Source organism: Streptomyces flaveolus (assembly GCF_044765825.1).
Taxonomy (GTDB): Bacteria; Actinomycetota; Actinomycetes; order Streptomycetales; family Streptomycetaceae; genus Streptomyces; species Streptomyces flaveolus.
The window spans coordinates 346,308-401,535 of the sequence record NZ_JBIWKU010000002.1 but is presented as its reverse complement, the minus strand read 5'-3'; the positions used below and the strand labels follow the sequence as shown (position 1 = coordinate 401,535).

Annotated in this window: 51 protein-coding genes and 9 pseudogenes (1 of these 60 running past the window's edge); 30 read left to right on the top strand and 30 right to left on the bottom strand. The window is 70.1% G+C overall.

What is annotated here, in order from left to right:
• A protein-coding gene (locus ACIRG6_RS07110) for an MmcQ/YjbR family DNA-binding protein (protein ID WP_364682613.1) crosses the window boundary here: on the top strand, positions 1-358 show its 3' portion. The gene continues 11 nt to the left of window position 1, outside the view; 358 of the gene's 369 nt are visible here — the last part of the coding sequence; its start codon lies off the left edge, out of view; the stop codon is at positions 356-358.
• 132 nt (positions 359-490) lie between these two features.
• Here ACIRG6_RS07110 and ACIRG6_RS07105 read toward each other — a convergent pair whose 3' ends face one another.
• From ACIRG6_RS07105 to ACIRG6_RS07090, 4 genes and pseudogenes are all read right to left on the bottom strand, one after another.
• Positions 491-1,735 carry an MFS transporter gene (locus ACIRG6_RS07105; protein WP_364682702.1) on the bottom strand — a complete coding sequence of 415 codons (1,245 nt, stop codon included), beginning with the start codon at positions 1,733-1,735 and terminating at the stop codon, positions 491-493.
• 349 nt (positions 1,736-2,084) lie between these two features.
• Positions 2,085-2,984, bottom strand: coding sequence for a universal stress protein (locus ACIRG6_RS07100; protein WP_403321353.1), 900 nt, complete (start codon positions 2,982-2,984; stop codon positions 2,085-2,087).
• 91 nt (positions 2,985-3,075) lie between these two features.
• Positions 3,076-3,397 (bottom strand): annotated as a pseudogene (locus ACIRG6_RS07095) (DNA-binding protein); the annotation flags it as partial.
• A gap of 478 nt (positions 3,398-3,875) precedes the next feature.
• Positions 3,876-4,649: an IclR family transcriptional regulator gene (locus ACIRG6_RS07090; RefSeq protein ID WP_364682607.1), complete on the bottom strand. Its 774-nt coding sequence runs from the start codon at positions 4,647-4,649 to the stop codon at positions 3,876-3,878.
• 204 nt (positions 4,650-4,853) lie between these two features.
• On the opposite strand from ACIRG6_RS07090, the gene ACIRG6_RS07085 reads away from it, so the two are divergent.
• From ACIRG6_RS07085 to ACIRG6_RS07055, 7 genes are all read left to right on the top strand, one after another.
• Positions 4,854-4,997: a putative leader peptide gene (locus ACIRG6_RS07085; protein ID WP_350722838.1), complete on the top strand. Its 144-nt coding sequence runs from the start codon at positions 4,854-4,856 to the stop codon at positions 4,995-4,997.
• Positions 4,998-5,366: 369 nt separating this feature from the next.
• The gene (locus ACIRG6_RS07080; protein ID WP_364822755.1) at positions 5,367-6,398 is read left to right on the top strand and encodes an ABC transporter substrate-binding protein; all 1,032 of its coding nucleotides are present in this window, start codon (positions 5,367-5,369) and stop codon (positions 6,396-6,398) included.
• A 7-nt stretch (positions 6,399-6,405) separates the two neighbouring features.
• On the top strand, positions 6,406-7,407 hold the full coding sequence (locus ACIRG6_RS07075) for an NrtA/SsuA/CpmA family ABC transporter substrate-binding protein (RefSeq protein ID WP_403321352.1): 1,002 nt from the start codon (positions 6,406-6,408) through the stop codon (positions 7,405-7,407).
• Positions 7,404-8,246 carry an ABC transporter permease gene (locus ACIRG6_RS07070; protein WP_403321351.1) on the top strand — a complete coding sequence of 281 codons (843 nt, stop codon included), beginning with the start codon at positions 7,404-7,406 and terminating at the stop codon, positions 8,244-8,246. Before ACIRG6_RS07075 ends, ACIRG6_RS07070 begins: the two co-directional genes overlap by 4 nt.
• Positions 8,243-8,989 (top strand): ABC transporter ATP-binding protein, encoded by a 747-nt coding sequence (locus ACIRG6_RS07065; RefSeq protein ID WP_364822748.1) that lies wholly within the window; start codon positions 8,243-8,245, stop codon positions 8,987-8,989. Before ACIRG6_RS07070 ends, ACIRG6_RS07065 begins: the two co-directional genes overlap by 4 nt.
• Positions 8,986-9,849, top strand: coding sequence for an ABC transporter substrate-binding protein (locus ACIRG6_RS07060; RefSeq protein WP_403321348.1), 864 nt, complete (start codon positions 8,986-8,988; stop codon positions 9,847-9,849). Before ACIRG6_RS07065 ends, ACIRG6_RS07060 begins: the two co-directional genes overlap by 4 nt.
• Positions 9,850-9,862: 13 nt before the next feature.
• Entirely contained in the window at positions 9,863-10,936 is a 1,074-nt protein-coding gene (locus tag ACIRG6_RS07055; protein ID WP_403321345.1) for an LLM class flavin-dependent oxidoreductase, read from the top strand.
• Between the two features lie 747 nt (positions 10,937-11,683).
• Here the strand turns inward: ACIRG6_RS07055 and ACIRG6_RS07050 are convergent.
• Entirely contained in the window at positions 11,684-12,088 is a 405-nt protein-coding gene (locus ACIRG6_RS07050; protein WP_403321343.1) for a hypothetical protein, read from the bottom strand.
• A 267-nt stretch (positions 12,089-12,355) separates the two neighbouring features.
• On the opposite strand from ACIRG6_RS07050, the gene ACIRG6_RS07045 reads away from it, so the two are divergent.
• The 3 genes from ACIRG6_RS07045 (at position 12,356) to ACIRG6_RS07035 (ending at position 14,956) form a co-directional block, all read left to right on the top strand.
• Positions 12,356-12,658, top strand: coding sequence for a hypothetical protein (locus ACIRG6_RS07045; protein ID WP_403321341.1), 303 nt, complete (start codon positions 12,356-12,358; stop codon positions 12,656-12,658).
• Positions 12,655-12,840, top strand: a complete 186-nt coding sequence (locus ACIRG6_RS07040) for a hypothetical protein (protein ID WP_364682587.1) — start codon at positions 12,655-12,657, stop codon at positions 12,838-12,840. The genes ACIRG6_RS07045 and ACIRG6_RS07040 overlap by 4 nt, the downstream gene beginning before the upstream one ends.
• Positions 12,841-13,300: 460 nt before the next feature.
• A complete protein-coding gene (locus ACIRG6_RS07035; RefSeq protein ID WP_403321338.1) occupies positions 13,301-14,956 on the top strand; it encodes a purine-cytosine permease family protein in 1,656 nt (551 codons plus the stop codon).
• 380 nt (positions 14,957-15,336) lie between these two features.
• On the opposite strand, the gene ACIRG6_RS07030 is transcribed toward ACIRG6_RS07035, so the two are convergent.
• Positions 15,337-16,545: a S8 family peptidase gene (locus tag ACIRG6_RS07030; protein WP_403321335.1), complete on the bottom strand. Its 1,209-nt coding sequence runs from the start codon at positions 16,543-16,545 to the stop codon at positions 15,337-15,339.
• 386 nt (positions 16,546-16,931) lie between these two features.
• Between ACIRG6_RS07030 and ACIRG6_RS07025 the strand changes: the two are divergent.
• Positions 16,932-17,078, top strand: a pseudogene (locus tag ACIRG6_RS07025) (IS5/IS1182 family transposase); the annotation flags it as partial.
• A 59-nt stretch (positions 17,079-17,137) separates the two neighbouring features.
• On the opposite strand, the gene ACIRG6_RS07020 reads toward ACIRG6_RS07025, so the two are convergent.
• Positions 17,138-17,506: a winged helix-turn-helix transcriptional regulator gene (locus ACIRG6_RS07020; RefSeq protein WP_318216682.1), complete on the bottom strand. Its 369-nt coding sequence runs from the start codon at positions 17,504-17,506 to the stop codon at positions 17,138-17,140.
• Between ACIRG6_RS07020 and ACIRG6_RS07015 the strand changes: the two genes are divergently transcribed.
• From ACIRG6_RS07015 to ACIRG6_RS07005, 3 genes are all read left to right on the top strand, one after another.
• The gene (locus ACIRG6_RS07015; RefSeq protein ID WP_403321333.1) at positions 17,442-18,008 is read left to right on the top strand and encodes an LLM class flavin-dependent oxidoreductase; all 567 of its coding nucleotides are present in this window, start codon (positions 17,442-17,444) and stop codon (positions 18,006-18,008) included. The two genes, ACIRG6_RS07020 and ACIRG6_RS07015, sit on opposite strands and share 65 nt — an antisense overlap.
• Positions 18,009-18,067: 59 nt before the next feature.
• Entirely contained in the window at positions 18,068-18,307 is a 240-nt protein-coding gene (locus tag ACIRG6_RS07010) for a hypothetical protein (protein ID WP_403321331.1), read from the top strand.
• Positions 18,308-18,379: 72 nt separating this feature from the next.
• On the top strand, positions 18,380-18,730 hold the full coding sequence (locus ACIRG6_RS07005) for a DoxX family protein (protein ID WP_403321329.1): 351 nt from the start codon (positions 18,380-18,382) through the stop codon (positions 18,728-18,730).
• Between the two features lie 112 nt (positions 18,731-18,842).
• Here ACIRG6_RS07005 and ACIRG6_RS07000 read toward each other — a convergent pair whose 3' ends face one another.
• Positions 18,843-19,070, bottom strand: coding sequence for a hypothetical protein (locus ACIRG6_RS07000; RefSeq protein ID WP_364682577.1), 228 nt, complete (start codon positions 19,068-19,070; stop codon positions 18,843-18,845).
• Positions 19,067-19,354: pseudogene (locus ACIRG6_RS06995) on the bottom strand (hypothetical protein); the annotation flags it as partial. The pseudogene ACIRG6_RS06995 and the gene ACIRG6_RS07000, both read right to left, overlap by 4 nt.
• 82 nt (positions 19,355-19,436) lie before the next feature.
• Between ACIRG6_RS06995 and ACIRG6_RS06990 the strand changes: the two are divergent.
• From ACIRG6_RS06990 to ACIRG6_RS06970, 5 genes and pseudogenes are all read left to right on the top strand, one after another.
• Positions 19,437-20,096 (top strand): annotated as a pseudogene (locus ACIRG6_RS06990) (alpha/beta fold hydrolase); the annotation flags it as partial.
• 607 nt (positions 20,097-20,703) lie between these two features.
• Entirely contained in the window at positions 20,704-21,138 is a 435-nt protein-coding gene (locus ACIRG6_RS06985) for a hypothetical protein (protein WP_403321326.1), read from the top strand.
• 257 nt (positions 21,139-21,395) lie between these two features.
• Positions 21,396-21,983, top strand: a complete 588-nt coding sequence (locus ACIRG6_RS06980; protein ID WP_403321324.1) for a nitroreductase family protein — start codon at positions 21,396-21,398, stop codon at positions 21,981-21,983.
• A 55-nt stretch (positions 21,984-22,038) separates the two neighbouring features.
• Positions 22,039-22,647, top strand: a complete 609-nt coding sequence (gene hxlB / locus ACIRG6_RS06975; protein WP_403321322.1) for a 6-phospho-3-hexuloisomerase — start codon at positions 22,039-22,041, stop codon at positions 22,645-22,647.
• Positions 22,648-22,698: 51 nt separating this feature from the next.
• Positions 22,699-23,403 (top strand): triose-phosphate isomerase, encoded by a 705-nt coding sequence (locus ACIRG6_RS06970; RefSeq protein ID WP_403321320.1) that lies wholly within the window; start codon positions 22,699-22,701, stop codon positions 23,401-23,403.
• Here the strand turns inward: ACIRG6_RS06970 and ACIRG6_RS06965 are convergent.
• Complete coding sequence (locus ACIRG6_RS06965; RefSeq protein WP_403321317.1) at positions 23,397-23,798, bottom strand: cupin domain-containing protein; 402 nt, start codon at positions 23,796-23,798, stop codon at positions 23,397-23,399. The two genes, ACIRG6_RS06970 and ACIRG6_RS06965, sit on opposite strands and share 7 nt — an antisense overlap.
• A 75-nt stretch (positions 23,799-23,873) precedes the next feature.
• On the opposite strand from ACIRG6_RS06965, the gene ACIRG6_RS06960 reads away from it, so the two are divergent.
• Entirely contained in the window at positions 23,874-25,628 is a 1,755-nt protein-coding gene (locus tag ACIRG6_RS06960; RefSeq protein WP_364822717.1) for a thiamine pyrophosphate-binding protein, read from the top strand.
• Positions 25,629-25,706: 78 nt separating this feature from the next.
• Positions 25,707-26,058 (top strand): annotated as a pseudogene (locus tag ACIRG6_RS06955) (serine/threonine-protein phosphatase); the annotation flags it as partial.
• Positions 26,059-26,063: 5 nt separating this feature from the next.
• Here ACIRG6_RS06955 and ACIRG6_RS06950 read toward each other — a convergent pair.
• Positions 26,064-26,369 (bottom strand): annotated as a pseudogene (locus tag ACIRG6_RS06950) (IS110 family transposase); the annotation flags it as partial.
• A gap of 699 nt (positions 26,370-27,068) precedes the next feature.
• Between ACIRG6_RS06950 and ACIRG6_RS06945 the strand changes: the two are divergent.
• A complete protein-coding gene (locus ACIRG6_RS06945) occupies positions 27,069-27,899 on the top strand; it encodes a glycoside hydrolase domain-containing protein (RefSeq protein WP_403321314.1) in 831 nt (276 codons plus the stop codon).
• A 256-nt stretch (positions 27,900-28,155) separates the two neighbouring features.
• Here ACIRG6_RS06945 and ACIRG6_RS06940 read toward each other — a convergent pair whose 3' ends face one another.
• From ACIRG6_RS06940 to ACIRG6_RS06915, 6 genes are all read right to left on the bottom strand, one after another.
• Positions 28,156-29,610, bottom strand: coding sequence for a sulfatase-like hydrolase/transferase (locus ACIRG6_RS06940; RefSeq protein ID WP_364682561.1), 1,455 nt, complete (start codon positions 29,608-29,610; stop codon positions 28,156-28,158).
• On the bottom strand, positions 29,607-30,587 hold the full coding sequence (locus ACIRG6_RS06935) for an aliphatic sulfonate ABC transporter substrate-binding protein (RefSeq protein ID WP_403321311.1): 981 nt from the start codon (positions 30,585-30,587) through the stop codon (positions 29,607-29,609). The genes ACIRG6_RS06940 and ACIRG6_RS06935 overlap by 4 nt, the downstream gene beginning before the upstream one ends.
• Before the next feature lie 51 nt (positions 30,588-30,638).
• Positions 30,639-31,460, bottom strand: coding sequence for an ABC transporter ATP-binding protein (locus ACIRG6_RS06930; RefSeq protein WP_403321310.1), 822 nt, complete (start codon positions 31,458-31,460; stop codon positions 30,639-30,641).
• The gene (locus ACIRG6_RS06925; RefSeq protein ID WP_403321308.1) at positions 31,457-32,263 is read right to left on the bottom strand and encodes an ABC transporter permease; all 807 of its coding nucleotides are present in this window, start codon (positions 32,261-32,263) and stop codon (positions 31,457-31,459) included. The genes ACIRG6_RS06930 and ACIRG6_RS06925 overlap by 4 nt, the downstream gene beginning before the upstream one ends.
• Before the next feature lie 25 nt (positions 32,264-32,288).
• Entirely contained in the window at positions 32,289-33,473 is a 1,185-nt protein-coding gene (locus tag ACIRG6_RS06920; protein WP_403321306.1) for an ROK family transcriptional regulator, read from the bottom strand.
• A gap of 206 nt (positions 33,474-33,679) precedes the next feature.
• The gene (locus ACIRG6_RS06915) at positions 33,680-34,672 is read right to left on the bottom strand and encodes a formylglycine-generating enzyme family protein (RefSeq protein ID WP_403321305.1); all 993 of its coding nucleotides are present in this window, start codon (positions 34,670-34,672) and stop codon (positions 33,680-33,682) included.
• Positions 34,673-35,024: 352 nt separating this feature from the next.
• Between ACIRG6_RS06915 and ACIRG6_RS06910 the strand changes: the two genes are divergently transcribed.
• Entirely contained in the window at positions 35,025-36,380 is a 1,356-nt protein-coding gene (locus tag ACIRG6_RS06910; protein WP_403321302.1) for a family 43 glycosylhydrolase, read from the top strand.
• A 34-nt stretch (positions 36,381-36,414) separates the two neighbouring features.
• Here ACIRG6_RS06910 and ACIRG6_RS06905 read toward each other — a convergent pair.
• From ACIRG6_RS06905 to ACIRG6_RS06890, 4 genes and pseudogenes are all read right to left on the bottom strand, one after another.
• Positions 36,415-36,970 (bottom strand): annotated as a pseudogene (locus tag ACIRG6_RS06905) (ISAzo13-like element transposase-related protein); the annotation flags it as partial.
• A gap of 113 nt (positions 36,971-37,083) precedes the next feature.
• A pseudogene (locus ACIRG6_RS06900) lies at positions 37,084-37,734 on the bottom strand (aminotransferase class I/II-fold pyridoxal phosphate-dependent enzyme); the annotation flags it as partial.
• Positions 37,735-38,216: 482 nt separating this feature from the next.
• The gene (locus ACIRG6_RS06895; RefSeq protein WP_364825752.1) at positions 38,217-39,428 is read right to left on the bottom strand and encodes an MFS transporter; all 1,212 of its coding nucleotides are present in this window, start codon (positions 39,426-39,428) and stop codon (positions 38,217-38,219) included.
• A 530-nt stretch (positions 39,429-39,958) separates the two neighbouring features.
• Positions 39,959-40,183 carry a hypothetical protein gene (locus ACIRG6_RS06890; protein ID WP_403321300.1) on the bottom strand — a complete coding sequence of 75 codons (225 nt, stop codon included), beginning with the start codon at positions 40,181-40,183 and terminating at the stop codon, positions 39,959-39,961.
• An 80-nt stretch (positions 40,184-40,263) separates the two neighbouring features.
• Between ACIRG6_RS06890 and ACIRG6_RS06885 the strand changes: the two genes are divergently transcribed.
• Both ACIRG6_RS06885 and ACIRG6_RS06880 read left to right on the top strand, forming a co-directional pair.
• On the top strand, positions 40,264-40,422 hold the full coding sequence (locus tag ACIRG6_RS06885) for a hypothetical protein (protein ID WP_403321298.1): 159 nt from the start codon (positions 40,264-40,266) through the stop codon (positions 40,420-40,422).
• A 565-nt stretch (positions 40,423-40,987) separates the two neighbouring features.
• On the top strand, positions 40,988-41,476 hold the full coding sequence (locus tag ACIRG6_RS06880; RefSeq protein ID WP_403321295.1) for an ATP-binding protein: 489 nt from the start codon (positions 40,988-40,990) through the stop codon (positions 41,474-41,476).
• 492 nt (positions 41,477-41,968) lie between these two features.
• Here the strand turns inward: ACIRG6_RS06880 and ACIRG6_RS06875 are convergent, their stop codons facing one another.
• A complete protein-coding gene (locus ACIRG6_RS06875; protein ID WP_364686216.1) occupies positions 41,969-42,352 on the bottom strand; it encodes an STAS domain-containing protein in 384 nt (127 codons plus the stop codon).
• Between the two features lie 106 nt (positions 42,353-42,458).
• Between ACIRG6_RS06875 and ACIRG6_RS06870 the strand changes: the two genes are divergently transcribed.
• Positions 42,459-42,815, top strand: coding sequence for a helix-turn-helix transcriptional regulator (locus ACIRG6_RS06870; protein WP_364686219.1), 357 nt, complete (start codon positions 42,459-42,461; stop codon positions 42,813-42,815).
• Between the two features lie 110 nt (positions 42,816-42,925).
• Here the strand turns inward: ACIRG6_RS06870 and ACIRG6_RS06865 are convergent, their stop codons facing one another.
• The 3 genes from ACIRG6_RS06865 to ACIRG6_RS06855 all read right to left on the bottom strand — a co-directional run bounded on the left by ACIRG6_RS06865 (position 42,926) and on the right by ACIRG6_RS06855 (position 46,670).
• A complete protein-coding gene (locus tag ACIRG6_RS06865; protein ID WP_364686222.1) occupies positions 42,926-43,294 on the bottom strand; it encodes an STAS domain-containing protein in 369 nt (122 codons plus the stop codon).
• Between the two features lie 5 nt (positions 43,295-43,299).
• The gene (locus tag ACIRG6_RS06860; protein ID WP_403321292.1) at positions 43,300-44,760 is read right to left on the bottom strand and encodes a PP2C family protein-serine/threonine phosphatase; all 1,461 of its coding nucleotides are present in this window, start codon (positions 44,758-44,760) and stop codon (positions 43,300-43,302) included.
• Between the two features lie 500 nt (positions 44,761-45,260).
• Entirely contained in the window at positions 45,261-46,670 is a 1,410-nt protein-coding gene (locus ACIRG6_RS06855; protein ID WP_364825741.1) for an erythromycin esterase family protein, read from the bottom strand.
• A gap of 171 nt (positions 46,671-46,841) precedes the next feature.
• Here ACIRG6_RS06855 and ACIRG6_RS06850 point away from each other — a divergent pair, with 171 nt between their 5' ends.
• On the top strand, positions 46,842-47,087 hold the full coding sequence (locus ACIRG6_RS06850) for a hypothetical protein (protein WP_364825738.1): 246 nt from the start codon (positions 46,842-46,844) through the stop codon (positions 47,085-47,087).
• 630 nt (positions 47,088-47,717) lie between these two features.
• Here the strand turns inward: ACIRG6_RS06850 and ACIRG6_RS06845 are convergent.
• A complete protein-coding gene (locus ACIRG6_RS06845) occupies positions 47,718-48,707 on the bottom strand; it encodes a helix-turn-helix transcriptional regulator (RefSeq protein WP_403321290.1) in 990 nt (329 codons plus the stop codon).
• Positions 48,708-48,800: 93 nt separating this feature from the next.
• Between ACIRG6_RS06845 and ACIRG6_RS06840 the strand changes: the two genes are divergently transcribed.
• Positions 48,801-49,199, top strand: a complete 399-nt coding sequence (locus ACIRG6_RS06840) for a VOC family protein (RefSeq protein ID WP_364825734.1) — start codon at positions 48,801-48,803, stop codon at positions 49,197-49,199.
• Between the two features lie 508 nt (positions 49,200-49,707).
• On the opposite strand, the gene ACIRG6_RS06835 is transcribed toward ACIRG6_RS06840, so the two are convergent.
• The 4 genes and pseudogenes from ACIRG6_RS06835 to ACIRG6_RS06820 all read right to left on the bottom strand — a co-directional run.
• A complete protein-coding gene (locus tag ACIRG6_RS06835; protein WP_403321288.1) occupies positions 49,708-50,112 on the bottom strand; it encodes a hypothetical protein in 405 nt (134 codons plus the stop codon).
• Between the two features lie 21 nt (positions 50,113-50,133).
• Positions 50,134-50,487: a hypothetical protein gene (locus ACIRG6_RS06830; protein ID WP_403321285.1), complete on the bottom strand. Its 354-nt coding sequence runs from the start codon at positions 50,485-50,487 to the stop codon at positions 50,134-50,136.
• 42 nt (positions 50,488-50,529) lie between these two features.
• Positions 50,530-51,660, bottom strand: coding sequence for a PP2C family serine/threonine-protein phosphatase (locus ACIRG6_RS06825; RefSeq protein WP_403321282.1), 1,131 nt, complete (start codon positions 51,658-51,660; stop codon positions 50,530-50,532).
• Between the two features lie 909 nt (positions 51,661-52,569).
• Positions 52,570-52,704, bottom strand: a pseudogene (locus tag ACIRG6_RS06820) (IS701 family transposase); the annotation flags it as partial.
• A 231-nt stretch (positions 52,705-52,935) separates the two neighbouring features.
• Here ACIRG6_RS06820 and ACIRG6_RS06815 point away from each other — a divergent pair.
• Entirely contained in the window at positions 52,936-55,095 is a 2,160-nt protein-coding gene (locus tag ACIRG6_RS06815) for a cellulose binding domain-containing protein (RefSeq protein ID WP_403321280.1), read from the top strand.
• Positions 55,096-55,228: the final 133 nt, after the last annotated feature.

Here is a 55,228-nt window from a genome sequence, read left to right as displayed (position 1 = left end):
CGGCAACCGGCTCCAGGACACCGCCCGCCGAGTGGCCCTCGCGCTGCCCGGGACGGACCACGGTTATCCGTTCACCAGGCACCTGGACGTGTACAAGGTCGCGGGCAAGGTGTTCCTGATCGTCACCGAGGACCCGGACGAACAGATCATCACGGTCAAGTGCGAACCCGAACACGCCCGCGCGCACGTGGAGGCCTACGCCTCGATCACACCGGGCCGCTACCTCGACAAACGGCACTGGATCTCGCTCGGACCGGGCCCCGGCATCACCAAGCGACTGGTCACCAACGTGGTCGAGGATTCCTACGACCTGGCCGTCGACCGGCTGCCACAACGCGACCGCCCTCATACCCGATGAGCACCGCAAGCGCGCCCCCGAGCCGCTGAGCCCAGGCCCGTCAGTGCCCCCTGCAAGGCGCGCCACGCCCGTACACCTCCGCCTGCGATCCGAGAGACCGATGGAACGGACCGAGGCGACCCTGCCGTAGGGTCAGTGACCGGGCTGCTCGAGGTGCTCGTCCGCCGGTGAGGGATCGGTGGCTGAAGCGGAGGCTGTCAGTGTCGTGCGGCGGGTGTTGACGGCGGGGGCGAGGAAGACCGCCACGGCTACGAAGGCCAGGACGGCGGTCATCGCGGTGCGCAGACCGAAGTGGTCGCCGAGGAAGCCCAGGCCGGGGGGTCCGACGAGGAAGGCGACGTAGCCGATCATCGCCACGAGGCTGACGCGGGCGGCCGAGTCGGGCCCGGAGTCACCGGCCGCGGAGAGGGCGAGGGGGAATCCCAGTGATGCTCCCAGTCCCCACAGGAGCACGGCCGCTCCGGCGAGCAGGGCGTTGTCGGCGAAGATGACGACGGCGAGGCCGAGTGCGGCGGAGACCGCGCTGGCTCGGACGACGGGGGCGCGGCCGAAGCGGTCGATGAAAAATCCGCCGCCGAAGCGGCCGATGGCCATGGCGGCGGCGAAGCCCGCGTAGACGGCCGATCCCAGGGCGGGGTCCATGTCGTGTCCGTCGACCATGAGCAGCGGGAGCCAGTCGTTGGCCGCGCCCTCGGCCAGGGCCATGGTCAGCACGATGCCACCGATCAGCAGCAGACGCCGGTCCTTCCACACCGCGGGCCGGCGGGGCTTTCCCGCTGCGCCGGACTGCCGGCCGGCGCGGGTCCGGCCGACGCCGTGCGGGATGCTCCGCAGGGCGTAGGCGAAAGTGGCCGCGGTGACGGCGGCCATGGCCGCCAGGTGCCAGTGCACGGGGAAGCCGACAGCGGTGCACAGGATGCCCAGCGAGGCTCCCACGACGGTGCCCAGGCTGAAGAAGCCGTGCAGCGTGGGCAGGACCGTGCGGCCGGTGATCTGCTCGACCTCGGCTCCGTCGATGTTGACCGCGACCTCACCGCCGCCCATGCCGGCGCCGAACAGGAAGAGCCCCGCCATGACGGCCGGCGCGGACGACCACAGCGCTCCGCAGCCGATCACCGCCATGCTGAGGATGACGAGCGCGGTGCCCACACCCATGACCGGCCGGGTCCCGAACCTCGCCACGAACGCCCCGGAGCCCAGAACGCCGAGCATCGAGCCGACGGAGAGACCGAACAGGACGATCCCCATCTGTGCGGTCGAGGCGTCCAGTTGGTCCCTGATGTCCGGCGTCCGGGTCACCCAGGAGGAGATCGACAGACCAGGCATCAGGAAGAAGAGGAACAAGGCCGTGCGGCGGCGGCGCGTGGTCAGGTCTATCACTGCGGGCTCGATCCAGACGTGAGAGGCCGAGGACGTGGCCGTCCGCGGAGTGAGTATGTACAAACGTACATTCCCGCGGGGTGGTGAAGGAAGGGGATACCCCTGTCGGGCTGCTCGCGCGGGGGCGTGACGACCGTTCACCCGGCTCGCGGAATCGATCTCCGCCCGCTGCCGCGAGCCGCTGGAGGCGGCCACCGCCGTGGAGGAAGCGCGGCCGGCGTGGTGGAGTTCATCCACCGGTTCCTGCCTGCTGTGTCGGGGTGGGCCTTCTACGGTCCGGTCTGCTCGGGAGTCGGTCGGCATGGGGTCGGCTCGAGCTGCTCTCACCGCCTTCGCTGCCCTGGTTTCAGCCGACGTCGACAGTCCCTTGTCTTCGTGGGGATGGCCAGGGGACACCTACCAGGGCGACGGGACAGGGCGAGTGGCGTAGTGCGGTGTGGTGGGTGGGTCCGAGTTCGCGACGCACCGTGCCATGCCGGTGTCGGACTCCGAGAACAAGTAGGTCGGCGTTGTGCGCGGCTTGGGCCAGGGCGTGGTGCACGGGGCCGTCGACGACTTGTCTGAGGATGGTGATGCCGCTTTCGGCGGCTGCCCGGTCCGGGACTGCCGTGCTGAGGAGAGTGTCGGCGGCCGGTGAGCTGCCGAGGCCAGGCGGGTCGTGTCGCGTTTCCTGCCGGCTGCGGGCGTGAACCGCCATCAGGTCGCAATCGCGGGCCCGCGCTTCGTGGAGGGCGAAGGCGACATGGGCGGCGCCGGCGTCGGTTCCCTCTCCGACTCCGAGGACGACCTGCCGATGACCTGATGGGCGCCCTGGAGCGGAGCCGCCGACGACCACAACGGGGCACCATGCGCGTTCTGCCACACCAGACACGATGGAGCCGGTGGACAGGTGTCGCATGAGGGCACGGTGTCCACGATGGCCGACGACCAGCGCGTAGGCGTCTTCTCCCGCGCGGACCAGGACGTCGATGGGTTCCCCGGGCAGCACTTCGGCGTGGACCCTGACTTCGGGGCGGCGCTCGCGGGCCCGGGTTTCGGCGTCGGTGACGATCTCTTCCAGTGCAGCAGCCTCGGTTCGGCCGTCGGGGAGATCTTCCGCAGGGGTGGCGCCTTCGAAGCGTTCCCATACGGACGCGTGCACAATACGAAGGGGCCGGCCGTGCAGGGCGGCTTCGTCGGCGGCCCAGTCGAGCGCCCTCATGCTGGAGGCGGAGCCGTCCACGCCCACCGTCACTGGCTTGTCCACCGGCCCACGCTCCCTTTCGTCATCAAGTGAAACGACGGTCTGCGGTGCCCGCAAGCCGCGCGGCCCCCAAGGGCGTCCAGATGGCTCTCGGTCAGCGCGGCGGTTCGCCGCGGACGGAGCCTGGGGCGCGCACACCGTGGTGGTCGGCTCGCGCGGGAGAGATAGCTGCCAGGGCACGCTGATCACGATGACGCCGGGGTGAAGCGTAGGCGTGCCTTGATCCGGAGTGCGGACTGGTTGTGCAGCAGGTTCTCCCACCAGTGGCCGACGACGTACTCGGAGATGTAGACGCCGACCATGTCGCGGATGCTGCTCTCGCGGCTGAGGGAGGAGCGTACGTAGTCGACGACGGGACTGGTGACCTCGCGTCAGGGGGAGTCCATGACCTTGAGGGGGACGTCGATGCTGAGTCGCTGCCGCTGGTCTTCCAGCGCGCGTGCCTCGTCGTGGTTCGACCGACCAGTCTCCCGCGCAGTGGTTCCAGCTTGGCCCGCACACTGACGTCCACTCCCAGCATCTCACCGACCTGCCGGGCCCTGACCGGCCCGGCCGCCTGCCGCACGGCGGCGAGGATGCGCTCATCATGCGCAGGATCGTGAAGGTGGGGGCGGTGGCAGACTCTGCCACCGCCCCCACTGGTTCGCGTACCGGGAGTGAGGGGGAAAGTGTCTGCTCGGCCGCTTCATGACAGCAAACCAGCCGCTCCGGTCGAGTACGCCTGCGTCAAGGCCGAGGACGAGTCGGCAAGACCGCACACTGACGCGCAGCGGGCGCGGAACGAGCGCTACTTCGGACCGGGCCCCGAAGCGGGGCGGCCGGCGGCGAGACCGGGCGCGTGGACCACCATCAAGTGCGGGCGGCCGAAGACGCTGGCAGTCGCAGGCCGCGTGGTCACGAAGCGACGGCCGTGCTGCGCTGCGACGGAGGCAGGAGCAGGACCTCCAGCGCCCCCGCGCACGCCCGCGCCTGTTCGAGGAACCACGTGACACTGTCATCGGCGATGAGGTCGGGAGTGCCCCGCACGGCGAGGGCGAACCGTGCCGACCCCAGGTGGTCGAGGACGGGCACGGCAACGGTCCGGACGCCCAGGGCGGACTCGCCGTCGTTGAGGGCGTACCGCTGCGCGCGCACCCGCTCCAGCTCCTCGGCCAGCCGCTCCCGGTCGACGATCGTGCGGTCGGTGAACGCGCGCAACGGCGGCAACGACAGCGTCCCCGCCTCTCCCGGGCGGGGCCACGCCAGCAGGACCTTGCCCAGCGCGGTGGAGTGCAACGGGCGGCGCAGACCCACCTTCGGCGTGACCGAGCCGCCGGCCACGATCACTGCGTGCGGGCCGCTGCGCAGGGCCAGGTCAGCGGTCGCGCCGGTGCGCCGGGCCAGGTCGGCGAGTTCGGGTGACGCCAAGTGCAGCCCGCGCTGGTGGTAGGAGAGCCGCCCGAGCTCGGTCACGGCGGGACCGAGCCGGTAGCGGGCCGTGCGCGGGTCCTGCTCCAGGAATCCGGCGCCGAGCAGGGTACGGGCCAGCCGGTGCGCCGTGGACGTGGACAGACCGAGCCTGCGGGAGATCTCCGAGGCGCTGAGGTCGGGGGCGTTGTCGTGGAAGCAGTGCAACACGTCCAGCGCCCGCCGCACCGCCTGGGCCCCGGCGACCGGAGTCTGCGCCACGATCGCGTCCCCTCCCGCTCATCGGCTTCCCCTCACCTGCCCACATCTCTGCGCAGGCGGCTCCGAACCGGATTCCGGCCGCTTCAGGTCACCTCGAGATTCCCACATCGTGGCAAGCCGGAGGACCCCTCGCTCCCTGCTGAAACAGTCTGTTCACGCTCGTTCCCACATCATGGGAAGCCACTTGCCGCGCGCTCGCGGCGCATGTCAGGCTGCGGTCACGCCGCCGGAACGGGTCCGGCGCGAGTCGTCGGAGGGGGCGAAGCGATGCACGCCATGGCTGCGCCTCCGCTGACCATGCGCCGTCACGTCGACCTCGGCCGCGTCGCCAGCGCCGTCTGTCGCTGACCGGCATCGCGACGTCGCCGCGGCTCCCCGCGGTTGTCCCTCGTAGCCCCGCAGCCCCGCACCGCCACCCCGTGGCGTAGTCCCGGCGGCGTGGTCACGACCCGCCCCGGTGCTCGTCCCGCCGTACCCAGCCGCTCGTAGTGGCCGCCACGCCCGGCGGCGGCACGCCCCGCACCAGACCGGACGACACCTCCGTATCTCACTTTCCGGTGGGGTTCCGCTCGCCGCGCCGCCGTTGCCGTGCCGCCCGACATGCTGCCCGCCCGACGTGCCGCCCGGCAGGCGTGCCGGCGGCGGGTAACGCGCCCCGCCCGCACCCACCTCCGCTTCGCCGCCCCAGCGGTGAGCAGCCCTCCGGGGAAGGAACCCATGACGTACCCATCCGTGCCCGAGACCCTGTGGTTCACCCGTTGTCCGGTGCCCACCGCGACCGGTATCGCTGCCGACCGGCGGTGGCTGGCCGATGAGTTCGCGCCGGAGGGGATCGCCGTGCGGTCCCTTCAGGACACCGAGGCCGACGTCGGGGCGGACATCCGCGGCACCCACTACACCCACGAACTGCCTGTGCTGGTTCGGGAGGGCGGCAACGTGCCTGCCCTGTGGGCCCGTGCACGCGGTGCCGAGACCCGGCTGATCGGCCTGACCTGGATCGAGGAACGGCAAGTGGTCCTGGTCCGGCCCGGATCCGGGATCCGGGGTGCCGCCGCCCTGCGCGGGCTGCGGCCGGCCCTGCCCCGCCATGGTGTCCCCATCGACTTCTGGCGGGCCATGGCGCTGCGCGGCTTCGAGGGCGCGCTCGCCTCCGCCGGACTCGGACTCGACGACACCCGGCCGGTCGACGTGCCCGCCGTCGGCCACACCGGGCAGTGGCAGGCCGAACTGGCTGCGCTGGCCCGCGGTGACGTCGACGCCGTGTATGTCAAGGGCGCCGTCGCCGTCGAGGCGGCGCGTCGGGCCGGTGCCGAGGTCGCCGTCGAACTCGACGAACTGCCCGACCGCCGCCACCGCGTGAACAACGGCACCCCGCGCCCCATCACCGTCCACCAGCGGCTGCTCGACGAACACCCCGACCTGGTCGACCGGTTCCTCGCGGTGCTGCTGCGTGCCGCCGACTGGGCGGCCGGGCAGCCGGACGAGGTCGCCCGCATCTTGGGCTCCGAGACCGGCGCCGGCGCCGAGGGAGTGCGCGGTGCCTACCGCCCCGGCACCCACCGCTCGCTGCACCCCGACCTCTCCGCCGAACGCCTCTCCCTGCTGGCCCTTCAGGAGACGGCGCTGCGCGGGCACGGCTTCCTGGCCGGACCCGTCGACGTTCACGCCTGGGCCGACCCGGAACCCCTGCGCCGAGCCCGCCGCCGGCTCGCCGAGCCCACATCCCGACCCCGCTCCCTCCACCCGTAGGACTGTCATGCGCGCCTCCAGATTTTTCCCAGCCGCCCTGGCCACCGTCACCGCGCTCGCCGCCCTGACCGCCTGCGGCACCTCGCAGGCCGAGACCGGCCCGGCCTCCGGCGCCACGGTCACCGTCCGCATCCCCGACCCCGGCAACTCCGGTGTGCTCGCGGTCGGCAAGAAGGACGGCTCCCTCGCCAAGGCCCTGGCCAAGGTGCACGCCAAGGTCGCCTGGACCGGCAGCGCGGGCCCCTTCGCGCCGGCCGCGCAGGCCCTCAACGCCGACCAGCTGGACATCGCCACCGGTTCCGTCACCTCCGGCATCACGTCCCTGGCGCAGAACCCGGGATTCAAGTTCTTCACCGCCAGCGCACCGGACGGGGCGGGCGAAGGCATCCTGGTCAAGAACGGCTCCTCGATAACGTCCGTCAAGGACCTGATCGGCAAGAAGGTCGCCGTCAACCAGGGCGGGACCGGTGAGTACCTGCTGCTCAAGGCCCTGGAGAGGGCGGGCGTCCCCGAGGACAAGGTCGAACGGGTCTACCTGCGGCCCGACCAGACGGCGGCCGTCTTCAACAGCGGCAAGGTCGACGCCTGGGCGGTGTGGGCAACGTACTCCGTGGCGGAACTCGGCACCGGCAAAGCACACTTCCTCACCGACGGCGCGGCCATCGGCTCCGACAACTACAGCCTGAACGCCGTGCGCACCGCGTTCGCGGACAAGCACCCCGAGGTGGTCAAGGCGCTCTACACCTACCTGCACGAGGGCAGCATCAAGGAGAAGCAGGACCCGGCCGCCTACCTGAACGTCAACACCGACGCCGGCCCCCAGGCGCTCACCGGCGAGGCCAAGCGCGTACAGACCGAGCTCACCTCCCAGGGCGGAACCGTCGAGCCGATCACCGACGCCGACATCACGCGGTTCAAGGCCGTCGCCCGCTTCTACGCCGAGCACAAGGTCACCCGCACCGAGGTCGACGTCGCCGCCCATCTCATCGACGTCACCGAGCTGTCATGACCGCCGTCCACCACATCCCGGCCGCGCCGGCCGGGCAGCGGGAGCTGGTGACGCCCCGGCCCGTCGCCCGACGTCCACGGCCGCGTCGGTTCGGTGCGGCCGTACGCGCCCTCGGTCCGCTCGCGCTGCTCGTGCTCTGGTGGGCCGCCTCGGCGACCGGCGCCCTCACCCCGGACGTGCTCGCCTCACCCGCCGACGTGATCCGCGCGGTCGGCGAGCTGTGGGGCAACGGCCAGCTGCCCGACGCGCTCGCCACCTCCCTGACCCGCTCCGGCCTCGGCCTGCTGCTCGGTCTCGCCGCCGGCCTCGCGGCCGGCGTCGTCACCGGCTTCACCCGCCTCGGCGACGAACTGCTCGACTCCACCATGCAGACCCTGCGGACCATTCCTTTCCTGTCCCTGGTCCCGCTGTTCATGGTGTGGTTCGGCATCAACGAGATCGCCAAGATCCTGCTGATCGCCGTCGCCACCACCTTCCCGATGTACGTCTCCACCTCCAGCGGCGTCCGCAGCACCGACACCCGGCTGGTGGAGGCCATGCGCAGCTTCGGCATGAGCCGGTTCGCGATCGTCCGCGAGGTCGTCCTGCCCGGAGCGCTGCCCTCGCTGCTCGCCGGGCTGCGACTGTCGATGACGCTCAGCGTGATCGCGCTGATCGCCGCCGAGGAGATCAACGCCACCGCCGGCATCGGCTACCTGATGGCCCAGGCGCAGAGCTACGCCCGCACGGACGTCCTCGCGGTCTGCATCCTCGTCTACGGCCTGCTCGGCCTGCTCGCCGACGCGCTCGTGCGCCTGCTGGAACGGGTGCTGATGCCGTGGCGGAGGGCCGAGCGATGACGACCGCATCCGGCACGACGGCCACCACCGCCGTACAAGTCCGCTCACTCGTCAAGGCGTTCGGCGACCGGACCGTCCTCGACGGCCTCGATCTCACCATCGGGGGCGGCGAGTTCGTCGCCCTGCTCGGTGCGAGCGGCAGTGGCAAGACCACCCTGCTGAGAATCCTCGGTGCCCTCGACGGCGCCGACAAGGGCGAGGTGCTGGTCCCTCAGACCCGCACCGTCGTCTTCCAGGAACCTCGGCTGATCCCGTCCAAGCGGGTGCTGGCCAACGTCACCGTCGCCCTGCCGAGGACCGACCCGGACCGGGGGCGCCGCGCGCTCGCCGAGGTCGGCCTGGAGAGCCACGCCCGCGCCTGGCCCGCCACCCTGTCCGGCGGCGAGGCCCAGCGCGTGGCGCTCGCCCGAGCCCTGGTCCGCGAGCCCGAACTCCTCCTTCTGGACGAGCCGTTCGCCGCCCTGGACGCCCTGACCCGCCTGCGCATGCACGATCTGGTCAGCGAGCTGTGCCGGGCGCACCGGCCCGCCGTGTTGCTCGTCACCCACGACGTGGACGAGGCCGTACGGCTCGCCGACCGCGTCTGCGTCCTGCGGGAGGGCCGGCTCGTCACGGACGAGACCGTCGACGTCCCGCGTCCGCGCGACCCCGGCGACCCGGCCTTCACCGCTCTGCGCCGCCGGCTGCTGACCGACCTGGGCGTGCCGCCCGCCACCACCACACCACCGGAGCGTTCCGCATGACCGTCACCATCGGCGTCCACAACAGCAACCCCACCCTCTATTACCTCTCACGCCTCGACCACGCCGCCGAGGAACTCGCCAAGGTGGGGGAGACCGTCGCCTTCCACCCCTACACGGACGGCGTACGCACCGGGCGGCTGCTCTCCGAGGGCGTGATCGACTTCGGCGGCACCGGCTCCACCCCGCCGGTCACCGCCCAGGCCGCCGGCCACGACATCGTGTACGTCGCCGTCTCCGCCCCACGCCCGGACCACGGCGCCCTCCTCGTCACCGAGGACAGCCCCGCCCGGACGGTCGCCGACCTCAAGGGGGGCACCGTGCACCTGGCCATCGGCTCCTGGCAGACCCACCTCGTCGCCAAGGCCCTCGACGACGCCGGACTGTCGTACGCCGAGGACATCACCCCCGTACGCGGCGGCGAGAACAGCGAGAGGCTGCTGCGCGAGGGCGCCATCGCCGCCTGGGTCGCCCAGGGCCCGCAGCTGGCGGCCGCCCTGCGCACCGGAGGCGTCCGGATCCTGGTCCGCACCGGCGACGTCATCACCGATCGCTCGGTGTTCTTCACCCGGCGGGACCTGGCCGAGAAGCGGCCCGAGGTGGTCCAGGCGCTGGTCCGTGCCCTCGTCCGGGCCGACGCCTGGGCGAAGGCCCACCCGCGCGAGGCCGCCGCGATCGCCGCCGACCACCAGGGCGGCACGGTCGACGACTGGGAGACCGCCCTGCGTGCCCTGCCCTGGAGCATCGAGGACGTCAGCGACGCGTTCCTCGCCGAACAGCAGCAGGCCGCCGACGTCTTCGTCCGCACCGGGTTCATCGAGGCGCCGGTCACGGTCGCTGACGCGGTCGCCCGACAGGACTGAGGGGAGAACGCACATGGCCTCGGAAGTCCTCTGGTACATCATCCCGCGCGAGGGTGCCTACCCCTGGGAGCCTGAGGGGCGGCGCCCGGTCGACCTCGCCTACCTGCAACAGCTCGCCGGCACCGTGGAACGGCTCGGCTTCAGTGGGGCGCTGCTCGCGACCGACCTGTACGACGTATGGCCGCTGGGCAGTGCCCTCGCCGCCGCCACCAGCCCCCGCTTCCAGCCGCTGCTGGCCGTCCACCCCGGTCTGATCGCCCCGACCCTGCTCGCCAAGATGGCGCTCACCTTCGACACCCTCTTCGGCCCCCGCCTGCGCTTCAACGTCGTCAACGGCTCGACGAAGACGCTGCGCGAGTACGGCCTGGACGTAGAACACGACGAGCGCTACGAACTGAGCGCCGAGTACTGGTCGATCGTCAAACGGCTCACCGCCGGCGAGGTCTTCGACCACAAGGGCCGTTTCTACGACCTGAAGAACGCCGGCGGCTCCTTCGGCGACCTCGGGCCCGCGCGGCGCCCGCACGTCCCGCTGTGGTTCGGCGGCTCCTCCGCGCCGGGCATCGAGATGGCCGCCGAGCATGTCGACGTCTACCTCACCTGGGGCGAGCCGCCACACCTGCTGAAGGAGAAGCTGGACCGGGTGCGCGAACGCGCGGCGGCCCACGGCCGCACTCTGCGCATCGGCCTGCGACTGCACCTGATCGTCCGCGACACGGAGGACGAGGCGTGGGCGGCGGCCGACCGGCTGCTCGACGTCACCAGCGAGGCGACGTACGCCCGGCAGCTCGGCGACCGCGCCGGGGAGGACGGCGTCGGCTGGCAGCGGCAGTTCCGCCAGCATGGCGGCCGGGTACCGGCCGTGGCTCGTGAGCTGGAGGTCTACCCGAACCTGTGGCCGGGCATGAGCCTGTTCCGGCCCGGCCCCGGCACCGCGGTGGTCGGTTCCACCGCCCAGGTGGTGCAGCGCCTCAAGGAGTACGAGGACCTGGGCGTTGACACCTTCATCCTGTCGGCCAACCCGCTGCTGGAGGAGGCGTACCGCGTGGCGGAGACGGTCCTGCCTGCGTTGGGCGCCCGCGCCTGATCCGGACTGCGGCGCGCGGTCCGGCTGGGGGCCGGCCCGGGCGCCAAGGTCGCGTCCGCGGGCCGCCGATGTCCGAGGTGGCGTGGGCGGCCCGGCTCCCCGGACTGCACCAGAAGGGCGAGGCACCGCGCCGCCACCAGTGCGGGCAGCGGATCCCCAACGGGGAGGGTGAGCGCCAGGACCGCGAAGAAGGAGGCAAGGCGAAGCCGCCACGCAGGAAGACACGGGCGGCGGGTGCACCGATCAGCGGTACGGCTCGTCCGGTGTGCACGTGGCGAGCGTCACCGTAGACGGTCCGGTAGCTCCCGGCACCGACTTCGACCCTGACGACATCGCCGAGCACTACTGGCAGTTGCACGTCCAGCAACCGCACCTGTGGGACCGTGAGGTGCTGCACGCCGGTCGTTCACCTGACCGGGTTCGGCCCATGGAGCGGAGGCCGTGCGCCGAGGCGGGCGCCGACGACGCCGGCGGTGCCCGGCAACCCATCTCGGACACCCTGGCTCAGGTGCCGGAGAGATAGGCCGACGCGACTTCGAGCATCAGCCCGAGACGGTTTTGGCGCGCCGACGGGCGGGTTCCGCCGGCGGATCGTCGGGCGGCGGAGCCGGCGGTCAACCAGCTCGGGCGGCAGGACTGGGTCGGTGGCGAGCCCGCACAGGATGTGATGCACAGAGACATCCTGCGACTCGAACTCCGCAGCGGTATGGGCGCTGCGGTTCCGTCAGCGTCTGTCCTTCTCTTCCGTCACCCTGCGGAGCAGAGGCCGTCATCGGGACAGAACACCACCCCCGTGTAGTTGTAGCCGGTGCGAATGGTCACGGGATTCGGCGAGGGGGCGAAGTTGACGTAGGACCCTGAGTCGGGTGTGGCGGTGAAGGTGACCGTCGTTCCGACCTCGAAGCTTGCGGTACAGGCGCCAGTGGGCTGCGGCTGCGGTTGGTTGGACGTATAGGGGTCCCACGCCGACTGGTGGCAGTTGATCCCGGCGGGTTGGCTGGTGATGGTGCCGCCGCCCCAGCCGTCGCTGACATACGCGGAGAGCTGAGCGGTGGACTGAGCCTGAGCCGGGGCGACCGAAGCAATCGCCGCGGCCGTGACGAGGGCGGTGACAACTCCCGTTGCGCGCCGGACGGTGCACCTCTTCCTCATGGGAGGCTCCTCCGATCGAACCATGTCGACCCCCTGGCACCAGGTTATTCGCCCCCTCGGCCAGACGCGACGGGAGCGGTGTCCCGTCTTGGAGACCTTGAACCCGCTGCAGGGACTTGATCGAGTCCTGGGCGTTCGATGACGACGCCCCTGTCCCTGCGTCCATCGAGACAGGATCGTGGCCTGCTCACGCGCGCTGGAGGGCCGACCGTTGAGACAGCGGTCCATGCGGCGACAGCCCACTGAGGGCGCTCGTAGGATGCCTGGATGCCCAAGCCCTTACGGATGCGCCGCCGCACGTGGATCGCCGCGTGGGTCGTGCTGTGTGCGGCCGGTATCGCTGCCACCGCCGCCCTGAACGCCTCCCCGGCGCCTGATGCGCAGCCAGAGAAGCGTGAGAAGCCCGTCAGCGCCGAGTGCGCCGAGTACATCGCGGACATCGAAAGGCAGCTGGCCAAGGCCAAGCAGGACGGTAACGACGACGGCGGCGTGCTGGCCTTCTCACGAAACCGGGTCGGCGCGGACGGCTGCAGCGACGAGATCCGCGATCACTTCGGCGGACACCGGTGAGCCGCCGTACGGGGCTCGCCGCGATGGCGGGGCTGATCTGCGTCGGTGCCGTGGCGGTCATTGCCGTGGCCGCCGCGCCGGAACAGGAGCCGCGGCCCACACCGCCGAGGGTGTACTCCTCCTGCCTGGCGGCCGACACCAAGCCGGTGCCTGCGGGCGCCGATCCGTGCGACGCCCGCTGAAGAGCCACTGGGTCGACCGTCAGCTGGTTGCTGCCGAGATCCGGACGCCGTCGGTACTGGCGACACTGAAACGAGCCGGGGCCTGGGGCCGGCGCTGCCGGAGCCGCTGCAATGCCCGTACCTGACCCGACCCGTCGATCCAGCGGGCGTCGGTGAGCCCGCGCCTGTGCGGCGCTCCCGGCGCGGCACCTCTCGGCCCAGGGAAGGCGTCGGTTCGTCTCGGGCAAGCGGCGGCAGAACACTCACAAGTGCACTGTCGCTTCCGACAGCGGAGGCCGACCGCTGTGGGTCGGCTCCCACTGGCCAGGCAGGATGTCGGGCCGTTGAAACGAGCCGTTCACCACACGTGGGCGTTCCAGGAAACAAGTGGTCCCTACCGTGTCCGCTCATGGATCCGGCTGTCGTAGACGCAGCCCCGAGTGCCCCACCGCCCGTCCCACCCGCACCCGAAGGGCTGACCATGAACATCACCCAGTCACCCCAGACAGCCTCCGGCCCCACCCCCATATCCACCCAGGCGACCAAGGAGACCCTGGAGGACTACACTCTCCGCTTCGCGCCGCGCAGTTACCGCCGCTGGACCCCCATGGTCGTGGCCACGACGGCGCTCGGGGGCATCGCCTACATGGCGGACTTCTCCATCGGCGCCGGCATCGGTCTGGCGCACGGCACCGGCAACGCGCTCGTGGCGATCGCCGTCGCCGCCGTCGTCATCTTCGTCACCGGCTTCCCGCTGGCGTACTACGGCGCCCGTTACAACATCGACCTGGACCTGATCACCCGCGGTTCCGGCTTCGGCTACTACGGCTCGGTGCTGACCAGCGTCATCTTCGCCAGCTTCACTTTCATCTTCTTCGCCCTGGAAGGCTCGATCATGGCGCAGGGGCTGAAGCTGGGCCTCGGACTGCCGCTGTGGCTGGGGTACCTGGTCTCCACGCTGATGGTGATCCCGCTGGTCATCTACGGCATGAAGGCGCTCAGCAAGCTCCAGGTGTGGACGACGCCGATCTGGCTGGTGCTGATGGTCGCTCCGCTGGTCTACCTCATCGCCACCGACCCCGGAACGGTCGACCGCTTCCTCTCCTACGCCGGTACGGACGGCACCGGCGGCGTCAACACGGCCTCCGTACTGCTCGGCGCGGGCGTGTGTCTGTCGCTGATCGCGCAGATCGGCGAGCAGATCGACTACTTGCGCTTCATGCCGCCCAAGACCGAGGCCAACAAGCGCACGTGGTGGACCGCAGTGGTCATGGCAGGCCCGGGCTGGGTGGTGCTCGGCGCGCTGAAGCAGGCCATCGGTGTCTTCCTCGCCGTGTACATCCTCGCCGAGGTCGGTCCGGAGGCCGCACCCGAGCCCATCCAGCAGTTTCGCAGCGCCTTCGACGCGATGATGCCGTCCTGGATCGTGCTTCCGCTGGCCGTCGCCCTCGTCGTGATCAGCCAGATCAAGATCAACGTGACGAACGCCTACTCCGGCTCGCTGGCATGGACCAACTCCTTCACCCGGGTCACCAAGCGCTACCCCGGCCGCATGGTGTTCGTCCTGGTCAACCTGGGTTTCGCGCTGGCACTGATGGAGGCCGACATGTTCAGCTTCCTCAACAGCATCCTCGGCTTCTACTCCAATTGCGCCATCGCGTGGGTCGTCACCGTGGCGACCGACATCGGAGTCAACAAGTACCTGCTCAAGCTCTCGCCGCTGCAGCCCGAGTTCCGCCGCGGCATGCTCTACGCCGCCAACCCGGTGGGTGTCGTGTCCTTCGTCGCCGCCTCCGGTCTGTCGATCGCCCTGTACTTCCACGCCCTCGGCGACACTCTGCAGCCGTACTCCCCGGTCGCGGCGGCCCTCATCGCCTTCGTTCTCACCCCGCTGATGGCCATCGTCACCAAGGGAAAGTACTACCTGCGCCGCACCACCGACGGCATCGACGAGCCGCTCCTCGACGCAGACGGCAACCCGAGCGCGACGACGTACGACTGCCATGTCTGCCACCAGCCCTACGAGCGCCCCGACCTGGCGGCCTGTCAGACGCACGACGCCGTCGTCTGCTCCCTGTGCCTGAGCACGGACAAGGTCGGCGACCACGTGCTGCCGGCACAGCCGTCGGTGGTCTGAACCCGAAGCCCGGGAGGGCGACGCGCTGCGCCCGGCAGAGCTCGACGCGGACGACTCTGGATCCTGCGGGGCCGGTGAGCGAGGCCGACAGCTCCCGGCCGATCACCGGCACGGCGACGCCGATGGGCCACAGCCCCAACTCCGTCCCGTACGCGAAAGTGTTGCTACGTCCTCGGTTGCCGAACCGGACCTCTCATCCCGGATCGCGAGCCGGGACAGCGGTGGGAGCTCGCTCAATCACCCGCACGGCACTGCGAACGTTGCTTGTTGCGGCACCGGCTCCCGGGAGGGTGAGCCGTCGGGCGGGCAGCGGTGTGCCTCGGAGGCGGGGCGGCCTCCGAGGCACGGTGCTCACGACGGTCGGATCGTGGGCGGAGTGGTTACGGTACGAGTTTCAGCAGCCGGTTGGGTGAGCCCGAGCCGGGGCTGGTGACCTTGCCGGTCGTCGCCCCGTTCACGAGGGCCGTGGCGACCTGCGCGGGTGTGGCGGAGGCGTGGCTGGCCAGATAGACCGCGGCGGCGCCGGCGACGTGCGGGGTCGCCATGGAGGTGCCGGAGATCGTGTTGGTCGCGGTGTCGCCCGTGTTCCAGCCGGCCGTGATGGAGGACCCCGGGGCGAAGATGTCCAGCACGGAACCGTAGTTGGAGTAACTGGCCCGGGCGTCGGTGCTGGTAGTGGCGCCGACGGTGAGGGCCTCGGTGACCCGGGCCGGGGAGTACGAGGAGGCGTTGGCGTTGCTGTTGCCGGCGGCGACCGCGTAGGTGACGCCGCTCGCGATGGAAGTGCGCACGGCCGCGTCCAGTGTGGCGGAGGCGCCGCCGCCGAGGGACAGGTTGGCGACGGAGGGGCCGGAGTGGTTCCGGGTCACCCAGTCGATGCCGGCGATGACTCCGGCGGTCGTACCGGATCCGTTGTTGTCCAGCACCCGCACGGCGACGATCTTCGCCTTCTTGGCCACGCCGTAGGTGGAGCCGGCGATGGTGGTGGCCACATGCGTTCCGTGGCCGTTGCCGTCCGCGGCGTCGGTGTCGCCGTCGACGGCGTCGTAACCGTAGGCGGCACGGCCACTGATCTGCTGGTGTGTGATGCGTACGCCGGTGTCGATGAGGTAGGCCGTCACACCGCTGCCGGCGCTGTCCGGGTAGGTGTAGGTGCGGGACAGCGGCAGGGAGGTCTGGTCGATGCGGTCGAGGCCCCACGGCGCGCTGGACTGCGTGGTGTCGGTGACGCTGACCCGCTGGTTCTGCTCGACGGCCGCCACCGCCGGGTCGGCGGCCAGGCGCTTGGCCTCCGTCGCGGAGAGCGTGGCGGTGTAGCCGTTCAGCGCGCTGCCGAACGTCCTGTTCACGCTGCCGCCGTACTCCTCGACCAGACTCTTGCCCGTGGTCGAGGAGGCCTTGAACCCGGCGTCCTTCCGCAGTGTCACGATGTAGCTGTCTCGGACTGCCGTGGGCGAGCCGGCACCGATCACCTCGCCCTCGGCGGGAGCGGCCTGGGCGGGGACGGCGGCAAGGCCGCCGGCCAAGGTGGTCGCCACGACAGCGGCGATCCCGGCGAACCGTATTCTCTTGCTACGCGGTTGTGCCATTACGAGGGATTCCTCCTCTTGGCGGCGCGCACGGGTGGGGCGCGCGTCTGTGGGGGCAGGTGCGCTTGATCGCGCACCCCTGCCGGGCGGGGCGTGGCGTTCCGCTCCGGGCTGCGATCAAGAGTTGCCGAGGATCGGTAGTGCCATCAAGGGAGTTGACGAAGCATCAACATGTTTGCCATGCGCACGACATGACAACGGACGTGGCGTCGGATCGAACGGTGCGCGAGAGAGAGGGCTACTCGCGGGTACGCCGGTATGTCATGAACCGTTGAGCAAGGACAGGTTGTTCTTGCTCTTCCTGGTTGTCGCCCTGCTCCTGCTGGGCATCCTTGTCGGCGCGGCCGTGTACCCGCCGTGGCCTGACGCCGTGGTGCTCGGGGCGACACAACCGCTCGCACCGCAAAGGCCGTGCCGCGTCGAGCACGCCTTCGCCCGCATGAAGGGCTGGGAGATCTTCCGCGACTGCCGCCTCAATGCACCACGCGATGCGCGGCATCGTGCACTTCCGTAATACCGCCCTTGCTGGATGACCTGAGGTGCCGGACGCCGGGCTGGCTGACTCAGCTCTTCGACCATTGCGGGACAGCCTTTAGGCGTCTTTCGCCTCAGCCGCCTCATGGAAGGTGGCGATCGCTTCACCGTTGGACTTCGCCCATTCGGTGAGCTTTGTGATGGGCTCCTCCAGAGTTCGCCCGAGCTCGGTCAAGCTGTATTCCACTCGTGGTGGCGCTTCGGCGTACACGTGCCGCTCGATGAGCCCGTGGTCCTGGAGGCGGCGCAGCGTTTGCGTCAGTACTTTGCGTGAGACGCCTCCGATCAACTGGACCAACTCGCCGTGCCGCAGGGGACCGTCGCTCAGCGCGAAGAGCGTGACCACGGCCCATTTGCTGGCAATGATCTCGATGGCCAGGCGTGCGGGGCAGTCGGCGAGGAAGACGGTTCCGGGGCGGAGACTCATGAGCCGAAGGGTACCTTTGGGTACCTATCGGCTGCCTAGTGTCGAAGGCATGCAGCGCACCACTCCGAAGGGTGCCGAGGTTGAGCTCGGCGTCTTCTCCCTCACCGAGACAGTGCCGGGTGACAGCGGCGCGCAACGAGTCCGCGACATCGTGGAAGTCGGTGTCTTCGCCGACCGAGCGGGGCTCGACGTGTCCGGCGTCGGTGAACACCACACACCCCGGTTCGCGGTCTCCTCGCCGGCCATCGTCCTGGCTGCCACCGCCGCCAACACCTCGTCCCTCACCCGGACCGGTGCCGTCTCGGTCCTGGCGTGCTCGACCCCGTCCGTCTCTACCAGGACTTCGCTCCGCGCTCGGGCTTGGGGTGGCCAGTCACTTCTCGGTCGGTGCGGCCTCGCAGGGAGCACGCAAGACCTTCTACCCCTACTACCGCGCGTATTTCGCTCAGGGCCGCGGCGCTTGCCTCGACCGCTCGACTTTCGAGGCGATGGCCGGTCCTGACGGCGCCCTCTTGGTCAGCAGCACCCGGGAGATCATCGCAAGCCGGGTCCCTGGGACGCGTGTCACGCCTGCTGTGCATCGACGCGTTCGTGCTGGCGTCCGGCGAGAACGCCGTCGATGTCCTGCGGATCACGCGGGCCTTGTTCGACGCTGCCGCCGAGCGTGCTCAGCCCTGGCGCGTTCGCCGTGGCGGGGTCGCCAACAGCGAGCCGTCTCGTATCCACGAGCTGGAGACGGGTGACGCCGCCCTCATGACCAAGCCCGTGGAGCACAACCACCTGCTGCTCGAGAACGCCTGACCGCGAAGCGGGGCACGGCCGACGCATCTGGTGTGCAACTACTCTGTCCCGTCGAACAATTGAGGTACTGCCATGTTCATCGCCTGTGTCATCGTCTCTTCGCTCATGTCGGTGGTGCTCGTGGCCTCGGCCGGTGCCAAATTCACCCGGCCGAAGCGGCTTGTCGACCAGATGTCCACGCTTGGCCTGTCCTACGGCATGTTGCCGTTCCTGTGCGTCGCTCAGATCGCCGGCGCGGGGGGTCTCATCATGGGACTCTGGTGGGGGCTCATCGGTATCGCCGCTGCCGTCGGCTTGACGCTCTACTTCATCGGCGCGGTCGCCGCACACCTGCGTGTCAGTGACTACAAGGGCGCGCCCCCGGCGGCCGTCCTCACGGGTGTCGCCACCGTGCTCATCGTGTTGCGGGTCGCAGCCCTCTGATCGTCCGCCGTTCCGTGAGCGGGAGTGGAGAGCCTCGGTACCGACGTGACCTGCCCGAGCGGTTGGAGCCGCGATCAACGGGGCGGCAAATCGTGGACATCATCATCGGTCTTCAGCGGTCCGGTTCCTCCCCGCCGAGCCGCTGATGCCTGCGGGCGGTCACGCCGACGGCGACCCAGGCGGCAAAGAGGACGGTGGCGGCGACGATGCCCGCGACGGTGTCGGTGTAGACGAGTGCGAGCAGGGCCGTGATCAGCGTGATCGTCCCGGCCGAGGACGTGGCGGAGGAGTCGGCGCGCAGGACGATGCGCAGGAAACGTGAGTGTGAGGCGTCGCTCATAGCGTATCCATTCTGCGGACAGGCCCTGTCGTGATCAACCGGGTTTGTAGAAGGCTGCCGATCCAGATGGCCGCTGTGCGGAGGTGGGATCCGGCGAGGTAGCTGTCGGGGGTCTTGTCGTAGCGGGTGGCGATGCCCCGCCATGCCTTCAGTTTGTTGATCAGGCGCTCGACGGCATTGCGCCCCTTGTAGAGCTCGGCGTCATACGTGACGGGCCGACCGCGCCGGCGGCCCCTCTTCTTCCGGTTGGCTGCCTGGTCCCCCTTCTCCGGAATCACTGCCCTGCACGTCTGGCCGGGTGCGGGGACGCCCGACCGGGACGCGGACGGTCACCTGGTCGAGCAACGGGAATGAACTGGGGGCTGTCCATCCCCGCTGAAGGGCCTCGGGCCGGACGACTACGAGGCGCGCGTCACGGGCATCGTGCGGTGCGCGGCGAGGAACGGCCCGGTGGTGCTGGTCGGGCACAGCCTGGATGGCGTATCGGTCAGCCGTGTCGGCAACGCTGTCTCGCACCTGCTTCACCACATCTGCTACATGGCGGCCTTCTGTCCCAGCCGTATCCTGCCCACAGCGGACGCCTGCACGGCGGCACCCGAGAACGCTGACGCCGTCAGCCCGGTCGAGCTGACGGTGGGTGACCCGGACCGGCTCGGGGTGCTGCGGCTGAACTTCCGGACAGGTGACAGCCGTGAACTGGCCCTGCTGAAGGAGATGATCTGCACGGACTGCCCCGACGGCGACTTCCGCCGGATACTGGCCGGCATGCAGACCGACGAGCCCATCGCCGCTTGTGCGGGCCGAGCCGCCGGCCGAACCGACAGCTGGGGACGCATTCCCCGCACCTACCTGCGCTTCGGTAAAGACCGGACGATCGCCACCGCTCTCCAGGACAGGATGATCGCGGAGGCCGACGCGCTCACACTCGGCAACCGCTTCCGCGTGCACAACTTTCCCGAGGCGTCGCACGTAGGCCCTCTGGATCCCGCCTCCGTCACAGAAGTCCTGGACACACTCGCGGCGTAGGCGCAGCGTGGTCGACCCGGTTGCGGCGCAGGCGATCGGGCCGAACCGTGACGACGACGATCCTGCCGCTCCTGACGCGCTGATGTCCATGCCGGGATCGTGCAGCCCTGGCTGGCTGCCACGGGCGGGTCTCCTCGGCGCGCGGTCCGCAAGCGCGGAAGATGCCCCGTGTCACCATCTGCTGTAACAACGGTCACACGAACTCGCCATCATAGAGACACCGTTCTCCGGGAAGGGCGGTATCCAGCCGTTGCGGGTCCGCCTCTCTGGCCTCCTGCTGCTCCTGGAGCTCAACCACTGGCCGAAGCGGTCACTCGCGCCCCCTTCGTGCGCCGCCGCCACCCTGGTTTCGTCTGAATCACAGTGTGCGAAAGGCGAGGCCCGGAAGTGCGGAGCACACTGTGGAGCGCGCGGTCCGGTGTGCGTGTTCCATGCATCGACCGTACCCGACGCCGCCCGACGGTCGCTTCGCCGACCGCACCCCTGAGGAAGGAAGTGCACCATGGAACGCCGTACTCGCAGAAGCATATGCGTCGCCCTGTCAGCAGCTCTGCTGTCCTGTCCGCTGTGGGCCACTGCGGCTTCGGCTGCGCCGCCCATCACATGCGTGGGCAGCCAAGTCACCACGTACAGCCCGGGGCTGAAGGAGTTCGTACCGCAGACGGTCACCTACACGTCGACGGGCTCCTACGGCTCGTGCCTGGTCAACGACGGTGTCACCTCCGTGACTTACCAGGAGGGCAGTACGGTCCCGAACGCCACGTGCGTCACCTTCCCCAGCACCGCGACGGCCACTCTGGTCTGGCGACTCGCCAACGGCACGAGTCAGCAGTCCACCGTGCAAGTCACCGGCATCGACATCAGCGCAGCCGGCACCACTCAGGTATACACGTCGGCAGGGACGGTCTTGACCGGCCGCTACGCGGGCCACCTGGTGAACGTCACCGTCGCCATCGTCCCGGACCTCTCCAACCCCACACCGTGCCTGACCACCGCCGGGCTGACCGACCTGGACGGTCTCAGCACGCTGACCATCGTGTGACCGCGGAAAGCCGACAGCAGCATCACGGTGCAGACACCAGTGCCCCTGTCACGCAAGGTCAGTCGCATCATATTCCGAACCTTAGACACTTGAGTCACGACATAGGGGCCTTTGCGTTTGCCGCAGACCGAAAGCGGAAGGCGAAAGGTATGGAGAATCGATCAGGCACGGCACCTGTCAGTGCCGATTCCCTTTCCGCTCACGACGTTCTGACCACCACCCACTCGGTGCGCAGGCGGCTCGACTGAGACCGGCCCGTGGCGCGGGACGCGGTGCAGCGGGCGCTGGAAGTGGCGCTGCAGGCGCCCAACGGTTCCAACGACCAACTGTGGCACTGGATCGTGGTCACGGACCCGGACGTGCGAGCGGCCCTGGCCGACTGCTATCGCCGTGCCGCCCGTCCCTACCTGGAGGCGATGCGGGAACAGGCCGGCGACGACCCGGCGCGCAAGCGGGTCTGGGAGAGTTCCCGTCACCTCGCCGACCACCTGCACCGGGCTCCGCTGCTCGTCGTTCCGTGCATGGAGTCCGGGCCAGGCGACTTCGTGCAGCGCTTTGTGGCCCTCGGCTTCGACGAACCCGCCGAGCACGTCGCGCACTCCGTCTACTACGGCTCTGTCTGGCCGGCGATGTGGAGCCTGATGATGGCCCTGCGCCTGGAGGACCTGGCATGTGCCGTGACCGTGCTACACCTCGACCGAGAGGAGGAGGCCGCGCGAGTACTGGCCCTGCCCCCCGGTGTACGCCAGGCGGGCCTGCTGGCCGTGGGGCACTACCACGGCCGAGGCTTCCGGCGTGCTCCGCGTCGTCCCCTCCACCAGGTGCTTCATCACGACCACTGGTGAAGCACGCCCCAGCCGCCCGCCCTCGCCCCAGCGTGACTTGGAACCGGAAAGAATCATGGTTGACCCGTCCAACGAACCCGAACGCCCGGCCGACCTCCCCGTCGGTGTCGACGGTGCCTTCGCCAGCGCCCGGCGCGTCGTGCTCCGGGAGGTCGAAGCCGTCCTGTCGCAGGCCGCCGAGCAGGAGGTGAGGGCCCTGATCGATGCCATCGAGGCGGCTGACCGCGTCTTCGTCCTCGGCATGGGGCGCTCGAAGATGGCCGTCGACGCATTCGCCACGCGCCTGATGCACATGGGGCTGACCGCTCACATTGCCGCCGACGCCACCACCCCGGCGATCACCGCCGGAGATCTGCTGATCGCCTGCAGCGGTTCCGGCGAGACCTCCGTCGTGGTCACCCTGGCACGCGCCGCCACTCGCGCCGGCGCACGTGTCGCCGCGGTCACCGGCGATGCGGACAGCACGCTCGCCCAGGGAGCCGACCTCGTCGTGCGGCTGAGCGAGTACGGCCAGAACTACCAGCCCTCGGCCTCCTCCCAGTTCGTCGGCACGCTCTTCGAGCAGGGCGCCTTCCTCTTCTTCGACTGCCTGGTGCTGGTGATGGAAGGCAGCCAACGCCTCGACGTCCGGGCGATGTTCGCACGCCACACCAATCTCGAATGATGACGAGGAACCACATGCAGACCTCGACGCCACCACTGAGCCAGTACCAAGATGAACCTGGGCCTGCGAGACACCATGGAATGGCTCGACAAGATCGTCCTGCCGCACGCCCCGGCACTCGCGCGAGTCTCCTTCTTCGCCTGCCTTCCGCACCCGCTGCTGCCCCTGGCCCAGCAGCGTCTGCGGGGTACCGGTCTTCACGTCGCGGCGCAGAACTGCTGGCCCGACAGGGGGGCGTTCACCGGAGAGGTCAGCGCCGACCTGTTGGCGGAGACCGGCTGTACGCACGTGATGCTCGGGCACGCAGAACGCCGACGCCTCTTCCACGAGGACGACGCGCTGATAGGCCGAAAGGCAGTCGCCGCTGCCCGGGCGGGGCTCGTTCCCCTGCTCTGCGTGGGTGAGGACCGCCGCCTCGGCACACAGGACGCGAGCCGGCACGTGGCCCGCCAGGCCGCGGCTCTCGCTGGCCTGCCGGCCGATCGACGGGCCCTGGTGCTCTACGAACCCGCATGGGCCATCGGCAGCGACGAGGGGGCTTCCCCGGAACACGCTGCGGAAATACTCCGTACCCTGCGCAGCGAACTCGGTGACGAACGGATCGGCTACCTGTACGGCGGTGCCGTGCTGCCCGGCGTCTACACCGCGCTGCGCCGAGCGGCGCCGTGGGACGGAGTCGCCCTCGGACGAGCCGCCCAGGACAGTGCACTGCTGGCCGAAGTCCTGGACGAACTCCTGACCGGCGGATCTCAGTGAGGCGCGGGGGCGGGCACGGCCAGCGGGGACGTCGCGTCGGGCAGGAAGTAGACCGCGTGCAGAACGAGAGGAACCTCAGCCGGATTCACCCCCACATGGGCCTGCTCCGGGCCCTGCGGCTCCACGAAACAGGAGCCCGCCCCCACCGTGTCGGTGCTCCCGTCGGCGAACGTGTGGGTGAGGGTGCCTTCGGCAACAACCACGAGAACGGGGTCCACATGATAGTGCCAACCGGTGCTCCCGCCCGGTGGCACGACGGTTCGGCTGATGGTGACGTGCGTGGCATCCAGTGGAATGCCACGAAGGGAACCGGCCACGGCGGCTCGTGCGAGGTCGACCGTGACCGGCTCGGGTCCATCGCGGTCCGGAGGCAGCAGGGGAAAGTCGTTCTCCATCTCGGCTCCTTCTGGTGCCGCATGGTTCGGCCGCAGGACGTCTTTCGGTCCCTACAGTAAGGGAGATTCGTTCATATGACACGCCGTCGCCGTCGGACACCGAGCGGTCCCCACGACGAGGTACAACAGCCGCTCACGGTAGCCGAGTTGCTCGTGTGCGGACTCCGCGCACTCGGCGTACGTCATGTCTTCGGCGTACCCGGAGGCCCCCTCCTGCCCCTGTACGAGGCTGTGGACCGCCTTCCGGGCATACGCATGGTGCTGGCCAGGCACGAGGAAGGTGCCGGTTTCATGGCCGAGGGGACCGCACAGGCGACCGGCTGCCCGGGCGTGGTGTGCACCACCGCAGGACCCGGAGCCCTCCACGCGCTGACGGCCGCGGCGAGTGCGACCAGCGACGGAGTGCCCATGCTGGTCATCTCGGCCCAGACCGAATCGTCGCTGGCCGGCCGGGGAAGCCTGCAGGACAGCAGCGGCGGGAACTGGTCCGTCGACACCGTCTCCGCTTTTCGCTCGGCCACCAAACTCTCAGCACTCCTGCACCACCCTGACCAGACCCCCAGGCTGCTCGCCCACGCGATGCGAACCGCACGGGCGGGGCGCCCGGGCGCCGTGCACCTCTCGGTACCGACCGACTTCCTGCCGAGGGCCGTGTCGACCGGAGCGGGAAGCTGCATCCGGGCCCTGGAACGCTTGCGCTCGCCTTCGGCGGCAGAGCCGGCCCAAAGTGCCGTCAGGCAGATGACCGACCTGTTGGGGGCAGCGGGGAACGGGGTGATCCTGGCCGGCCAGGGGGCCAAGCTGGCGCGCGCCACGACGCCGCTGATCCGGTTGGCCGAATCGCTGGGCTGGCCCGTCGCGACCACGATCAAAGGCAAGAGCGTCTTCCCGGAGGATCATCCGCTGTCCGCGGGTGTCTTCGGCTTCGCCGGCTCTCCCCGCGCCCACGAACTCGTACTGAACCCTGAGGTCGACACGCTTCTCGTGCTGGGCAGCGCGCTGGGGGAACTGTCCACCGGCAACTGGCAGACCGGACTGACCGAGGGCAGGCGTGTGTGCCGAGTCGACATCGACCCGCTGCGCATGGACGCGGGCTTCCCGGCGGATGTCGAGGTGGTCGGCGATGCCGCGGCAACCCTGCACGCTGTGCTGGAGGAGTTGGGCGCCGCCGCCCCACTGGCCGGTCGTCGGCCGGAAGAGCCGTCTGGGCGGCCTGAGCCGGGCGAACCGGCTGCGGGAGAAGGCGGTCTGCCCGCCTCGGCCGTCGTCGCGTCGATGAGCAGGTCACTGCCGGCCGACACCCTGCTCTTCGTCGACAACGGCAACTGTCTGAGCTGGATGGGCCGGTGGTACGTCAGTCGGCCTCCCGGCGCCGTGCATGTCTCGCTGAACGTCGGCTCCATGGGCTACAGCGCGGGCGCTGCCATCGGCGGGGCGCTCGCCTGCGACGGTCGCCCCGTCGTGGCGCTCACCGGCGACGCGGCCTACGCGATGAGCGGGATGGAGACCCACACGGCTGCCGAGGAACGGCTGTCGGTGATCTGGGTCGTCCTGAACAACGGCGGCAACGCCATGGTCCGCAATGTTCAGGACGGCGTGTTCGGCCACTCCCACGGGGCCATGTTCCGCACCCCGATGGACGCGGCCACGATCGGCCGCGGTCTTGGCGCACACGGCGTCGTGGCCCGTACCCTTCCAGAGTTCGAGGATGCGCTGACGGCTGCCCTGACCGCCACGGATCGCCCGACGGTCATCGACGTGCGCGTCGACCCGTCGGAGGTCCCCTGGGCCCTGAAGGGCAGGATCGCCGCGCTGCGGGGCGGTGCCTGAAGGGCGCCGGGGACGCCGTGCGGTTCCGCGGGCCGCGCGCAGATCGCCACGGCCAGGGCGAGCGGCAGCGCCCGTAGACACATCCCGGCCTTCCAGCTGGACCGGCCGGGCCACACCGACCTGCTGAGCATCGTCTTCGTCTCCGTGCTCAGCGTGTTCGTGTCCTTCGTACGCAGCCGCCGCGACGCCCAGCTGGATCTGGAGCGCACCGCCGCCGAGGCCGCCCGGCGCGCCGTCGCCCCCCCCGCTGCCCGAGCGGGTCGGGACAGTGCGCTGTGTGGGCCTGAACCGGGTGGTGATGGGCGACGTGCAGGGGCACGTACTGGTTGCGGTCGCGACGGTCGCCTCGCCGCTGGGGGCGTTCCGGGAGGCGGTGCTCGACGAGCCGGACCTGGTGTCGGTCTCCGCCCGGCTCGACCGCAGGCTGTTAGGGCGCCCGGGAAGACAGGCCACGCGGCAGCCCGCGTCGCGGGCTACGGTCGGCGGCAGAGCCCCGACCGAGGCCGACCGATCCACTACCACCCGCACGGTTCCGTGTCTGGCCTGCAGCTTCGTAAACGGTTCCCGCAACCGCGGTTCACTGTTCGGCAGCGGTTTGTCGAACACTCGCTTGCCCGCCGGGGTGATAGCCGTGCCGTGATGTTCACCCTTGCCGACGTCCAGGCCGAGGTAGACATCGATCTCGCCCTCGTGGTGCACAAGCCCTCCCCAGCAGACCCTTCCCAGCCTCCGCTGCGGCATCGGCGTGCCGGCATCCACGTGACGAAGGCCTGCTTCACCTCGACGAGCAGGTGAGCGGTCATGCCCCTGATCAGCGGTCTGCCAATGCCTCCCGGTCCGGTGACACCACTTTTTCGACCGTGATCGACAAGGGGCTCAAGTCATACCGGACCGGAGACCGGCAACCCCGTTGCGGGGCCACGAAGAAGGTAACGGGGCGGCACCAGCAGGGCGAACCGGACGATCACGCCCTCGGTCGAGCCCGAGGCGGACTGACAGGGCGACTGCCCGGACCTCGCGGCCGGAGCAGCGATGTACGTTCCTCCCGGCCCCGGCCCCGGCCCCGGCCCCGGCCCCGGCCCCGGCCCCGGCCCCGGCCCCGGCCCCGGCCCCGGCCCCGGCCTTCCTGTCCTGCTCCTGGGACTCACCGCCCTTGCGGCAGGAGGGGGCTTGTGGTTCATCGGCCGCAAGTTCGTAGGCTGAACTCCCGCCAGTCGCCATCTACTCGTTCAGCCCTCTTGTACAGAGATCGCACCGAACGAGCGGATGGGTGTCTACGGTGCGTGCCCGGTATCTGGGGGCAAAGCGCGTGAACCGCTTCTACGCCGAACGGCACACACCGACTCCTCATGGCCCTGGCCGGTTACTGCGGTTCCGCCGCGTGAAGATAGAGTGAGCAAGATCGGGAAAACCGAAGTCCGATTTTCATGGGGTGGGGAAATGCCGAAGCACCGGATATCCAGAAAGGGCCGCTACATCGCCCTGGCGACGACCGGCGTCGTCGTCGTGGCCGGCGCCGGGACAGTGGCGCAGACCTCGATGGCCGCCACCGCGTGGCCGGCGCAGAAGACCTACACCGGCCGGGCGTTCGACGCCTGCACGGCACCTTCGCTCACCGCGATGAAGGCGTGGAAGAAGGACGCCTACTACGGCGGCGTCGCCGTCTACATCGGCGGCAAGAACCGCGGCTGCGCCCAGCCCAACCTCACCAAGTCCTGGGTGAAGTCGGTCGACACCCTCGGCTGGCGGGTCATCCCCCTGTACGTCGGCGCCCAACCGCCCTGCCAGAAGAGCCTCAACAAGGAGAGGTTCACCGCGGCCACCGCGGCCTCGGTCGGGGTCGCCAACGCCAACGACGCGATCGCCAAGGCCTCGGCCCTCGGGATGAAGGCCGGCAGCCCGATCTACCTCAACATGGAGTCGTACGACATCGCCGACAAGGCCTGCAACGACGCCACCCTCACCTACGTGCGCTCCTTCACCAAGACCTTGCGCGCCAAGACTTACCGCGCCGGCCTCTACGGCTTCAGCAGCTCCAGCGCCAAGGCGATCGCCACCGCCAAGAACCGCACCGACCTGCCGGGCAACCTCTGGTACGCCCTGTGGAACGGCCAGGAGACCACCACCAAGGACTGGCCCTGGGACCCGAAGCTGTACACCGACCACAGTCGCGGCCACCAGTACAAGGCCAACAGCAAGGAGACTCGCGGGGGTCACACCATCACCGTCGACCGCAACGCCTGGGACGCCCCGGTCGCCATCATCGGCTGACCGGCTCGTCGTGAACGGTGCAGCATAGCCTTCTGGAGGGCCAGGGCCACGTGCCGGTCCCTGCCCTGAGGTTGGGGTTTGCGGTGGGCAGGCCCGGCATCACCGAGGCGTCGATGACGTACAGGTCCTCGACGCAGTCCCGTGAGTTCGGCGCGCTCGGGGTCGTCACCTTCGCCTGGGCGGAAGAACTCCGCATTGGCTGGCTCCTGGCTCGTCACCGATCCGCCGAAGGCCCATGTCCCGAGTCCGCCGGGCCTCACTGTTCGAAGGCGCTGAGCGTGGGGTCGTAGTCGGGGGCGCCGATGTCGAACATCGGGGTCATCCAGTGGTAGAAGTTGTCGCCGCGTTCCCGCAGCAGGTCGTACATGCGGCGCATCAGGTGGCGCCGCACGGGGGTGAGCTCCGGGTGGGGGTAGCGGTTGGTCAGCTCGTGGGGGTCGGTGTCGAGGTCGTAGAGCTCGTTGACCGACTCCGGGTTGACGACGAGCTTGTAGCGGTCGTCGCGGAGCATTCTCTGTGGGTAGGGGAAGTGGTGGCCGTGGAACTCGGCCAGCAACTCGTTCGGCCAGTCGGGGTGTTCGCCGCGGACCAGGGGTAGCAGGCTGCGGCTGTCGGTGGCCGGTGAGGGGTCGCAGCCGGCCAGGTCGAGGATGGTGGCGGTGCAGTCGGTGAGGCTGACGAATTCCCGTCTCACCTGCGGTTGTTGCCCCGGTACCCGGAGGATCCCGGGGATGCGGTAGATGTCCTCGTACATGGCCGGCCCCTTGTCGTGCAGCCGGTGGGCGCCGGTGAACTCGCCGTGGTCGGCGGTGAAGAAGACCGACGTGTCGGAGTCCAGGCCGAGTTCGTCGAGGCGGGTGAGGATACGGCCGATCTGTTCGTCGACGAGGCTGACGTAGCCCCAGTAGACGGCGATGAGTTTGCGGGTGACCTCGATCGGCATGGTGTCGAACGTCCAGTGCGCGCTGTAGTTGCGCTGGACCGGCGGTTTGCCCTCGAAGGTCTCGGCGATCGACGGGGGCAGGTCGACGAGGGCGGGGTCGTAGCGGTCGTAGTAGGCGTCCGGCAGAAGATAGGGCAGGTGCGGGCCGAAGAAGTGGGTGGCCAGGTAGAAGGGGCGGCCGTCGGCGGCGTACTTGTCCAGCTGCTCGATGGCGCGGGTGGCGAGGTAGTACTCGAAGGTGGCCTCGACGGGCTGCTGGAGCCTGGCGGCGAGCAGGTTGCCCGGGTTGCCGTTGGGCGTGGTGCCGCGTACGAGGTCAGTGATCCGGTACGGCGGCAGGCCGCGTTCCTCCAGGTAGGCGAGGTAGTCCGGGTGGTCGACGGGGTTGTGCCAGCCCGGCAGGTCGGGGCCGTCGAAGCCGTAGGACGCGGCGTTGCGGTGGGTGCCGACGTGCCACTTGCCGACCAGGCCGAGCTGGTAGTCCTGCTCGGCCAGCGCGGTGGGGAAGGTGAAGGCGTCCTCGCGAAGGTCCTCCAGGTAGCCGACGTTGCGTTCGTAGTTGGCCAGCAGGCGGTGGCGGAAGGGGGCCTGCCCGGTGAGCAGGCTGGCGCGGGCCGGCGTGCAGATGGCGGTGGGGGTGTAGAAGCGGTCGAAGCGTGTGCCGGTGGCGGCGAGGCGGTCCAGGTTCGGCGTGTCCACGTGCGGGTTGCCGTAACAGCCCAGGGTGTCGACGCGGTGCTGGTCGGTCATCAGGAAGAGGATGTTCACGCGGCCGCCTCGGTGTAGACGTCGGCCGCGTAGAACGAGTCGGCCTCGGGGGCCTTGTCCAGCTGGCCGGTGCTGACGAAGAAGTCGCTCATGCCGTCCAGCCATCCGGCGATCGTGCCGTCCTTCGTCTTGGCGACGAGGTCTGCGGTGGTGAGCGTACGGACGTGGCTCGCGTCGGCCTTGACGATGGCCGCGGGCACCTTCAGCAGCTTCGCCGCGGCGTTGATCGACTCCTCGGGATGCGCGGCCCGCCAGTCGTTGGCCTCCTGGAGGACCCGGACGACCTTCACCTCGGTCGCGCGGTCCACCTTGTTCCCGGCGACGAACGCCGTCGGGAAGTTGCCGCCGATCTTCTCGGTGCTCGCGACCTCGACCAGGTCCGGCACCTTCTTCCTGATGGTGTCGATGAGCGGGTAGAAGATGCCGGCGCCGTCGATCTGTCCGGAGGAGAAGGCGGAGACGACCGTGGGAGGATCCATGGCGACCTTCTCGATGTCGTCCATGGTCATGCCCGCCTCGCGCAGGGCGAGGTTGAGGATCATCTCGCCCGAGGTGCCCTCGGGGACGCCGACCTTCTTGCCCCTCAGGTCGGCAATGGAGGAGATGCCGGGCCGGGCGATGACGTGGTCGGCGTAGGTGAGGGTGTTGACGGCCACGATCTTCGATCTGCCGGACGCCGGCAGCCACATGGCGCCGGGGCCGATGTAGCCGTAGTCGAGGTCGCCGCTGCCGAGCGCCTGGATCTGGATGGGGCCGTTGACGAACGCCTTGTACGAGGCGGAGACCCCGTGCTTCTTCCACAGTCCCTGCTGGTCGGCGATGGCCAGCAGGCTGGCGCCGTTGAAGTCGGCGATGTAGCCGAAGCGGACGGAGCCGCCACTACCGGCGTCGCCGTCCGCGGAGGAGCAGGCGGACACGGTGAGTCCCAGAGTGGTCGCGGAGAGTGCGGTCAGAAAACCGCGACGAGACATGCTCATGACATGACCTTTCGGAGGAGTCGAGTCGTCAGGGGAGGCGGCGCGGTCCGCTCAGGCCGCGGGGGAGACCGACGGCTGGTGGTACACGGCGTGCCAGACCTCGTTGCGGATCCGGGCGAACTCGGGGGACAGCCGCAACTCCTCGGTCCGCGGGTACGGCAGGTCCACCTCGACGACCCGGTGGACGCGCCCCGGGCGGGCGGCCATCACGACGACGCGGCGGGCCAGGTACACGGCCTCGTCGACGTCGTGCGTCACAAACATGACCGTCCTGCGTTCCCGGCTCCACGTGGCCAGCAGCTGATCCTGCAACTGCACCCGAGTCAGCGCGTCGAGCGCGCCGAACGGCTCGTCCATCAGCAGGACTTCGGGATCGACGGCGTAGGCACGGGCGATCGCGCACCGCTGCTTCATCCCGCCCGACAGCGTCTTCGGCAGCGCGTCGGCGAAGTCGGTCAGCCCGACCAGGTCGATCGCGTGGTCGGCACGCCGGTGTCGTTCCGCGGCGGACAGGGAGGCGAGCTTCAGCCCGAACTCGACGTTGCCCCGTACCGTGAGCCACGGGAAGAGGGCGTACTGCTGGAAGATCATTCCCCGGTCGGGTCCCGGCCGTTCGACCGCGACGCCGTCGACCAATACCTGTCCGGTGGTGGGCCGGACCAGCCCGGCTGCCATGTTCAGCAGCGTCGACTTGCCGCAGCCGGACGGGCCGACGACGGTGACGAACTCCCGGTCGGCGATGTCGAGGTCGACGCGGTCGAGCGCGGTGAACACGCCGTCCTTGAGCGGATAGGTCATGCCGGTGTCCCGGAAGGAGATCTTCGCCGTGTTCCCGGACGGGCCGGCGGCCTTCGTGGTGCGTGGGGTGCTCATCGCCGCTCCTGCCATGCCGTCAGATGCCGCTCCGCCATGAGGAGCAGCCGGTCCATCACCAGTCCGATCACCCCGATGGTGATCAGGCCGACGAAGATCGTCGGGAGGTCGTAGTAGGTCTGCGCGTGCATCATCTGGTAGCCGAGGCCCTTGTCGGCCGCGATGAGCTCGGCGGCCACCACGGTCCCCCAGGCCGCGCCGAGGCCGATGCGCATGCCGACCAGCAGGAAGGGCGTGGCGGCCGGGATCACCACCTTGAGGAAGATGACCCGGTCCGGGGCGCCGAGCACCCGCGCCGCGTTGATCAGCGTGCGGTCCACCCCGACGACCCCCTGGAAGGAGGCGACCACGCTGGACAGGAACGCCGCGAGGAAGATGACGAAGACCTTGGGCGTCTCACCGATGCCCATCAGTACGATGGCCAGCGGGATGATGGCGAGCGGCGGCACCGTCCGGAAGAACTGCACGTACGGTTCCATCAGGCCTCGGGCCAGCGGGTACCAGCCCATCAGGAAGCCCACCGGCACGGCGAGCAGGGTGCCGAGCGCGAAGCCCAGGAACACCCGGCGCAGACTGGCCAGCGCGTCCTCCGCGAGGGTGCCGTCCCCCGCCAGTTCCCAGGCGCGCGAGCCGACCGACAGCGGCCCGGGGACGTCCACCCAGTGCGCGGCGGCGACCACGGCCCACACGGCGACGCCGGCCACCAGGGCGGCCAGGTTCAGCAGGAGCGGGGGAAGCGCCCGGCGGCCTCGGCGGGACGGGGAGGGGGCGGAGGTCTTGTCGGGGGCGGTGATCACAGCCATGGCGGCCTCTGCGGGGGCGGGACGGTCATGTGTGCTCCAGGGAGGTGGGTTCGGGATAGCGCGCGAGCAGGGGCGACTCGTGCAGGACGAGGGCGATGCCGCCGAGCGCCGCGGCCGCCTCGCCGAGGGTCGCGGGTCGCAGCTCGGCGCGTGACCGCGAGATCGGCATCAGATGGGCGAACAGGGCCCGTTCCACGGCGTCGAAGAGCGCGGGGCCGGCCGCGGTGAGCTCGCCGCCGAGGACGGTCACCTCGGGGCCCAGTGCGTTGCACACCGCCGCGAGCACGGTGCCGACGCGCGTGCCGACCTCGTCCAGCACCCGGGCCGCGGCCGGGTCGTGGGGGAGCGCGGCAAGGAAGCCGGCCAGGTCCTTCGCGCCACCGTGGGCGCGCAGCACCGCACCGATGGACGCGACGGTCTCCAGGCAGCCGTCCTTGCCGCACGAACATCGGCGTCCGTCCGGCTCGGCCGTGATGTGGCCGAACTCGCCGGACAGCCCGTGGGAACCGCGGTGCAGCGCGCCCCCTACCACCAGGCCGCCGCCGACACCGTGCGACAGCCGCAGGTAGACCACGTCCTGGACGCCGGTCGCCGCACCCCAGGTGGCCTCGGCGAGCGCCGCGAGACGCGTGTTGTTGTCGACGAGGACGGGGACACCGAACCGCTTGCGCAACAGAACCGGCAGATCGGGGTCCACGGCCCCGGACTTCGGCCCCTCGGCATCCAACCGCGGGGCGTCGACGGGACCCACCACGCCCACGCCGACCCCGCTGAGCGCGCCCAGCCGCAGCGTCCCCCCGGCGAGCCCGCCGACCAGTCGCTCAGCCAGCTTGATCCGCCGCGGCCAGGGGAGGTCCGCGTCGTGGGCCTCCCCGGCCGAACCGATCACCTCGTGCGCGACGTTCACCGCCGCGACGTGCACGGCACGCCGGGCGAAGTCGATGCCGATGGCCTGCCCGGCGTCGGGATGCAGGCTGAGCCGCTCGACCGGCCTGCCGCGCCGCCGCTCGGTCGCCTCGGGCACGGCCGCGACGACGGCGCCGCCGTCCACCAGGGCGCCGACGATGTCGTACAGCGTCGTGCGGGACAGGCCGCTCAGCTTGCCCAAGTCGGCCCGGCTGAGCGGGCCGTGGGTGCGCAGCAGCCGCAGGATGAGTTCCTCGTGTCCCCGGCGCAACCGGGCCAAGGGCCCCTGGTGTTCGAGTGGCATGCCGTCAGGATGGAGACGACGCGCTATTACGTCAACAGCCCGGAATAAATCGAAGTCGATCGAGCGGCCGCCAAGGGACGGATAACGATGCAGGTCAGCTGCATTGACCGAAGTGCCGGAACCGGGGCGGAGCCTTCACGAAGCTGCAATGAACCGCCGCCCGGCGGCCCCCGGGCCACCCTGGTTGACCTGTCCGCCAACCCCTGTCAGGCGTCGCGCACGCACCGGAAGCCGAGGTTGCCGGTGCTGCTGTCCGGCGTGTTGGCGGTGCGTGCCGCGACCCGGTAGCGGTTGCAGTACGAGTGGTGGCACAGGTAGGAGCCTCCGCGCATGACGCGCGACGTGCCCCGCGCCGGTCCCTTAGGGTCGGTCCGGTGGCGCGCCGTGTGGTTCGTTCCCCACCGGTCCGCGCACCACTCCCACACGTTCCCGGCCACGTTGTACAGTCCGAACCCGTTGGGCTCGAAGGCGTCCACCGGAGCGGTGCCCCGGTATCCGTCCTCGGCCGTGTTCTTGGTGGGGAAGTGTCCCTGCCAGATGTTGCAGCGGTGCGTGCCGCCGGGCGTCAGCTCGTCGCCCCACGGGTAGCGGCGCTGCTCCAGGCCGCCCCGCGCGGCGTACTCCCACTCCGCCTCCGTGGGCAGCCGGGCGCCGGCCCAACGGCAATAGGCGAGCGCGTCGTTCCAGGAGACGTGGACGACCGGATGGTCGCCCCGGTCGTCCACCGTGCTGCCCGGCCCCTCGGGAGCGTGCCAGTACGCCCCTCCGACACCGCACCACCACGGCGTCCCCGGCGGCCGTGCCGCGCCGCGTCGCAGCGCGGCGGGCAGGAAACCGGCGAACACGTAGGACCAGCCGAACCGTTCCGCCTCGGTGACGTGTCCGGTCGCCTCGACGAAGCGGGCGAAGCGCGCATTGGTCACCGCGAAGGCATCGATGCGGAAGGGACGGACGGTGACTTGGCGCACCGGGCCCTCACCGTCCGCCGGGAAACCGTCGCGGTCGTCGGTGCCCATCAGGAACGTGCCGCCTTCCAGCAGCACGGTGCCCTCTGCGCCGCTCGCGTCGGCGTGCACAGCGGCGTAATCCGCGGACGTGGCGCTGGCGGACGGAGGGTGCGGTGAGGACAGCGGGGTGACGGTGGCGCGGGGTGCGGGGGCGCAGCAACTCCTGGGCTCCTCCGCCTCGGACACCGACATGCGACCTCCCCGGTCCCTGTGATCCATCTCCCCGAGGCTACGTCACCACCCGGTGCGGCCCGCCGGGTCGCCGACGACACACGATCTTCATAGTGCGAGTCCCCGCACACTCGACACCGGCCGTGACCTGCGCGGAAGCGATGGGAACCCGGGGCGGCCTGCGCTCCGGGCCACCCGGATTAATTGTCCGGAGTGTTGACGAAAATCGGCAGGGGTTCGCATGCTGCTTCCAGCCCCGCTGCCCTTCCCCGCAAGAACGCCATGGCGTTCCCGCACGCCGCGGACGGGGCGGCCTCCCCGTGCCCTCATGACCCTGTACACCAGCCCGTCAGGCGAAGGAGAACCCCGACCGATGTCCAGTACCGGGAAAAGGACGCATCTGCCCCGACGCTCGCTCCTGGCCGGCGCCACCGGCCTGGGAGTGGCCGCGGCGCTGCCCGCGAACACCGCTCAGGCGGCGCCCCTTGAGGCCGCACCGGCCGGTCACGGCCATGACGGGCGGTACCCGGCGAACTGGCCGGAGCCCGAGCCCTACGGCCTCGCCGACACCCGGCTGGACCTGTGGCCGCGGGAGGACAACTCCTTCGTCCTCCCCCTCGAACTGCGCCCCCGTGACCGCGAGCGCGGTGTCGTTTGGATGCGGGACACGTACGTCAACTGCTTCGTGGTCGACGGCCGTCCGACGTACGTCGCCACGGGCACCACCCGCGTGCCCGGACTGGAGGCGGCCGGACCGTGGAACGACGGCATCTTCGTCTGGCTCGCGCCCTCCCTCAAGGGCCCTTGGAGACTGGCCGACACCACCCGCGTCCGCCCGGACGCTGAGAAGGGCAAGGTGTGGTCACCCGAGTTCGTCGGTGAGAACCGCCCCGGGCGGACCGTCGTCGCCCCGTGGCAGGAGTACTGGTACGACGACCGGTTCGGCAAGCGCGGCCAGGCCTGGGCGCCGGAACTGCACCGCTTCCGCGGCAAGTGGTACATCGTCGCCTGCATGGGGGACCACTCCAAGAAGGTCGGCTCGTTCATGCTGGTCAGCGAGGGCGGTGTCGAGGGCCCGTACCGGCTGGTCGAGGGCAACCTGGACAAGCCGTTCGGCGACTCGTTCATCGGCGGGCCGAACTTCATCGAACCCGGTGCCTACCACCACATCGACGGCGGCCTCTACTCCGAGGGCGACGACGCCTGGCTCGTCCTGCACAACAACCTGTACGCGAAGTTCCGGGACGACATGGAGGACATCACCACCACGACCAACCTGCCGCAGTTCCGGCAGACGCCGTACACGCCCGAGCCGTACCTCGAAGGCGCCTACGTCTTCAAGCACGCGGGCAAGTACTTCCTCGTCCACGCGGCCTGGGACCGGACGTCCGTCAACGCCGACGGCAGCGTCCGCCAGGCTTACGACACGGCCGCCGCGGGCCGTGTGCAGTACCAGTACGACGCGATCGTGGCCGTCTCGGACAGCTTCGAGGGCCCCTATTCCCGGCGGTGGACCGCAGGTGTCGGCGCCGGGCACAACAACATCTTCACGGATCACACGGGCGACCTGTGGGCCACGTTCTTCCGCAACCCGGCCGCCGGCCACTGGTCCGCGCCGACCCGCCTGGACGACGCCGCGGTCCCCGGCGTCGTACGAATGGAATGGACCGGCCTGAAGGGCAACCGCCTCTACGTGCAGCGCCGCAACGGCAACCACTCCGCCGCCTGACCGTCACCGGATGCCGGGCCTCGGCCCACAGCTTGACCCGAGTGTCCGTTTGGGCAGGGGGCCAAGCCTCCGCATGAATGACGCCGCCGGCCGGGGAGCCGAGAACGAGTTCCTTCTTCTTCGTGCCCACGCCGATCACCGGCCGGCCGGCGCTCATGTGCCCTCTGGCTGCTCGTTGATGTAGCGGAAATGGGCGTCGCGGTCCGGGTGCTGCCTGCCCTCGAGGATCTTGGCGCCGGCCTGGAGGCTGAAGCCCTCCCCACGCAGCAGGTCTCCGACCGTGTCCGCGCTCACCCGGTGCCCCTGACGGGTGAGCGCGGCCGCCAGGCTTCTGGTCGGCTTCACCGTCCGGCGCAGCGGCGACATCGGATCGCCCCGTACGTCGGGTTGCACCAAGGCCAACAGCGCGGGCCGCAGACCCGGATCAAGAATTGCGGCTCTCTTCCGGCCACCACCGGACGTGCGGACCGGCCCAGGCGTTCCCCGCCGGCCCCCAGCTCGTCCACGCCCTTGCGGTCCGTCGTCTCGCTGACCTGCGCCGCCCGCGCGACCACCCGGCTACCGCCCTGGCTCAGGGACCGGGCTTCGGCCCGCTCGTCGCCCAGGAGATGATCCGGCGTGCGGTGCGCGCCTTTCCCTACGGTTCCGCGCCCGGCGTGGCCAAGCTGCTGGACAGCGTCCGTAACCTCATCCGAAGGCGGAGTCAGACCAGCTCGCGCAGCGCATCGCCAATGGCCTTCACCCCGTCGGCGATGACTCCTGGTGGGCTGGCCGCGTAGCCGAGGACGAGGCCGGGGCGGCCGGGGAGCTGCCGGTGCCACGACAACGGCTGGCACTTCACGCCCCGGGTGAGGGCAGCGGCGGCGAGTGCGGTGTCCGCTACCTCCGGCACATACGTGACGGTCAGATGCAGGCCGGCCGCCGCGCCGTGCACGACCGCACCCGGCAGGTGCTCGGCGATGGCGTCGATCATCGCGTCGCGGCGCCGCCGGTGACGGCCGCGCAGCAGCTGCAGATGCCGCTCCAGGTCGCCGGAGTGCATCAGCCGGGCGAGCACCAGCTGCGGCAGAACGGCATTGCCCAGGTCGGTGAACCGTTTCGCGTCCGTCAGCGCTTCGCGGTAGCGGGGCGGCGGTACCACCCAACCGATCCGCAGCGCGGGCGCGAGCAGCTTGGACACGCTGCCCATGTAGCACACCTGGTCGGCCAGCAACGCGCGCAGCGCGGGCACCGGCGGTCGGTCGTAGCGGTGCTCCGCGTCGTAGTCGTCCTCCATGATCAGCCCGCCGTCTTTCGCCCAGAGCAGCAACTCGCGGCGCCGCTCGCCGCTCGTCACCACGCCGGTGGGGAATTGGAGCTCGTAACACGATCATGTGCGGGTCTTCTTGAGGCGTCTTGCCCAGCGAACGGCCAGACGCTTGAGGTGGTGCAGCAGCGAGAAGGTCCGCTCGACGACGTGGCGGAGCGTGCCCAGGGCCGCGATGTTCGGGGCGCCCTTGCGGGAGGATGAGTTCGCCTTCGGGGTCGCGCCACACCGCGTCCTGCCTCGGTGCCAATGCCTCCGCAGATCAGCCTCGACACCGCCCGCGAGGTGAGGCCCTGGCGGAGACTGCCGTCGAGAGGGTCCTCGGCAAGTCAGGGCCTGGTGTCATCGGACCCACCGCCGTGTTCCGCCGTGCTATCTGACGACCGTCCTGATGGGCTGGGGTGAGGGGAGGATGCTCTCCAGGCCGTCCTGGCGGGCATGCTTGCGGGGTTCACTCTGCGAGGCCCCCGGCACCCGGCCGCGTTGGGCCGGATAACAGGTGGACGCAGCGCTGCGTGGGTAAGTTGACCTCATTTGCGGTGCTTGCCGTGGCGTGGCCGGGGGTTGGTGCTGCGGGTGAAGGCGCAGGCAAGGCCGAGGCATTGAAGGACGGCGCAGACGGTGATCACGCTGTGGATGTCTTCCGGGTTGACGAGTGCCATGAGGATGCCGGCGAGGGGGTAGGGCAGGAGCAGGATCAGCACGGTCACGGACAGGGTGCTGCCGAACACTTCGGCGGGGATGAGGTGGGATCGAAGGGTGCGCAGTACGACGGTCAGGACACTGTCGCCGGCCATGAAGACGGCGGTCAGGATCAGATAGGTGGGGTAGGAGTTGGCGTGCGCGATGAGGAAGCACGGCACGATGGTCACCAGAGCGGCACAGCGGCCCACCCTCGTCAGTCCCCACCGGTCGATCGTGACGCGGCAGGTGGTGACCGCAAGCAGCGAGGCGGCTGCCGCGCAGGACCACACCAGACCGACCGAGGCGCTGGACTGGTCGAGTTGCTTCATCACGATCACCGGGGTTGCCGCTTCCAGAAGACCGAGTGCCAGGTTGGACAGTGCCAGCCCCGCCACCAGCCATGCGAGCCTCGGCAGCGCGCGCAGGGTGGACCAGCCGGTCCGCCACCCCCGTGCCCCGGGCCCGGTTGCTTGCGGTGCCGGCGAGGGCGCGTGAGGTGTGCGCGGGGCGATGGCGGCCGTGAGCATCGATAAGCCGCTGATCACGGCGAGCATGCCGCTGGAGCCGCCCTGCTGCAGCAGGAGGCCGCCTGCCGCGGGACCGGCCAGAGCGGCTGTCTGGTCGATGCCCAGCAGGACCGACTGGACGCGGTGTGCCGTGCCGTCGGCGTCCCGGCTGGCGACCGCGCCCATGCTCTCGGCCGCGATGTAGCTGAACTGGGTCAGGCACCCCGCGCACGCCGCCAGGAGCATCACCAGGCTCGAGGCCGTTTTGTCGTCTGTCATGGCCAAGGTGGGCGCCGCAAGTCCCGCGACCAGCGCCCGGGCCGTGGCGGCCAGCCGGAAAACCCGTGCGGGTCCGAAACGGTCGACGGCCATGCCGGCCAGACTGAACGTGCACAGCCGGGGCGCCCACGCCAGCATGAAGGCGATCCCGGTCAGCGACGAGGAGTTCGTCGTGCCCAGCACCAGCAAAGGGATGCCGTAGGTGGCCATGGAGGCCGCGGCCGCATCCGCGAGGCGAGGCAGATACACACCTCGTACCCGGCCATGGGTCACCGTGCGGGCATGCCGGGGCGGAGCGGACCGGACTTTCGTAGGTATCAAGGAGATGTGCTTTTTCTGTGAGCGGTAGCGGCGGTCAGCGATCGACAAACAGGAAGAGGCGCAAGTCATGACAAAGGGACTTTTCTTGGCGAACCCCTTCCTGTGAGAGCTGGGCAGGCCACTTTCCGGACCGTGGTCAGACAGGCGGACCCGCTCCCCGGCAGGGAGCGGGCGCCCGACGCCGGGCAGCCCACAACGGACGCGTGGGCGCTGCGACGTGACACCGATGATCAACCGGCTCACCTTTAAGAGCGTGATCAACTTGCTAAATGTTACGCCGGGTAAACCGAGGTCACGTATACCGAGGCGAGTACCAGGGGATCCCAGTCCGCAGTAGACCGGACCGCGCGGTTGGTGGCAGCGAAGGCCGTCGACCGAGTCCGCGACAAGTTCGGGCCCGATGTCACCGGATCTGCCTTCCGCGTGCTTCGTGGCCACGGTCCTGATATGCGGGCATCCGCTCCGGCACCACAGTCAGGCCGTCATCCGGCGATCTGGAGGGCGTCGTGGAGCTCGGGCCCCGCGCTACCGCCCTCCGCCATAAAGGAGGCCAGGAGATACGCGACGGTGGGGGCGCCGGCGACCACGGTGAGGGAGGCCTCCTCTTCCCGTCCCGTCGCGGCCATCGTCTCGGCGGCCTGCTCGGCGCGGCGGACCAGGTCCTGGGCGATGGGCAGGAAGCGGCGGCCGGAGGCGCTCGGCGTCACGGAGCGGCATCTCCGTGGTGCAGTTCCTGTGACAGCCCTACGCTGCCCTGATTTCCGAGCGAGTGGGGGAGACTCGGTGCATGGTGGGCTCGCTGCTCGTCAACGTCGTCGTCGCTGTTCCGATGTTCCTGATGATCAGCACGGCGCGGCAGGGAAAGCTGCAGGCGGCGTCGAGGTTGCTGGTGAAGTTCGTGCCCCTCAGGCCCGGCCAGCCGTCGGAGAGCTTCTTGGTGCCGTAGCCGATGTCCTCGCTGCGGCAGTCGTAGCGGACGTACTGATCGCCTTGGCACAGGTAGACGTCGGTAGCGCTGCCCGGAGCGAGGCAGGCGGCGTCGAGGTTTGCGGGTGAAAGAGGAGCCGAGCAGCCCGGTCCAGCCGGTGGCGAGGAACTGGAAGCTTCCCTCCGGAGGAGACCCCGGAGCGGTGTCGCCCGTGTACTTCACGTGCAGAGCGAAGTGGCCCATCCCCGAGGATCGCGCATTGAACTGCAAGGTCATGCGCCGGCCTTCGGTGTAGTAGAGCGCCTTCAGGTCCGACCGGTTGAGGGCGAAGCCGCGGGTGCCCGACGGTCACACCACCCCTCTCGCGATCGGCCCGGAAGGGTTCACCACCATCACTCGCCCACCGACCGCATGCACCTCGCCGCGACCGGGGCGTCCTCCCGCCGGGCCTTCCCGTGGCAGCCCGCGCTCACCTTCACTGGCGAGCAAGGGGCGTGTCCACGGTGTGCGCCCTCGGCTCCTGGGTACGCGACGGAAACGCAAGACCCCCACTGAAACGGCGAGCACACTGAGAGAACCCCACATGGTTGTCCCGCTGAGCAAGCAAACGACAGATGGTCCGGACCAGGAAACCCCGCTGTGCTACGGCGCGACCTGGGATGATGGCGCGGCGCAGGCTGCGGATGCCCGCCGGTCCGTACGCGCCCTCCTCGCCCACGCCCCCAGAAATGGCCACACCGTGGTGTCGCCGGCTCTGGCCATGGACGCCGAGCTGGCCGCCAGCGAATTGGTCACCAACGCGATCCGGCATGCTCCGGGCGCCTGCGGGATGCTCCTGCGGATGTCCACGCAAGAGCTGACGATCACCGTGTGGGACAGCTCAACCGAGCAGCCGGCGCCGAAGAGGGCCGATCCACACCGCATCGGCGGCCACGGACTGCACCTGGTCCAGACCGTCAGTAAGAAGGTCGTCGTTGCTCTGCGCGCCACAGGAAAACTGATCACCGCTCACCTGCCCATGGCACCGCCAAGCACCGGCAGCCCTCTGCTCCCCTCCACCGTCCCGCACTGAACCTGGCAGCCGCTTCGCCCTGGCAGGACCCCGCCCGGTTGAGCGGCGCGGCCATGACAGTGAGTCCCGCAACGGGCAGTATCAGGTCTCGGACCCCAGACAACCGCGCTGGAGTCTCCCTCGGCGCGGCAGAGGGGCTGATGCCGCGGACGGCTTTGAAGCACCGTGGGGGGAACGAGTAACTGCCACAGCCGTCCGGAATGTGCCCACCGTCAGATCTGGCAGTCCCGAAACCAACCTTCTACGTCAAGCCCGGCATCGTGCGGGGCGTTGTCGTATGGCGGTCGTGCTCCCGCGTTGCGCTCCGTTGCGACGAGGTTCGACAAGCGCGGCTACGTCTACCTCGGCACCGTCACCGCAGCCGCATTCGTCATCTGGCTCCGTTCGTGATCGCCAGGACACTGCCTGGCGGCCGTATCCGCCGCAGTAAGAGCCTCTGCTGATTCGGTCAGGCCGCCTACCGGCGTTGCAACGTCGCCGAGCGCTCATGATCTAGCAAGCAGCGGCCTCTTCCACCGTTTCCCTCACCTTCAGGATGGTGTCGACTGCGGTGAGCTGCAGAAGCCGCCGTACTTGCTGCGCGGGTGCGGCCACGCGGAAGTCGGCTGCCTGGTGGGTGAGGATCAGGAGATTGAGCAGCGCCGAGTCCGCGAAGGTGATGCCGGAGGCGTCCAGGACCACCTTCGGATGCTGCTTGGCCGCAGTGTCCAGCGCGTCCGCCAGCGGCGTGACTGTGGACATGTCGTAGGAGCCCCGCGCGCTGATCACCCAGGCGCCGCGCTGTTCGTACTGGACCACCGTGGCCTCGTGCAGGACCTGCAGCCGACTCGCGTCGGCGCTCTCCGGGCGTCTTGCTACCGCTTCGTCCACAGACACCTCGGGTCCCTCCCTGGCTGTCCCGACTGGATGACGTCATCTGTTGCGCGAAAAGTATGTCATGCATTTGGTGTCATGCAAAGGCGGTCCCCTTAGAATGCTGTGCATGGTTGAAGCGCCTGGATCTCACACCGGATGGACATTCGTCACCAACCACGCGCGTGTGCTGGCAGCCATCGCCGACAATCCGAACATCCGGATCCGCGACATCGCCGCCCACTGTCGCCTCACCGAGCGCGCCGTCCAGCGGATCATCTCCGACCTCGAGCGGGACGGATACCTCTCCCACATCCGCGACGGCCGCACCAACACGTACCGCATCCAGCCGGACAAGGTGCTGCGTCACCCGGCGGAAGCGGGCCTGACCGTGGCCGCGTTGCTCTCTCTCCTCGTGCAGGACGAGAGCGATCGCGTACGGGAGCCCGACAGCCATGCGTCCCGCCTGACCGGTGTCGGCACATAAGGCCGAAATTTGATACGCCGTCCCTCTGCCGACGATCGCTCCGACGCCGCTTCCTCGTGTCGTGGCCGCGCCCTGGCCCCGAGCCGGCGGGCCCGCAAAGGAGGAGCGGTTCAGGCGGCGTCGGGGGCTCCCTGGTGGGCGCTGAGCGCGTCGGCGGTGCTCGGGTAATGGGGCAGGAGGCTGTCCACTCCGGTGAGGGTGAGCATGCGCATCAGCCGGTCGGGGACGGTGGCCAAGGCCAGGGAGCCGCCCGCTTCCTGGGTGCCGTGCCAGATGCCGATCAGTGCGCTGAGGCCGGCGGAGTCACAGAAGCCCACACCCGACAGGTCCAGGATCAAGTGGTGGTGGCCCTGTTCGATCAGCTCCAGCGCGCGGGTACGCAAGCCGGGTGCGGTATGCAGATCGATCTCGCCGGTGACGGTGGCGACCGCTGCGGGACCGGGGGCGGCGGTCAGGGTCAGCTCGAGGTCGTCGGTCATGGCGGTCAGTGCTCCTCGCCGGCGGGCGCGGCGGTGGTGTGGGCGGTGAATCCGGCCCCCGTCGCGGCGGCGGCCTGGTCGGGAGTGGGAACCGACAGAGCCAGCAGGGCGACGTCGTCACTCGCGCCCTCGGGCAGGGCGTCCAGCAGATCGACGGTGTCCTGGACCAACTGCGCCGCCCCACACGAGGCGGTACGAGCGGTGAGGAAGGCCGTCAGGCCCTCGTCACCGAGCATGGTGTCGGTGCCGGTGTGTGCCTCGGTCAGGCCGTCGGTGTACAGGAGCAGGGCCTGGCCTGGGGCGAGGTGGAGGGTGGTGGAGGCGAAGTGGGCGCCGGGGAAGGCCCCGATGAGCATGCCGCCCTTGGGATGGACCGCTTCCACCCGCGTGTGCGTGGCGGGCCCGGCTTCGGGCGGGGCGGGGCTGAGGTGGTAGGCCGGGGGGTGCCCACCGGTGGCCAGCTCCACGGTGAAGCCACCCGCCACATCAGGGGTGAGGGTGGCGAAGAAAGCAGTGCAGAACCGGCTGCCCGCCCATACATCGGCCAGCAGGGCACTGTTCAGGGCCTCGAGTACCGCGACGGGGTCGCCCGTGTGCTGGGCGGAGGCCCGCAGGGTGTAGCGGGCCAGGGAGGTGATGGTGGCCGCCTCGGCGCCCTTGCCGCATACGTCCCCCAGGAACAATCCCCATTTCCCGGCGGACAGGGGGAAGACGTCGTAGAAGTCGCCGCCCACGTCGTGCACGGACGCGGTGTGGTAGTGACAGGCCAGCTCCAGGCCGGGCACCGTCGGCAGCGCCGGCGGCAGCAGAGTGCGCTGCAAGGTGGAGGCGAAGGAGGCGATCGCCGCCTTGTCCCTCTCCGCCTGCTCCCGGGCCGCCCGCTCAGCCTCGGCGGACTGCTGCTCCTGGCGCACGGTGCACAGCGCGGACAGGCGCAGCTCCATCTCGTCCATCACGATCGCCGCCAGATCGGTCAGCGTGGCAGTCTGTTCGGAGGTGATGGAGCGGGGCTTGGTGTCCAGGACGTTGACCGTGCCCAGCTTGTGCCCGTCCGTCGTGGTGATCGGCGCGGCGGCGTAGAACCGCACGCCGAGCGGCCCGGTGACCAGCGGGTTGCCGCAGGCGACGTCGTCGAGCAGAGTGTCGGGAATCACCAGCGCGTCGTCCCGCAGGACCGCGGAGCCGCACAGGCCCGGGTCTCGGCCGATCTCGCTGACCCCGTCCAGGCCGTGCGCGGCCTTGAACCAGATCCTGTCCTCGTCCACGATCGTCACCGTCGCCACGGGGACGTCGAACAGGCGGGCTGCCAGCGCAGCCACCCGGTCGAACGCGCCGTCGGGCGGGGTGTCGAGGATGTCGTAGCGGCGCACCGCCTCCATCCGGCCGACCTCGACGACCTCGTCGGGCACCAGATGCAGGCGCTTGTCAGTAGCGCCGTCCTCGGATGCCGAAGCCTGCTCGGGCATCGGCCTTCCACCTCCTTGACCTCCCGCAGCCACCGGGCGCGGCGCGGGCCAGCGGGAAGCTTAAGCGTAACCAGCGTGCGAAGGCCATCGGGTGGCACCTCACAGGATCACCACCGATGCCGACGCGCAGTGCTGCCCGGTGAAATCCGGCGACGGCACGGGGCTGGACTGCGCTCCCCCTCATCCGCCCCATGTGCCGGCACCGAACGGGCGACCGGGGCTGCGCCTGCCCTCCGTGGATGACCTTTCCAGGCCGAGTGGTGAGGGTCAGAGCCGCACGCATGTGATTCTGATGAACGACCCCAGCCGTGGCGGCCCGGAGCGCCGATCCCGGCGCCGGTCGCCCCAGAGGCCCCGAGCGTGGACATCCGCGTCGGTTACGCGCGCTGCTCGACCCTTGGCCAGGAACTCGACAGCCGGCTGAGAAATCAGCCGGGGGGCGTAGGGCTCGGAGGTGGCGCGGGGCGTCGGGCAGGCTGACCTACCGCGCCGCCACGGCGCTACTTGAGCATATGGGCTGCCTCCACCCGCTGGAGATGGATGACGACGTCGTGCGTCTGCGCGAGCCGGATCTGCGGGGCGTCCGCGATCCCGGGGTAGGTGGCGCCGATGTTCTTGACGGTGTGCGGTGCGGCGAGCCAAGCGCGGGCCGCCGCCGGAGTGTCGCGCAGGTCGACCAGGAAGTCGCGGTACCGCACCCGGTCGAGGGTGTGCTCGGCGGTGCCGGGCGCGGCCGGGCCCACGGCGAAGCGGTGGACGCCGCCGTCCTGGCCGAGGGCGTTGAACGAGCCCCGGCCGAAGGTGAGGCCGACACTTAGGTAGCCGCGGCCCAACTGCTCGCGGAGGAAGTCGCCCTGCACCTGCGGATGGCTGCTGGGGGCGTAGGTCTTGAGGGCGACGTGGCTGTTGTGGGCGCCGAGCACGATCTTGTCGCCGGTCTGCCGCTGCCACCAGACGACGTTCTCCGCCATGACGCGATCCCGGTAGCGCATGGCGTCGGGGATGGCCTGAGGGTCGTCCCAGTCAAAGGCGTACAGCGTGGTCATCTGGTGGATCGCGGTGGCGTGCTGGACGGCCCAGGCGTACGCGTCGGCGTCGGCGCCCTTGCCGGGCCGCTGCCTCAGCAGGTCCATCGCCCGGCCGGTCCGCTCGGCGAGCTGCTTGCGCTCGGCCAGTGGCTTGGCCAGGTATTCGTCGACGTACGTGTCGGCGTCGGTGGTGGGCCGCAGGCCCCGGTACAGCTCGGTGAGCCGCGAGGTGAGTTCGGGGCGGGCCTCGGCGGCGTAGGCACTCACCTTGTCGTACAGCTCGGCACCGGCGAACCCGTTGTCGTCGCCGACGAAGCGGACCGGGTCCTTGGGGTGCTTGACGTTGTAGGCGCGCATCCACTGGAGCAGATCGCGGTACTCGGCGTTGTTCCAGAACTGGTAGGTGCCCTGGAACTCCTCGTCCATGATCTGCTTCAGGTCGCCCTCACCGCGCAGGAGGTAGGCGTCGAGGCGCAGCCCGGTGCTCCACGGGGCTTCGAGGGCGAAGGCCCTGAAGCCCTTCTCCTCGACCAGATACCGGAAGACCCGGTGCTTGACGGTGAAGAACTCGTGCGAGCTGTGGGTGGCCTCGCCCAGGCCCACCACCCGGGCGTCGCCGACCATCCTGCCGAACGGGCGGAGGTCGGCCAGGTCGCCGCGGGGCTCGGTGGTGCGCAGCGGGTGGGCCACCCGGCCGAGGGCCGCCTCGGGGGAGCGGAAAGCGGCGGCCGCGGCCTCCCTCGGACCGACGGGCGCGGCGGTGGAGGAGGCCGGTACGGCGACGGGGGCCGACGGGGTGGCGGCGAGGGCGGCCGGGGCGACGGCCAGGGTGGCACCGAGCGGGACAAGGAGGGCGGCGAGCAGGGCCTTGTGCGTTTTCATGGGCCTTACTCTCGCCGCACGGAAACGCACCGGACCATCCACTGAGCCCCCCGATCGGCCCGGGGGTTAGCTGCACCTGTCGATGGGGGACGGAGGCCCTGGTCCCGGGTCGAACTTCGTTGAGACCGGCCGTACTTCGGTGAGACGGGACAGTGGGCGATCGGAGACGCTATGGAGCCCACCGACGTGGTCGGCATCCACCCCACGCGCCTGGACCCGGCCCCGGCTCCTCCCGCCCGCGCCGTCGCCTTCCCGGATGCCGGGCCGCGCTGGGGCGACCTGTGCCGGGACCACGGCATGGCGGCACGGCGGCGCTCCCGCCTCCCGGCGACACCGGACGGCATCGGCGAGGACCTGTGGGCGGCAGCCCGCGAGGCAGGCCTACCAGGGGCGGCGCGCCTGGCCTTCTCAAGGTGACCGCCCCTGTACCGCCCCCAGCGAGCCGGATGCCTCCGCACGGATCTGCCCTGGCGACCAGATCGGCCCGTGCGCCGCATGCCACCGCCCTACCCACAAGTACGGGCGCGGGGCTCGCTCGCCGCTGTGCGAGTGCTGCGAGGCCAAGGCCGTCGAACGTTGGGGCAGGAAGCTCCACGCCGACTGATCCGGTGCGAGCCACCGGCGACGGTGGAAGGCATCCGTCATGACCTGGACGCTGCCGGAGCCCGTACTCACCAATCTCATGCCCGGCCCCGACCTGCCTGCGCGGCGGAATCGAGGTGGGACGGCTACCGCGCCCAGCTCGCCCGCCGGACGGGCGGCAGGGTGCTGCTGCACTCGCGGCAGGCACGGACATGACGGCCGCGTTCCCGGAGATCCGATCCGCCGCCCTTGCGTAGCTGCCCGACTACACCGGCCTCGACGGCGAGCTGGTGGTCCGGGAGGCCGGCCGCCTGGCCTTCGAGCGGCTCCAACAGCGCTGGCCCGCCGCCGCGGCCGCGAACGCTGGACCACCCCCGCCGGCGGGATCGGGTCCGAATATTGGGCAGCGCGACGGGATGACCCGCAGGGCCAGGCGTGTCGGCTCATCACCCAGGTTCCTCGCGGTCAGGCTCGGCGGGCGTGCGACGAGAGGCGGTCGGCGAGCGCGATCACGAGGCCGCGCAGTTCATCAGGGCGCTCGATGACGAACGGCCGGTCGAGTGAGGCGAGTACTGCGGGCAACCAGTCGAGCCGCTGCGCCCGCAGTTCGACGCGCAGCCAGCGCTCGGCCGCCCGGTCCTCGCCGGCCGGGATCTCGTGCTCCTCCAGGCTCGCGATGCCGGCGGGGAGGTGGGCGCGGATCTGCTCAACTGTCCCGTGGATCCGCAAGGTCACCTCATGCTGGTACTCGGCCGTGGCGAGTCCTGACAACACGCGCTGTGCCGGACCGGGACCCACGGGCGCTTCGAACGAACCCGGCAGGGTCCTCGCGTCTGCGATGCGATCGAGCCGGAAGGTTCGGTCCTCGCCGACCTGGGCGTCCGTGCCCGTGACGTACCACCGGCCCGCATGGGCGACGATCCCGTACGCGTGCAGTGTGCGTTCGCTGCGCCGTCCGTCGCGGTCGGTGTAGCGGATCGAGACCGGCCGCCGGTGACGCACCGCATCGGCGATGGTGAGCAGGAGCCCGGCGTCGGGGCGATCCAGCTCGCCGGGCTGATCCGTGAAGGCGAGAGCTTCCAGGAGAGTGTCGAGCCGACGGGCGATGTGCTTGGGCAGCACCCGCCGGATCTTCGCCGACGCCGTCTCGTTTGCCGTGCGCTCCGTCGTCGTCAGCCCCGCCCGGCGGCCGGCGACCAGGCCGAGCAGCACGGCCAGCGCCTCGTCGTCGCTGAGCATGAGCGGAGGCAAGCGGTACCCGGCAGCCAGCCGGTACCCGCCGTAGCGGCCGCGCACCGACTCCACGGGCACGTCCAGGTCGATCAACTGGTCCACATAACGCCGCACCGTGCGCCCTTGGACGCCGAGCCGGTCGGCGAGCTCGGCCACAGTCCGGGTGCCGCCCGACTGCAGAAGCTCCAGGAGTGTCAGCACGCGGCCGGTGGGTCGGGGCATGTTCGCAGCCTAACGCGAATACAGGACCGATTCTGTCCTCTATTTCTCCTAGCCTGCGACGTGCACGCCTCCAGCACAGCCAAGGAGATTCCCATGGACTTCGTCTCGATCCGCATCATCACCAGCGACGTCGCACGCCTCGTCGACTTCTACGAGCGAGCCACAGGGACGCGGGCGACGTGGGCCACCGAGGACTTCGCCGAACTGAAGACCGCGGGCGCCACCCTCGCGATCGCCGGCACCCGCACCGTCCCGCTGTTCGCCCCGGGATCCGCCCGCCCGGCGGACAACCACAGCGTGATCACCGAGTTCCTCGTCGACGACGTGGACCGCGTTCACCAGAACCTGACCGGCTTCGTCACCGACTTCGTCAACGAGCCCACCACGATGCCCTGGGGCAACCGGTCCCTGCTGTTCCGCGACCCCGACGGCAACCTCGTCAACTTCTTCACCCCCGTCACCCCGGAGGCCACCGAAAAGTTCACACGCTGACGCCACGTCGGGTCCAACATCGGGCGATCAGGCAACGCCGGCCCTGCGCTGAGTGGGGCGTTGCGATCGTAGGACTCTTCGCCCTGCAGGTTGGTCATCCCAGGACGCGAGCGGACACACAAGCCTTGACCCTCGTCCAGGTGCTGCCTCGGGCCTACGCGGCACGCGGCAACCAGGCGACTACCTCCCCGCTTGCCTTCCCGCACACCGGGCCGACCTGGGTCGACCTGTGCTGGAACCACGGAATGCGATCCGGCGGACGCTACCGTCTGCGGTGACGCTGGGTGCGTTGTCGCCTACCTACGGCTGACCAGGGATGCCGGCCTGCCGGGCGCTGCCCAGCTACCAGCTCGCGATACGCGTGCGGCCCGGTCCTTTGACCGGGCCGCTGTCGTCGACCTGGCTGTCGGTGCCTCCCCAGGCGGTTCCTCGTCGGCAGCAGGGGCCAAGTACGCCCACTGCAACGCCGGCAGTGGGGCCCCGGCCCGGGAACGCAGGTCCGGCGGTCTCACGCTTCTTCGCGGTGCATGAGGTGGCCGTCGGTCAGCCGCCAGTAGTGCTGGTGGTCAGTCAATTGCCAGGTCTCGTCCGCAGCGATCGCCTGCGTCATCCATTCGTGGAGTTGCGGGAGGGCCTGCGCTCGGAGAACAGCGCGGGTGGCTGCCCGTTCAGTGGCATCTACGGGGTGGACGTCTATGCGGAAGCCGACCATGTCCGGATGGATGCCGCGGCCGTAGTTGCGGGGGTTCGGAGCGATCCACGCTGTTCCCAGGACGATGGTCCCGCTGTCACGTCCGGTGAGGAATGCCAGGTCCGTGACTCGGGCCATGTATGGGCCGAGGCACTCGTTGATGTCGGTGGTGGTCAGTGGCCAGGCACGGTGCCGGGGCAGTCTTCGATTTCGTGCGGACACGGCAAGCAGAATGGCAGAAGGTCACTGTCGGCTCTCGGGTATTTGTTCGGCGGTCTGCTCCAGCAACGCCCGTGCGGAGTCCGCGTAGCGCGCGAGGATGAGCCGGGTCGCCGGGGTGGTGGCCGCCGCGACGGAGCGATCGACCTGCCCGGGGATGAGCGGTTGCAGCACGGCGTACTCGTACTGCCCGACCTTGATCCGGCTGGTCGGGTTGCGGAAGATCAGCCCGTTTCGCTTGGCCCAGGCCAACAGTGAGCGTAGGGAGACGAGTTGGCCGTGGCGCTGGTGGCCGTGCAGCGTCTTGACGTAGTGAGCGCCGTGGGCAGTCCCGCGGTCCTTGGAGCGGCCGTCGTCGGCGTCCACCGGGGGGCGCACGGACGCCCATGCCTGCGGATCGTCACTCGCGTCGATGCCGGCTCACGCTGCCGGCGCCGTTCCGGGCGGTGCGGACGCCGATGTACTGCTGATCCGATGCGGCGAGCGGCGCACGGCGAGTACCGCCAAGTCGTCCTGCTGCGCTCCCTCGGCGAAGGCGTGGACATCGTCGACGAGTGCATGGGTGAGCTGGCCCGCGGTGATGTCGACGCGGCCGGCGAGGCGTGCCTCAAGAGGATAGAAGGTGCCTGTGGGGGAGCGGGCCTCGGTGAGACCGTCGGTGCACAGCAGCAGCGTCGCCCCGGCGGGGAACGGGAACCAGGACACCGTGCGCGGCTCGTCGACGAGGTCTGCCAGGCCGAGCGGCGCATGCTCTGTCCCTCCGCCCACGGCAGTGACGGCTCCCTCGTGCAGCAAGTAAGGCGGGATGTGGCCGCACGTGATGAGCTGGGTCTCGGTACCGGCGTCCACCCCCAAGACGACGGCGGTGACGAACCGTTCGGGCTCTCCGCGCTGTTCCGCGTATCCGTTGTGGCGGACCACCGCTGCCTCGAGCGAGTCCACGAGCGCGGTCACCGTCGGGGCGGCGAGTCCCTTTCCCTGGACGTCGCCGATCAGCACCCGGGTGCCCCAGGGCGTGGCCGCCACGTCGTAGATGTCGCCCCCGACGAGTTTGTCCTGCTGCACCGGCTCGTACACGCCGTCCACGAGTACGTCGTCGGTGAGCAGCGGCAGCGGACGCAGGATCTGGCGCTGCATCGCGGCAGCGGTCGACCGTAGACGTACCAGTGCCTCCTCGCGTGTGATGCGCAGCCAGGACCCGTAGACGGCCAGTGCGCCGAAGCCGAGGGCGAACAGGGCCAGGATCACCCGGTCGGTGAGCCGCTCTTCGGACAGAGCCACCGGCACGATGACGAGGACGCTCACCCAGGCGGAGACCAGCGCCGTCTGGCGCGGTGTGCACAGCGCGGCGGCGAATGCGGGGAGAAACACCAGCAGCCCCAGCAGGAGCACGGCGGTGCCGGTCGCGGCCCCCAGAGCGAGCGTGACCACCGTGGCCGCGACCGTCACCAGCACGACAGCACGCGTCGGGGGTGTGCGGATCGTGGTGCCGTCGTCCCGTTCCGCACGGCCCTCCACAGGGACCGGCGCCGCACGCAACGGACCAGCCATACGAGCATCCTCCAGTGGCGGTGTGATCGGACGATGCGAATGCCACGTGCCGCGACACACGGGCGGCCTCGGTCATCCAATCTGCTGGAAATAGCGAACGGCGGGAGGCTGGCCGCACCCGTGCCGGAGTGCCTCCGCTCGGGTGATCATTTGGAGGTCCACTGCGGGGCGTTCCACGCCGACCAGCATCTGGCCCTGCAGGCCGGGGCGGGCACCGGCAAGACCACCACACTCGCCGAACTCGCCCGCATCACCCGGCGCCGCGGCCGCTACCTCGCCCACAACCGGGGTCGAAGCGCTCGATCGCGATCGCTCTCGGTACTGGGTCCGCTACTACCGTCTGGGAGCTGTGCACGGCGTTCAACGACGTCGTCAGCACCCCGCCGGCCACCATCGACGCCGACCCGCGGCCTGGACGTTGCCGGTGGCCACACCAAGATTGACCGGGCGGCCGAGTCGCTGGGGTGGAGGCTGAAGCCGTCCCTCGAGGACGGCATCCGCTCCGCCTTGGCCTGGATCCCGGTGCGCGACGAACTGCTGAAGGGCTGACGCCCCCTTCCCGCCCTCACCCCTCCCGGGCGCTGGGGCCCGGCAGGAAGCCGGCTTCGAGGGCGAACAGGTGCTGCAGGGCGGGAGCGAGCCACGCGGTGTCCCACCGGTGCTCTGCCGATGCCTTCCGGTAGGCGCCGCGCAGTGCTTGTGCGTGGCGGCGCAGGTTCTGCCACACGTCGTACCCGTCGAGCCGTGCTGCCGGCGACCTCCACGAGCCGCGGGGGAGGCGGCCGGTCGCTGAGCAGTGAGGCATTCCACACGCTGGCGACGGCGAAAAGGTCGGGGTGCCGGGTCAGCAGGTTGAGGGCGGCGAAGCTTCCTTTGCTGAATCCGGCTGCGAGTGCGGTCAGGACGGACGGCATGGGTGAGCATGGCCAGGGTGATGTGCCGATACCAGCCGGGATAGCGGCGGACCTCGTATTCGTCCAGCCCGCATTCGTTCTTCGCGGCTTGGAAGCACTCCTGGATCGCCCAACGGGAGCCGACCACCCGCGTCACCGGCCCGCCTTCGCTCGCCTGGTGGCACACGGAGACCGAACGGTTCGCCGCGCGGCGGCAGGGGTGACGGGAGGTCAGATCGCCCTCGTCCGCACCATTGACGCGGTCATGCCTCCCCCGCATCATGGGAGCGCTCCCACGAATGTCGCACCGAAGGCACCCCACCGACCACTCACACCGGGCGTCCTGCCGACCGACGCGGCGCTCGCCCGAGGAGGACACGTCATGCCGCTCGCACACCTCCCCGCCACCGGCCGGTTGAGCCGACCGCCTCGCAGAGCCGGAAGAACCGCTGGCAGACGCCCCGCCGCCACGCTCGCCTGCGCCCTGGCCACGGTCGCCGCCCTTGCCGCCGCTTCCCCGGCGCCCGCCGAGACCAGCCGGACCGCCGCGGACCCGGCCGCCACGGTGACGGCCGCCGACGAGGCGTCGACCGTCAAGGTCTCCGTCAACGCGGGGGTGGGGCTCGGCACCATCGACAAGGCGGCGTTCGGCGTCAACCACGCGCTCTGGGACTCGCACATGAACGACCCCGAGGTGACCGGGCTGCTGGGCGAGGCGGGCGTCGGCGCGATGCGCTACCCGGGCGGCTCCTACGGCGACATCTACCACTGGAAGGACCACACCGCCCCCGGCGGTTACGTGGCGCCCGGCACTACCTTCGACGAGTTCATGGGCAGCGTCCGCGCCTCCGGATCCCAGTCGATGATCATCGCCAACTACGGCACCGGCACCCCGCAGGAGGCCGCCGACTGGGTCCGGTACGCCAACGTCACCCGCGGTTACGGGGCGAAGTACTGGGAGATCGGCAACGAGATCTACGGCAACGGCCACTACGGCAGCGGCTGGGAGGCCGACGACCACCCGGACAAGAGCCCGCGCGAGTACGCCCGCAACGTCCTCGCCTACGCCGAGGCGATGAAGGCGGTCGACCCGACGATCAAGATCGGCGCCGTGCTGACCACCCCAGGCGACTGGCCGGACGGCATCACCGGCCCGGGTGACTCAGCCGACTGGAACCACACCGTTCTGTCCGCGGTCGCCGGCACGATCGACTTCGCCATCGTGCACTCCTACCCGGGCGGCGCCACCGCCGACGAAGCCCTGGACCGAACCGCCCGGCTGCCCGGACAACTCCGCGAGGTCCGCCGGCAGATCGACCGGTACGCCGGGGAACGCTCGTCGAAGATCGGCATCGCGCTCACCGAGGTCAACTCCAACGTCCAGATGAACAGCCGCCCCAACGGCCTGTTCGCCGCGGACACCTACATGACGGCGCTGGAGAACGGCGTCTTCAACGTCGACTGGTGGAACGTCCACAACGGGCCCACCAAGGTGGAGACGGTGGACGGCGACACCGACTTCAACGACTTCGGCCTGCTCTCCAGCGGCGGCTGCGTCGGCGACGTCTGCGAGCCGACCGTGAACACGCCGTTCCACCCGTACTTCGGCATCAAGTCGCTGACCAAGCTGGGCCGTCCCGGCGACACGATGGTCGCCTCCTCCACCGACAGCGACCAGGTCTCCGCGCACGCCGTGCACCGGGCCGACGGCACGCTGAGCGTGATGCTGATCAACAAGGACCCGCTGAACTCCCGCACCGCGGACATCAGATACGCCGGATACACGCCCACTACCCAGGCACCGGTCGTGCACCGTTACGGCCGCGGCGACACCGATGTCACCCGGGTGGCCGCCACCGCCGGGGGCGACCAGGTGCTGCCGCCGTACTCGATCACCACGATCACCGTCGCCCCGCACGCCGCCGATGCCTCGGTCGGCGCGCCCGGCGCACCGAAGACCACCGCAGTAGGCAGCTCGACCGCCACGGTGAGCTGGACGGCCCCCGCGAAGGGCAAGGCGGTGCGTTACGAGGTGTACGAACGCCTCGGCACCAACGCCCAGTTGCTGGCCACCTCAACCTCCACCTCGGCGGTGCTGCACAACCTGCCGCCGGGCTCCGAGCACACGGTCAACGTCCTCGCCCGGGACGCCGACGGCCGCCTCTCGCGCCCCTCCGAGCCGCTGACCTTCGCCACCACGGCTCCGCGCGACAGCAGCTGCCTGGTCAACTACCGGGTGGACAGCGGCTGGGCCAGCGGATTCGTCGCCACTGTCACGGTCTCCAACATCGGCGACGCCCCGATCAGCGGCTGGACCCTGGACTTCACCTGGCCCTCCATCGGCCAGTCCGTGCAAAGCTCCTGGAACGCGAACGTCACCGGCTCGGGCACGCGCGTCCATGTGACCGACAACGGTGCCAACGCTGAGCTGGCCCCGCGCGGCGGCTCCACCGCCACCTTCGGCTTCGTCGGAACCAACGACGGCGCCAACCCCACCCCGACGACATTCACCCTCAACGGCACGGTCTGCCGCACCTCCTGACCCCCGCCCGCGGGGCGGGGCCCCCCCCCCCGGGGGGGGGGGGGCGCGGGCCCCGCCCGGGGGGGGGGGCCGAAACCCCCCCTGGGGGCGGGGGTCGGGCTGAATGGGTTGGTGTCGCGGCGATCGGACAGGT

Coding starts and splice junctions, on each gene's coding strand:
- ACIRG6_RS07020 (WP_318216682.1), bottom strand. CDS start 17,506: ATGAGTCTCCGCCCCGGAACCGTCTTCCTCGCCGACTGCCCCGCACGC.
- ACIRG6_RS07075 (WP_403321352.1), top strand. CDS start 6,406: ATGCGCGCCTCCAGATTTTTCCCAGCCGCCCTGGCCACCGTCACCGCG.
- ACIRG6_RS06850 (WP_364825738.1), top strand. CDS start 46,842: ATGGAGCCCACCGACGTGGTCGGCATCCACCCCACGCGCCTGGACCCG.
- ACIRG6_RS07055 (WP_403321345.1), top strand. CDS start 9,863: ATGGCCTCGGAAGTCCTCTGGTACATCATCCCGCGCGAGGGTGCCTAC.
- ACIRG6_RS07005 (WP_403321329.1), top strand. CDS start 18,380: ATGTTCATCGCCTGTGTCATCGTCTCTTCGCTCATGTCGGTGGTGCTC.
- ACIRG6_RS06865 (WP_364686222.1), bottom strand. CDS start 43,294: ATGACCGACGACCTCGAGCTGACCCTGACCGCCGCCCCCGGTCCCGCA.
- ACIRG6_RS06815 (WP_403321280.1), top strand. CDS start 52,936: ATGCCGCTCGCACACCTCCCCGCCACCGGCCGGTTGAGCCGACCGCCT.
- ACIRG6_RS06945 (WP_403321314.1), top strand. CDS start 27,069: ATGCCGAAGCACCGGATATCCAGAAAGGGCCGCTACATCGCCCTGGCG.
- ACIRG6_RS07070 (WP_403321351.1), top strand. CDS start 7,404: ATGACCGCCGTCCACCACATCCCGGCCGCGCCGGCCGGGCAGCGGGAG.
- ACIRG6_RS06840 (WP_364825734.1), top strand. CDS start 48,801: ATGGACTTCGTCTCGATCCGCATCATCACCAGCGACGTCGCACGCCTC.
- ACIRG6_RS07045 (WP_403321341.1), top strand. CDS start 12,356: ATGCCCAAGCCCTTACGGATGCGCCGCCGCACGTGGATCGCCGCGTGG.
- ACIRG6_RS06970 (WP_403321320.1), top strand. CDS start 22,699: ATGAACCTGGGCCTGCGAGACACCATGGAATGGCTCGACAAGATCGTC.
- ACIRG6_RS06855 (WP_364825741.1), bottom strand. CDS start 46,670: ATGAAAACGCACAAGGCCCTGCTCGCCGCCCTCCTTGTCCCGCTCGGT.
- ACIRG6_RS06885 (WP_403321298.1), top strand. CDS start 40,264: ATGGTGGGCTCGCTGCTCGTCAACGTCGTCGTCGCTGTTCCGATGTTC.
- ACIRG6_RS06845 (WP_403321290.1), bottom strand. CDS start 48,707: ATGCCCCGACCCACCGGCCGCGTGCTGACACTCCTGGAGCTTCTGCAG.
- ACIRG6_RS06825 (WP_403321282.1), bottom strand. CDS start 51,660: ATGGCTGGTCCGTTGCGTGCGGCGCCGGTCCCTGTGGAGGGCCGTGCG.
- ACIRG6_RS06930 (WP_403321310.1), bottom strand. CDS start 31,460: ATGAGCACCCCACGCACCACGAAGGCCGCCGGCCCGTCCGGGAACACG.
- ACIRG6_RS06960 (WP_364822717.1), top strand. CDS start 23,874: ATGACACGCCGTCGCCGTCGGACACCGAGCGGTCCCCACGACGAGGTA.
- ACIRG6_RS07015 (WP_403321333.1), top strand. CDS start 17,442: ATGATCTCGATGGCCAGGCGTGCGGGGCAGTCGGCGAGGAAGACGGTT.
- ACIRG6_RS07085 (WP_350722838.1), top strand. CDS start 4,854: ATGTCAGGCTGCGGTCACGCCGCCGGAACGGGTCCGGCGCGAGTCGTC.
- ACIRG6_RS07035 (WP_403321338.1), top strand. CDS start 13,301: ATGAACATCACCCAGTCACCCCAGACAGCCTCCGGCCCCACCCCCATA.
- ACIRG6_RS07065 (WP_364822748.1), top strand. CDS start 8,243: ATGACGACCGCATCCGGCACGACGGCCACCACCGCCGTACAAGTCCGC.
- ACIRG6_RS06925 (WP_403321308.1), bottom strand. CDS start 32,263: ATGGCTGTGATCACCGCCCCCGACAAGACCTCCGCCCCCTCCCCGTCC.
- ACIRG6_RS07000 (WP_364682577.1), bottom strand. CDS start 19,070: ATGAGCGACGCCTCACACTCACGTTTCCTGCGCATCGTCCTGCGCGCC.
- ACIRG6_RS06920 (WP_403321306.1), bottom strand. CDS start 33,473: ATGCCACTCGAACACCAGGGGCCCTTGGCCCGGTTGCGCCGGGGACAC.
- ACIRG6_RS06935 (WP_403321311.1), bottom strand. CDS start 30,587: ATGAGCATGTCTCGTCGCGGTTTTCTGACCGCACTCTCCGCGACCACT.
- ACIRG6_RS06860 (WP_403321292.1), bottom strand. CDS start 44,760: ATGCCCGAGCAGGCTTCGGCATCCGAGGACGGCGCTACTGACAAGCGC.
- ACIRG6_RS07060 (WP_403321348.1), top strand. CDS start 8,986: ATGACCGTCACCATCGGCGTCCACAACAGCAACCCCACCCTCTATTAC.
- hxlB (WP_403321322.1), top strand. CDS start 22,039: ATGGTTGACCCGTCCAACGAACCCGAACGCCCGGCCGACCTCCCCGTC.
- ACIRG6_RS06910 (WP_403321302.1), top strand. CDS start 35,025: ATGTCCAGTACCGGGAAAAGGACGCATCTGCCCCGACGCTCGCTCCTG.
- ACIRG6_RS07050 (WP_403321343.1), bottom strand. CDS start 12,088: ATGAGGAAGAGGTGCACCGTCCGGCGCGCAACGGGAGTTGTCACCGCC.
- ACIRG6_RS07080 (WP_364822755.1), top strand. CDS start 5,367: ATGACGTACCCATCCGTGCCCGAGACCCTGTGGTTCACCCGTTGTCCG.
- ACIRG6_RS06870 (WP_364686219.1), top strand. CDS start 42,459: ATGGTTGAAGCGCCTGGATCTCACACCGGATGGACATTCGTCACCAAC.
- ACIRG6_RS06965 (WP_403321317.1), bottom strand. CDS start 23,798: ATGGAGAACGACTTTCCCCTGCTGCCTCCGGACCGCGATGGACCCGAG.
- ACIRG6_RS06915 (WP_403321305.1), bottom strand. CDS start 34,672: ATGTCGGTGTCCGAGGCGGAGGAGCCCAGGAGTTGCTGCGCCCCCGCA.
- ACIRG6_RS07030 (WP_403321335.1), bottom strand. CDS start 16,545: ATGGCACAACCGCGTAGCAAGAGAATACGGTTCGCCGGGATCGCCGCT.
- ACIRG6_RS06880 (WP_403321295.1), top strand. CDS start 40,988: ATGGTTGTCCCGCTGAGCAAGCAAACGACAGATGGTCCGGACCAGGAA.